At 59.9% G+C, this 57,671-nt stretch carries 49 protein-coding genes (1 of these 49 running past the window's edge); 23 read left to right on the top strand and 26 right to left on the bottom strand.

Annotation, left to right across the window (positions count from 1 at the left end):
* Positions 1 to 72: 72 nt before the first annotated feature.
* Positions 73 to 726, bottom strand: coding sequence for a hydrolase (locus AC3IR3_RS10245; protein ID WP_489196776.1), 654 nt, complete (start codon positions 724 to 726; stop codon positions 73 to 75).
* Between the two features lie 190 nt (positions 727 to 916).
* Between AC3IR3_RS10245 and AC3IR3_RS10240 the strand changes: the two genes are divergently transcribed.
* Entirely contained in the window at positions 917 to 1,801 is an 885-nt protein-coding gene (locus AC3IR3_RS10240) for a LysR family transcriptional regulator (protein ID WP_489196775.1), read from the top strand.
* A 141-nt stretch (positions 1,802 to 1,942) separates the two neighbouring features.
* Here AC3IR3_RS10240 and AC3IR3_RS10235 read toward each other — a convergent pair whose 3' ends face one another.
* The gene (locus AC3IR3_RS10235; protein ID WP_489196774.1) at positions 1,943 to 4,729 is read right to left on the bottom strand and encodes a serine/threonine-protein kinase; all 2,787 of its coding nucleotides are present in this window, start codon (positions 4,727 to 4,729) and stop codon (positions 1,943 to 1,945) included.
* 238 nt (positions 4,730 to 4,967) lie between these two features.
* On the opposite strand from AC3IR3_RS10235, the gene AC3IR3_RS10230 reads away from it, so the two are divergent.
* From AC3IR3_RS10230 to AC3IR3_RS10210, 5 genes are all read left to right on the top strand, one after another.
* Positions 4,968 to 5,099: a YetF domain-containing protein gene (locus AC3IR3_RS10230; protein WP_489196773.1), complete on the top strand. Its 132-nt coding sequence runs from the start codon at positions 4,968 to 4,970 to the stop codon at positions 5,097 to 5,099.
* A gap of 83 nt (positions 5,100 to 5,182) precedes the next feature.
* The gene (locus AC3IR3_RS10225) at positions 5,183 to 5,641 is read left to right on the top strand and encodes an SRPBCC family protein (RefSeq protein WP_489196772.1); all 459 of its coding nucleotides are present in this window, start codon (positions 5,183 to 5,185) and stop codon (positions 5,639 to 5,641) included.
* Positions 5,631 to 5,978, top strand: coding sequence for an ArsR/SmtB family transcription factor (locus AC3IR3_RS10220; protein WP_489196771.1), 348 nt, complete (start codon positions 5,631 to 5,633; stop codon positions 5,976 to 5,978). The genes AC3IR3_RS10225 and AC3IR3_RS10220 overlap by 11 nt, the downstream gene beginning before the upstream one ends.
* 148 nt (positions 5,979 to 6,126) lie before the next feature.
* Positions 6,127 to 7,587: a DHA2 family efflux MFS transporter permease subunit gene (locus AC3IR3_RS10215; RefSeq protein WP_489196770.1), complete on the top strand. Its 1,461-nt coding sequence runs from the start codon at positions 6,127 to 6,129 to the stop codon at positions 7,585 to 7,587.
* Between the two features lie 160 nt (positions 7,588 to 7,747).
* Positions 7,748 to 8,980, top strand: coding sequence for a glycoside hydrolase family 2 (locus AC3IR3_RS10210; protein ID WP_489196769.1), 1,233 nt, complete (start codon positions 7,748 to 7,750; stop codon positions 8,978 to 8,980).
* A 12-nt stretch (positions 8,981 to 8,992) separates the two neighbouring features.
* Here the strand turns inward: AC3IR3_RS10210 and AC3IR3_RS10205 are convergent, their stop codons facing one another.
* Complete coding sequence (locus AC3IR3_RS10205) at positions 8,993 to 10,162, bottom strand: glycoside hydrolase family 27 protein (RefSeq protein ID WP_489196768.1); 1,170 nt, start codon at positions 10,160 to 10,162, stop codon at positions 8,993 to 8,995.
* A gap of 423 nt (positions 10,163 to 10,585) precedes the next feature.
* Between AC3IR3_RS10205 and AC3IR3_RS10200 the strand changes: the two genes are divergently transcribed.
* Positions 10,586 to 10,858: a hypothetical protein gene (locus AC3IR3_RS10200; protein ID WP_489196767.1), complete on the top strand. Its 273-nt coding sequence runs from the start codon at positions 10,586 to 10,588 to the stop codon at positions 10,856 to 10,858.
* Entirely contained in the window at positions 10,855 to 12,204 is a 1,350-nt protein-coding gene (locus AC3IR3_RS10195) for a glycoside hydrolase family 27 protein (protein WP_489196766.1), read from the top strand. Before AC3IR3_RS10200 ends, AC3IR3_RS10195 begins: the two co-directional genes overlap by 4 nt.
* 510 nt (positions 12,205 to 12,714) lie before the next feature.
* On the opposite strand, the gene AC3IR3_RS10190 is transcribed toward AC3IR3_RS10195, so the two are convergent.
* The 5 genes from AC3IR3_RS10190 to AC3IR3_RS10170 form a co-directional block, all read right to left on the bottom strand.
* Entirely contained in the window at positions 12,715 to 14,280 is a 1,566-nt protein-coding gene (locus tag AC3IR3_RS10190) for an asparagine synthase-related protein (RefSeq protein WP_489196765.1), read from the bottom strand.
* 93 nt (positions 14,281 to 14,373) lie between these two features.
* Entirely contained in the window at positions 14,374 to 14,547 is a 174-nt protein-coding gene (locus AC3IR3_RS10185; protein ID WP_489196764.1) for a hypothetical protein, read from the bottom strand.
* Positions 14,548 to 14,834: 287 nt separating this feature from the next.
* The gene (locus tag AC3IR3_RS10180; RefSeq protein ID WP_489196763.1) at positions 14,835 to 15,335 is read right to left on the bottom strand and encodes a hypothetical protein; all 501 of its coding nucleotides are present in this window, start codon (positions 15,333 to 15,335) and stop codon (positions 14,835 to 14,837) included.
* Positions 15,336 to 16,277: an RHS repeat-associated core domain-containing protein gene (locus tag AC3IR3_RS10175; RefSeq protein WP_489196762.1), complete on the bottom strand. Its 942-nt coding sequence runs from the start codon at positions 16,275 to 16,277 to the stop codon at positions 15,336 to 15,338. It lies immediately after the preceding gene.
* A gap of 358 nt (positions 16,278 to 16,635) precedes the next feature.
* A complete protein-coding gene (locus tag AC3IR3_RS10170) occupies positions 16,636 to 17,493 on the bottom strand; it encodes a helix-turn-helix transcriptional regulator (RefSeq protein ID WP_489196761.1) in 858 nt (285 codons plus the stop codon).
* Positions 17,494 to 17,589: 96 nt separating this feature from the next.
* Here AC3IR3_RS10170 and AC3IR3_RS10165 point away from each other — a divergent pair, with 96 nt between their 5' ends.
* Positions 17,590 to 18,519 (top strand): SDR family oxidoreductase, encoded by a 930-nt coding sequence (locus AC3IR3_RS10165; RefSeq protein ID WP_489196760.1) that lies wholly within the window; start codon positions 17,590 to 17,592, stop codon positions 18,517 to 18,519.
* Between the two features lie 29 nt (positions 18,520 to 18,548).
* Here AC3IR3_RS10165 and AC3IR3_RS10160 read toward each other — a convergent pair whose 3' ends face one another.
* Together AC3IR3_RS10160 and AC3IR3_RS10155 are read right to left on the bottom strand one after the other, a co-directional pair.
* Complete coding sequence (locus AC3IR3_RS10160; RefSeq protein ID WP_489196759.1) at positions 18,549 to 21,581, bottom strand: Tn3 family transposase; 3,033 nt, start codon at positions 21,579 to 21,581, stop codon at positions 18,549 to 18,551.
* 38 nt (positions 21,582 to 21,619) lie between these two features.
* A complete protein-coding gene (locus AC3IR3_RS10155) occupies positions 21,620 to 22,987 on the bottom strand; it encodes a site-specific integrase (protein ID WP_489196758.1) in 1,368 nt (455 codons plus the stop codon).
* Between the two features lie 234 nt (positions 22,988 to 23,221).
* Between AC3IR3_RS10155 and AC3IR3_RS10150 the strand changes: the two genes are divergently transcribed.
* Positions 23,222 to 23,836, top strand: a complete 615-nt coding sequence (locus AC3IR3_RS10150) for a cation efflux transmembrane domain-containing protein (protein WP_489196757.1) — start codon at positions 23,222 to 23,224, stop codon at positions 23,834 to 23,836.
* The gene (locus AC3IR3_RS10145; protein WP_489196756.1) at positions 23,763 to 24,053 is read left to right on the top strand and encodes a GDCCVxC domain-containing (seleno)protein; all 291 of its coding nucleotides are present in this window, start codon (positions 23,763 to 23,765) and stop codon (positions 24,051 to 24,053) included. The genes AC3IR3_RS10150 and AC3IR3_RS10145 overlap by 74 nt, the downstream gene beginning before the upstream one ends.
* Positions 24,054 to 24,083: 30 nt before the next feature.
* On the opposite strand, the gene AC3IR3_RS10140 is transcribed toward AC3IR3_RS10145, so the two are convergent.
* Complete coding sequence (locus tag AC3IR3_RS10140; protein ID WP_489196755.1) at positions 24,084 to 25,100, bottom strand: hypothetical protein; 1,017 nt, start codon at positions 25,098 to 25,100, stop codon at positions 24,084 to 24,086.
* A gap of 259 nt (positions 25,101 to 25,359) precedes the next feature.
* On the opposite strand from AC3IR3_RS10140, the gene AC3IR3_RS10135 reads away from it, so the two are divergent.
* Together AC3IR3_RS10135 and AC3IR3_RS10130 are read left to right on the top strand one after the other, a co-directional pair.
* Positions 25,360 to 25,707, top strand: a complete 348-nt coding sequence (locus tag AC3IR3_RS10135; RefSeq protein ID WP_489196754.1) for a hypothetical protein — start codon at positions 25,360 to 25,362, stop codon at positions 25,705 to 25,707.
* Positions 25,708 to 26,038: 331 nt separating this feature from the next.
* Positions 26,039 to 26,965: an MASE1 domain-containing protein gene (locus AC3IR3_RS10130; protein WP_489196753.1), complete on the top strand. Its 927-nt coding sequence runs from the start codon at positions 26,039 to 26,041 to the stop codon at positions 26,963 to 26,965.
* Positions 26,966 to 27,869: 904 nt separating this feature from the next.
* Here AC3IR3_RS10130 and AC3IR3_RS10125 read toward each other — a convergent pair.
* The 6 genes from AC3IR3_RS10125 to AC3IR3_RS10100 all read right to left on the bottom strand — a co-directional run bounded on the left by AC3IR3_RS10125 (position 27,870) and on the right by AC3IR3_RS10100 (position 36,922).
* Positions 27,870 to 28,469, bottom strand: coding sequence for a hypothetical protein (locus tag AC3IR3_RS10125; RefSeq protein ID WP_489196752.1), 600 nt, complete (start codon positions 28,467 to 28,469; stop codon positions 27,870 to 27,872).
* 75 nt (positions 28,470 to 28,544) lie between these two features.
* Complete coding sequence (locus AC3IR3_RS10120; protein WP_489196751.1) at positions 28,545 to 29,144, bottom strand: hypothetical protein; 600 nt, start codon at positions 29,142 to 29,144, stop codon at positions 28,545 to 28,547.
* Between the two features lie 75 nt (positions 29,145 to 29,219).
* The gene (locus tag AC3IR3_RS10115; protein WP_489196750.1) at positions 29,220 to 29,819 is read right to left on the bottom strand and encodes a hypothetical protein; all 600 of its coding nucleotides are present in this window, start codon (positions 29,817 to 29,819) and stop codon (positions 29,220 to 29,222) included.
* A gap of 75 nt (positions 29,820 to 29,894) precedes the next feature.
* Entirely contained in the window at positions 29,895 to 30,494 is a 600-nt protein-coding gene (locus tag AC3IR3_RS10110) for a hypothetical protein (protein ID WP_489196749.1), read from the bottom strand.
* Between the two features lie 2 nt (positions 30,495 to 30,496).
* Entirely contained in the window at positions 30,497 to 31,492 is a 996-nt protein-coding gene (locus tag AC3IR3_RS10105) for an RHS repeat-associated core domain-containing protein (protein ID WP_489196748.1), read from the bottom strand.
* A gap of 27 nt (positions 31,493 to 31,519) precedes the next feature.
* Positions 31,520 to 36,922 (bottom strand): hypothetical protein, encoded by a 5,403-nt coding sequence (locus AC3IR3_RS10100; RefSeq protein WP_489196747.1) that lies wholly within the window; start codon positions 36,920 to 36,922, stop codon positions 31,520 to 31,522.
* Between the two features lie 623 nt (positions 36,923 to 37,545).
* Between AC3IR3_RS10100 and AC3IR3_RS10095 the strand changes: the two genes are divergently transcribed.
* From AC3IR3_RS10095 to AC3IR3_RS10080, 4 genes are read left to right on the top strand one after another with little or no spacing between them, the layout of a single operon-like run.
* A complete protein-coding gene (locus tag AC3IR3_RS10095) occupies positions 37,546 to 38,544 on the top strand; it encodes a DNA-binding protein (RefSeq protein ID WP_489196746.1) in 999 nt (332 codons plus the stop codon).
* Between the two features lie 2 nt (positions 38,545 to 38,546).
* Complete coding sequence (locus tag AC3IR3_RS10090; protein ID WP_489196745.1) at positions 38,547 to 39,071, top strand: hypothetical protein; 525 nt, start codon at positions 38,547 to 38,549, stop codon at positions 39,069 to 39,071.
* A gap of 35 nt (positions 39,072 to 39,106) precedes the next feature.
* On the top strand, positions 39,107 to 39,310 hold the full coding sequence (locus AC3IR3_RS10085; protein ID WP_489196744.1) for a hypothetical protein: 204 nt from the start codon (positions 39,107 to 39,109) through the stop codon (positions 39,308 to 39,310).
* A gap of 52 nt (positions 39,311 to 39,362) precedes the next feature.
* Complete coding sequence (locus AC3IR3_RS10080; protein ID WP_489196743.1) at positions 39,363 to 39,722, top strand: BRCT domain-containing protein; 360 nt, start codon at positions 39,363 to 39,365, stop codon at positions 39,720 to 39,722.
* 226 nt (positions 39,723 to 39,948) lie between these two features.
* On the opposite strand, the gene AC3IR3_RS10075 is transcribed toward AC3IR3_RS10080, so the two are convergent.
* Positions 39,949 to 40,218, bottom strand: a complete 270-nt coding sequence (locus AC3IR3_RS10075; RefSeq protein ID WP_489196742.1) for a hypothetical protein — start codon at positions 40,216 to 40,218, stop codon at positions 39,949 to 39,951.
* A gap of 14 nt (positions 40,219 to 40,232) precedes the next feature.
* Entirely contained in the window at positions 40,233 to 41,120 is an 888-nt protein-coding gene (locus tag AC3IR3_RS10070; RefSeq protein WP_489225042.1) for a Dyp-type peroxidase, read from the bottom strand.
* Positions 41,121 to 41,443: 323 nt separating this feature from the next.
* On the opposite strand from AC3IR3_RS10070, the gene AC3IR3_RS10065 reads away from it, so the two are divergent.
* The 4 genes from AC3IR3_RS10065 (at position 41,444) to AC3IR3_RS10050 (ending at position 44,096) form a co-directional block, all read left to right on the top strand.
* The gene (locus AC3IR3_RS10065; RefSeq protein WP_489196740.1) at positions 41,444 to 42,145 is read left to right on the top strand and encodes an alpha/beta hydrolase; all 702 of its coding nucleotides are present in this window, start codon (positions 41,444 to 41,446) and stop codon (positions 42,143 to 42,145) included.
* 35 nt (positions 42,146 to 42,180) lie between these two features.
* Positions 42,181 to 42,534, top strand: coding sequence for a UBP-type zinc finger domain-containing protein (locus AC3IR3_RS10060; RefSeq protein WP_489196739.1), 354 nt, complete (start codon positions 42,181 to 42,183; stop codon positions 42,532 to 42,534).
* An 83-nt stretch (positions 42,535 to 42,617) separates the two neighbouring features.
* A complete protein-coding gene (locus AC3IR3_RS10055; RefSeq protein WP_489196738.1) occupies positions 42,618 to 43,322 on the top strand; it encodes a helix-turn-helix domain-containing protein in 705 nt (234 codons plus the stop codon).
* Positions 43,323 to 43,337: 15 nt separating this feature from the next.
* Positions 43,338 to 44,096 carry a CPBP family intramembrane glutamic endopeptidase gene (locus AC3IR3_RS10050; protein ID WP_489196737.1) on the top strand — a complete coding sequence of 253 codons (759 nt, stop codon included), beginning with the start codon at positions 43,338 to 43,340 and terminating at the stop codon, positions 44,094 to 44,096.
* A gap of 23 nt (positions 44,097 to 44,119) precedes the next feature.
* Here the strand turns inward: AC3IR3_RS10050 and AC3IR3_RS10045 are convergent, their stop codons facing one another.
* Positions 44,120 to 44,890 carry a LytR/AlgR family response regulator transcription factor gene (locus AC3IR3_RS10045; RefSeq protein WP_489196736.1) on the bottom strand — a complete coding sequence of 257 codons (771 nt, stop codon included), beginning with the start codon at positions 44,888 to 44,890 and terminating at the stop codon, positions 44,120 to 44,122.
* Positions 44,887 to 46,008, bottom strand: a complete 1,122-nt coding sequence (locus tag AC3IR3_RS10040) for a sensor histidine kinase (RefSeq protein WP_489196735.1) — start codon at positions 46,006 to 46,008, stop codon at positions 44,887 to 44,889. Before AC3IR3_RS10040 ends, AC3IR3_RS10045 begins: the two co-directional genes overlap by 4 nt.
* 183 nt (positions 46,009 to 46,191) lie before the next feature.
* Between AC3IR3_RS10040 and AC3IR3_RS10035 the strand changes: the two genes are divergently transcribed.
* Positions 46,192 to 46,560, top strand: a complete 369-nt coding sequence (locus AC3IR3_RS10035; RefSeq protein WP_489196734.1) for a hypothetical protein — start codon at positions 46,192 to 46,194, stop codon at positions 46,558 to 46,560.
* A gap of 406 nt (positions 46,561 to 46,966) precedes the next feature.
* On the opposite strand, the gene AC3IR3_RS10030 is transcribed toward AC3IR3_RS10035, so the two are convergent.
* The 4 genes from AC3IR3_RS10030 to cysG all read right to left on the bottom strand — a co-directional run bounded on the left by AC3IR3_RS10030 (position 46,967) and on the right by cysG (position 56,297).
* Positions 46,967 to 47,410: an Imm21 family immunity protein gene (locus tag AC3IR3_RS10030; protein WP_489196906.1), complete on the bottom strand. Its 444-nt coding sequence runs from the start codon at positions 47,408 to 47,410 to the stop codon at positions 46,967 to 46,969.
* Positions 47,411 to 47,835: 425 nt separating this feature from the next.
* Entirely contained in the window at positions 47,836 to 48,771 is a 936-nt protein-coding gene (locus AC3IR3_RS10025; RefSeq protein ID WP_489196733.1) for an RHS repeat domain-containing protein, read from the bottom strand.
* 4 nt (positions 48,772 to 48,775) lie between these two features.
* A complete protein-coding gene (locus AC3IR3_RS10020; protein ID WP_489196732.1) occupies positions 48,776 to 54,445 on the bottom strand; it encodes a hypothetical protein in 5,670 nt (1,889 codons plus the stop codon).
* 397 nt (positions 54,446 to 54,842) lie between these two features.
* Positions 54,843 to 56,297, bottom strand: coding sequence for a siroheme synthase CysG (cysG, locus tag AC3IR3_RS10015; RefSeq protein ID WP_489196731.1), 1,455 nt, complete (start codon positions 56,295 to 56,297; stop codon positions 54,843 to 54,845).
* 259 nt (positions 56,298 to 56,556) lie between these two features.
* Here cysG and AC3IR3_RS10010 point away from each other — a divergent pair, with 259 nt between their 5' ends.
* A complete protein-coding gene (locus AC3IR3_RS10010) occupies positions 56,557 to 57,537 on the top strand; it encodes a LysR substrate-binding domain-containing protein (RefSeq protein ID WP_132141728.1) in 981 nt (326 codons plus the stop codon).
* On the opposite strand, the gene AC3IR3_RS10005 is transcribed toward AC3IR3_RS10010, so the two are convergent.
* On the bottom strand, positions 57,534 to 57,671 hold the final stretch of the coding sequence (locus tag AC3IR3_RS10005; protein ID WP_489196730.1) for a bifunctional sulfate adenylyltransferase/adenylylsulfate kinase. 1,620 nt of this gene lie beyond the right edge of the window; only the last 138 of its 1,758 coding nucleotides appear in the window; the start codon falls outside the window, past its right edge; its stop codon occupies positions 57,534 to 57,536. The genes AC3IR3_RS10010 and AC3IR3_RS10005 overlap by 4 nt on opposite strands.

The following is a 57,671-nucleotide window of genomic DNA, read 5'->3' as shown; positions in this document are numbered from 1 at the left end:
ATCTCAATGCGTGATGAAAATATGCAGCTGCTTGACCGCGGCGCATCCTGAATCACGCCATCCCCGCCCGGCTCAGCCAACGTTGCGTGGTACCGGCGTGTTGAGCAACTGCTGTTCCCACAGGTACGCGATACCGCTACCCGCAGCATGTTGCTTGAACACTTCGGTCAGCTCGACAGCGTGCTCGGTGCGGGCCCAGTCGCGCTGCCACTCGGCGGCCAGCGCCACCCAGGTCATCATGTTCGCGCCGGCAGCGATCATGCGCTGGATGGCAACCTGGTGTGCCTCGACCGACACGGCACCGCAGGCATCGGTGATGACCGTGACGTCCCAGCCCTCGCCGAGCGCCTCGATCACCGGCATGGCCACGCAGATTTCGGTCCAGAGACCGGCGATGATCAGCTGCTGCCGACCCGTTGCCTTGACCGCGTCCACCACCTTTCGGTCTTCCCAGGTATTGATGAAGGTCCGGTCGATCACCTCCTGACCGGGAAACACATCGGTGATCTGGGGAAAGATGAGGCCGCCGCGGTCGGCGACGACGCTGGTCAGAATGGTGGGTACGCCGAAGGCCCTGGCAGCCTTCGCCAGTGCGGTCGAGTTGTTCACCACCATCTGTGGATCGTGGCTGTTGAGGTTGGCGAGCTGATACGGCTGGTGGTCGATCAGGACGAGGACGGAGTCTTCGGGTCGGAGGAGCGACGCAAGGCCGTTACGGAAAGTCATGATTGCATCCTGTAGTGAAAGGGGTGTGCGGGGAGACACGACCCAACGGGCACGGTGTCTCCGCGACAAACCTTGTCACTCCTCCACACGATGCGGTAGCGGTGTTTCCTGCTCAACTGTGTCGCGCGAACTGGAACGCCGTAGTGCACGACTTTGTGTCAGGCTGAAGCGAAAAACCGGGAACGCAACGTTGGATATCGAAGAACTGCGGACGTTCGTTGAGGTCGCCGATGCCGGCGGGGTGTCGCTCGCCGCGCGCCGACTCGGCGTCTCCAAGTCGATCGTCAGCCGACGGCTTGGCCGGCTCGAGGAAGAGTTGGGTATCCAGTTGCTTGCACGCACCACGCGCGGCGCGGCGCTCACGGAAGCCGGCGGCACGTTCCGGGATCACGCCGCCAGGGCCTGCGCGGAAATCGACATAGCCCGCGAGACGATCCTGCCCGAGGGTGATCTACGCGGTCGTCTACGCGTTGCCGTGCCGCTTTCGTTTGGCCCGACCCACTTCGCGCCCGTGTTTGCGGAAATGGCGCGGCGCCACCCGCAGCTGCACATCCATACTGCCTACAGTGATCGCTTCGTCGATCTCATCGGCGAGGGATTCGATTGCGCGATCCGCGTGGGTTACCTGCCGGATTCCAATCTGGTCGCCCGCTGCGTCGGACCGATCTACGGAAAGCTGGTCGCCAGTCCGGATTACATCAATGCGCACGGCTCACCTGAAACGCCGGACGACCTGCTTGCCCACGCGGCCCTCATGCAGGGCACCGAGGCTTGGCAGTTCCTGGATGGCGGCGAAATCGTCACGGTGCGCCCGCAGGGACGCTTCAAGGCAGACAACGGCAGCGCGCTCGTCGCCGCGGCCGTCGCTGGGCTCGGTATCGCCTGGCTGCCGGATGGTCTCACGCAAGAGCACCTCGCATCCGGAGCGCTGGTCCCGGTGATGACGCGCTACCCGCCGCCTTCGGCGGGCATCTATGTCGTCCGTCCACCCGGCCAGCACCCCGCACGCAAGGTCCGCGTACTCACAGAGCTGCTAATCGAGTGTTTCGAACAGGGGCCAACACCTGGCGAATGACCGTCTCCGAACAAGCGCGCACGTGGCTGCCGATGGCTATTGCCAGGCGCGGTCGCCTGATCCACCAGCGCGTGCAGCGCCCCGTAGAGTTCACGGAAGGCGTAGTCGAGCGACTTCGTAACGCCGCCTGCGGCGGATCGCTCATTCTCGCGCCTTGCGGGGACGGTCGGTCGCCACGCGCGACGGCGATCCGACCGCCACGCCACAATCCATCGAGGGAACGGTATGACCGCTTGTCGCCGCCGCGCGCTCCCAGGCGTCGTGCAAGTCGCGCAGGAGAAGCGCGCATCCATCGCGGCGTTTTCCGGCATCGGCCATCGCTTTCGCTGCTATCCCTTCCGCCTTTGCGCCATGACCTTCCGCGGTCAGCAGGCGAACCTCGAGCAGACGTGCGTTCAAGGCAGCGTCGGCATCGGTCTTTATCGCATTTTTCCGGTTGGACGCATCCAGCCTGTCCAGCGTTCGCCGGGCGTCGGCATAGCGATGCTGAAGTACCTGCAACACACCTTCGTTGTCGCGGCTCAGCACCCAACCCTCCGGCAATCCACCCTGCTGATCCGCCTCGGCGGATCGAATCCGCGCGTAATCGTGCTGCGCCAGACTGAGGTCGCCGGCATGCATGGCGGTGACCGCAAGAATGCCAAGCGCTTCGGCCTGATTGCTGACAGCCCACGGCGAATGGGACGCTGCCCGTTCGGCAAACCCGGGCATGTGCGGCTGCAAGGTGGCGACAGCGTCGGCATCACGCCCCAGTTCCAGATACTCGTTGGCCAGTGCGACCAGAATCGCGTTCTGAAAGTCCGGACGCTGCTCGGATTCGGCCAACGAAAGCGAGTAGGCCTTCGTCAGGGTGGCCATTGCATCGCCATGTCGCCCAAGCGACGACTGCGCATTGCCCATGTAGCCGTGAAGGGTCGACATGCCGGCGCCCGTCGCACCCAGCATCCGCTCCCGGTCGGCGATCATGCCGGCATAAAGCCGCACCGCGGATTCCGGGTCGGTAGTCGCCGTGACCAGCGCCTGGTTGAAACGGGCGGAAAGCAAGGCAGGGTCATCGCTCACGTACAGACGCTGCGCCAGCGCCAACGCCTTACCCGCGGCAGCCATCGCATCCGTGTCCTGCCCCGCCTGGCTGAGCGACAGCGCGAGCGTCGTCAGGACCTGCACCTGAATCGCGGGCAGTGCCGGCCGGCGAGCGTCCAATTCGGCGGCCAGCTTGCGCAGTTCCGCCGTGATCTCGGCGGACGGAAGATCGTTGGCGCTCGCATGCTGACGCAGGACATGGATCCTGAGCGTCAGCCATTCCCCGGAGTTCCGCGCCTCGGTGGAGGAAAGCAGCGCCATGGCACGTGTATCGGCATCGATCGCCGCACGCTGGTCGGTCTGCAAACCGTAAGCGATACCGAGTGCGGCCAGTACACGTCCGCGATCGAGCGCATCGCCGTGCGCCGCCGCGAACAGCTCATCGGCGCGTCGCAGGATGGGGATCGCCTTTCCGCCCTGATCCAGCGCGTTATAGCTCCGCCCGATCGACAGCAGCAGTGCCGCCTTGATATCGGCTGGCATGTCGGCTTGTGCGGCGACCCGGGCCGCACTGCGATCGAGCACCTCACGCACGGTGATCTGCTCGCCACGCGTATGCGTGGGATCGGCGTTCTCGAAAAGCTCGCCCATGAAGCTGGCGATGGCCCGCGTCTTGTCTCGCTCGGCCTGCACGCGCTGCAACTGCGCCCACAGACCGACGACGAAGGCCGCGATCATGCCGCCGACAAGCATCGCTGCGGCCAGCGCCATACGGTGCCTGCGCACGAACAGACGAAAGCGATACCAGCGACGCCCCTGTCTGGCCGCCACGGGAAGCTTGTCGCGGAATCGACGCAGGTCCCGGGCCAGCTCCGCGACGTTCGCGTAGCGCTCGCCTGGCTCGCCGCGCAGCGCTTTCATCACGATGGCATCGACATCCTCGGGCAACGTCGACCCACGCCGCGAGGGGGGAACAATACGTGCCGCGACGATGGCGTTCGACAGGTCAAGCAACGACATGGCGTCGTCGACCGCGAACGGCCGCTTTCCACACACCAGTTGATACAGGACGACACCGAGGGACCAGACATCCGCCGCGACACTCAACGGCTGGCCGCGAACCTGCTCCGGACTTGCGTACGCCATCGTCAGCGCTCGCTGCGCCGGCAGGGTGAGTGCAACCGTCTCGCTGCCAGCCTGAGCGACGAGACGGGCAATGCCAAAATCCAGGAGCTTGGGCTCGCCATCGGCCGCGATCAGGATGTTCGCGGGCTTGATGTCCCGATGGATCACCAGGCGGTCATGAGCGTACTGGACGGCATCGCAAACCTTGAGGAAAACATCGATGCGCTGATCCAGCGATCGGCCAGAACGATCGCACCAGGTATCGATGCGCTCCCCATCGACGAATTCCATGGCAAGGAAGGGCGAGCCATCAGCCATTCGTCCACCGTCGATCAGATGGGCGATGTTCGGATGATTGAGGGTAGCGAGAATCCGCCGCTCCTCGAAGAATCGCCCACGCGCATCCTCGCCAAAGCTCTGGGTGAAATGCAGGAGCTTGAGAGCCACCATCTGACGAACTTCGCCTGGCGTTCCTGCATCGAGCGTGCGTTCGGCCAGATAGACCACGCCCATGCCGCCCTCGCCCAGCGGACGCACGAGCCGGTAGCCCGCCGGCATGATGGCGTCCGCGTCGCCGCGCAAGCTGTCCGGAAGCGCCCCGGACCGGGTCGGCTCCGCGGATTCCGCTGCATCGATGATCCAGTTCGCCTCGGCACGGAGGGCAACATCGTCGCCACAATGCACCGCCAGGTAAGTATCGCGATGCGCGGGGGCGACATCGAGAGCCGCCAGCGCAATCGGCTTGGCGCGCACGTAGAGTCGTCGACGGTCCTCGTTCATCCCCCTCCCCCAGCGACGGGACTCACCGCCGCGCAGGGAGAGTATAAAGCCTAATCGTCGTTGCCCCAGCGACCCACCAGATCACTCAACCCGGTAGCCGAAAACGACCAACAGCACCTCCTCCGCGACCACGAAATCCACAACGATGAGCCGTCGCGAAATTTGCAGCAAGCCGCCGCTTCTTTACGCGCAATGAGCGCGACTGGATCCTCCTGGTTCTCGTCGGTGGCGTATCAAGTTGCTGTCGCAGAACATCCCCGATGCGGCGCTGGATCGTGCCCTCCATGCGGCCGGTGTCGAGTCGGACGAACGCGTCGCCGCCGCGCGGCTCGAGCCGAATGGAAAAATTACCGTGGTAAAGCAGAGCTAAGGCAATGCCGGTCAAATACGCAACAAAAAAGTTGCGCTTCAGGCAGAGCCGTAGCACACTCATACGAAACCAGGAGGTTGCATATGAACGACCGTATCGAGAAGCGCATCGAACTGAATGCCCCGGCTTCAAGGGTGTGGCGTGCCCTGACCGACCACCGTGAATTCGGTAAGTGGTTTTGCGTGAAGATCCAGCAGCCGTTCGAGCTGGGCAAAGAAGCCATCGGCCAAATCACTTACCCGGGCTACGAGCATTTAACCTGGCGGGCAGTCGTACAGAGGATGGAGCCGGAACGCCTGTTCTCGTTCACCTGGCATCCCTACGCTGTCGACCCCGACGTGGACTTCTCGGACGAGACGCCAACACTGGTCGAATTTCGGCTGGAGCCTGTGGGTGACCGGACGGTGCTCACTCTCACCGAGTCCGGCTTCGATAAGATACCCGCCTCACGTCGTGCGGAAGCGTTCCGCATGAATGACGGAGGCTGGACCCAGCAGATGCAGAACATCCAGCGCCATATCGAAACCACTCATGCCGGTTAGCGTACAAGCCCGACTGGCCAGGCGGTTGCCAGCAGCCGCCACCGTGTTTGCCGCACTGGGCGACCCCACCCGGCTCGCCCTGGTCATCCGTTTGTGCGATGGATCGCGACTATCCATCACGCAACTGACCGACGGCGTTCCGCTGACCCGTCAGGCCATCAGCAAACATCTGCGCGTGCTGGAAGACGCGAACGTCGTGAGCAGCCAACGATCGGGGCGCGAAAGTCTGTATGTGCTCAATCCTGGGCCCGTCAACGATATCCGCAACTACATCGAACTCGTTTCCGACCAGTGGGACCAGGCGCTCTCACGCCTTAAGTCATTCGTGGAAAAATAGACAGGGGTCAGCAGCCGACGATGCGATCGTTGCGTACGGTGAGCGCACCCTGCTCTACCCCTCGGGCCGCAAGGTCCGCCGGGACGGCATGTCGATTCAGGGTGAGCCAGTTCGTCGCACTCATGAATCCCCACCTGCGAGAGGAACCATGAACTCACCCGTACCCCTTACCGACGCCGCACCGAACGCCCCCGACCGACGCTGGCTAGCCCTGGTCGTGCTGTGTCTGGGCGTGCTGATGATCGTGCTGGACACGACTATCGTAAACGTCGCGCTGCCCTCGATCAAAACCGACCTGGCCTTTGCCGACTCCAGCCTGGCCTGGGTGGTTAATGCCTACATGCTGACCTTCGGCGGCTTCCTGCTGCTGGGCGGCCGCCTCGGCGACCTGTATGGCCATCGGCGCCTGTTCCTGCTGGGCATCGCGCTGTTCACCCTAGCCTCGCTGGCCTGCGGCCTGGCCAATGGCCAGATGGCGCTGGTGGTGGCGCGCGCGGTGCAGGGTCTGGGCGGGGCGGTGGTTACTTCGGTGGCGCTGTCACTGATCATGGATTTGTTTACCGAGGCCGGCGAACGGGCCAAGGCCATGGGCGTCTACGGTTTCGTTTGTGCCGGCGGCGGCAGCGTGGGCGCGATGCTCGGCGGCGTGCTGACCAGCACGTTGAGCTGGCACTGGATCTTCCTGGTCAACCTGCCTATCGGCATCGCGGTGATGGTGCTGTCGCTGCGCGTGCTGCCGGCCGCGCTCAACCGGCATGTGTCGCGCCACCTGGACGTGCTGGGCGCGGTCAGCGTGACCTGCGCACTGATGCTGGCGGTGTACGCCATCGTCAACGGTAACGAGCGCGGCTGGACGTCCGCTCGCACGCTGGGCGAGCTGGCGGTGGCGCTGATCCTGTTCGCGGTGTTCCTGGCGATCGAGCTGCGGGTCAGGGTGCCGCTGGTGCCGCTGCGGCTGTTTCGCCTGCGCAACCTGTCCGTGTCTAACGCAATCGCCGTGCTGTGGGCGGCGTCGATGTTCGCCTGGTTCTTCCTGTCGGCGCTGTATATGCAACTGGTGCTCGGCTACAAGCCGATGCAGGTGGGCCTGGCCTTCTTGCCGGCCAACCTGATCATGGCAGTGTTCTCGCTGGGCATCTCGGCGCGCATGGTGATGCGCTTCGGCATCCGCGGCCCGCTGATGGCCGGGCTGGCGCTGGCGGTGGCGGGTCTGTTGCTGTTTGCGCGTGCGCCGGTGGACGGGCACTTCGCGATAGACATCCTGCCCGGCATGCTGCTGCTCGGTCTGGGTGCCGGCACCGCTTTCAACCCGATGCTGCTGGCCGCGATGAACGACGTCGCGCCCAGCGAGTCGGGCCTGGCCTCGGGCGTGGTCAACACTTCGTTCATGATGGGCGGCGCGCTGGGCCTGGCCATCCTCGCCAGCGTGGCGGTGTCGCAGACCCATGCGATGCAGCTGGCCGGCGGCGATACATTGGCGGCGCTCAACGCGGGCTACCAGATGGCGTTCCTGTTCGGTGCCTGCTTTTCGCTGGCGGGCATCGGCCTTGCGCTATTGCTGCGCACCAGCATGCCGCAGACCGAAAGAGCGGCGCCGCCCGTACATTGAGCGCCGACTAAGCCATCCAACTTAATTTAGATAGTAATTTGTGTCGAGCTCAATCCGGAGAGTGCAGATGGCAAGCGCAACAAGATCCACCGAGCCTGCGACCTCTACTGGAAAGGCGCTCGGTTCGCCACCCCGCCTTTTCGTGATCTGGATCGTCCTTGTGACCTTGGTTGCGCTAGGCGGCGTGATCGCTGTCCTTGCGATCGGCGGTCGCCCCGACCCATCCGCATTGCGAGCCGCCGCCCCATTGCTGGATGGCGCATGGCGATTCCACATCGGCGACGATCCGCACTGGGCCGATGCCGACGTTGACGACAGCGACTGGGAAACGATGGACCTGACCGCACCGGCAAGCAGCCATGATGGCGACGTCGGTCTGCCGAACTATATCGGGGGATGGATGGCGCACGGCCACCCCGGTTATCAGGGATATGCCTGGTATCGACGCACGGTGACGGTACCGGCGGGAAACCATGCGTGGGATGTCCTGGGTCCTACCGCCGTCGACGACGGTTACGAGTTGTACTGGAACGGCGTACGGCTGGGCGGATCGGGGCGGCTTGGCGCATCCCCCAGAGTCGTCGGCACGCGGCCGATGATTTTCGCGCTTCCCGCCGATGCGGCCGGTACCCGGGGGATACTGGCCATCCGCGCGTTCATGCAACCGGGCAACGACGCCAACGCCGATGGCGGTGGCATACACGTCGCGCCGACGCTGGCACCGCGTCCAGAGAGCCATGCGCTATACCACGTGCAATGGTGGCGCACGATCGCCGGCTACATCGTCGAAGTGATCGAGCCCCTTGCCATGTTTGCGCTCATCGGTTTGGCGCTTGCGGTTCGACCGCGCAGCAGCCACCCGAGCTTCATCGCGTTTGCCTGCATCGCGCTCGCGCTTTCGGCAGTGAAGCGCCTCGACAACGCGATTGTCTCGTGGACCGATCTGATGAGTCTGCCCACCTACGCCTGGTTATCGAAAGTACTCTGGATGCCCCTTAGCGTTGCCGCTTGGACGTATACCTGGAACCGTTGGAACACACGCTCCTCGCGAGCAATCGATGGAGCCACCCTGCTGCTTACCGTGGTAGGCATCGTAGGTGGTGCGATGCAGGTCATGGCGATGACTCATGTCTTTCGGCTCGGATTACTCGTGTTGCTTGCGCTGATTGCCGTGCGGATGGTTCGCGGTGGCCCGATGCGTATCATGGCGCTTGCCACGATGGCATTTATCCTGGTGGCGCAATTTGCAGGCGAGCTAGGCTCGATCGGCGTCCCGACCATCTGGTTTCCGTTTGGCATCGGCGTAACGCTTACGCAATACGCTTATGCGATTGCGATACCGCTTCTGGCTTTGTTGATCGTGCGAACCTTGCATTCGAAGAGCACACGATGATCGTCGCTGGGATTACAGAGCGCTAATGCGATACATCGCCGTCGCATGCGCAGGCAGGCGAACCTTGATTGATCCGTCGCCTTGTACCTGACGGTGTTGCCAGAGGTCGCGTACCAGATACCTGGACGATGTCTTCAGCCCTATTTCTTCAGCACCAACCGCCACGTCGTGTTCGACATCGGTTTCGTTGAATAATGCGATAGCGCGACTGCCGTCCTTGAGCAGCTTGACGATCACATGGATACCGCCCTCCTCGCGTATGCGTTTGCCTTGCACACCGAGCGGGTCCTGGTCCACGGCAATCACTTCCTTGTTCAGGAGAATTTCAAGAGCATCGGGCTTGATCTTGCGCAGATCCGTGCCGATCAGAAGCGGTGCTGCCATGATTGCCCACAGGCTGAAGTGGCTGCGGTATTCCACGTCGGTCATGCCGCCGTTGCCTACTTCGAGCATGTCCGGATCGTTCCAGTGTCCGGGACTGGCATAACCATCGAGCACGACGTTCTTCTTGAAGATATCCACCATCGACGAGTACTTGTCGGTGATGTCCCCTGTCGTGCGCCATGAGCTCGCTCCGACCTTTCGATCGCCTGCCCAGAGCCAGGGCTTGTTTTCGCCCCACTCGCAAACACTGTAGAAGATAGGTCGTCCGGTCGACCGCAGTGCATCGCCCATCGCCTGGTAACGTTGCTTCGCATCTACATTTTCGTTGTGGCAGTTATCGTATTTCAGATAATCCACACCGAAAGAAGCAAACAACGCAGCGTCCTGCTTCTCGTGACCCAGCCCGCCCGGGAAACCACGATTTTTCTCGTTGGGCTCGCATGTCGACAAGCCGGCACTCGAGTAAAGACCGAATTTGAGGCCGCGCGCATGGATATAGTCGGCCAGCGCCTTGATGCCGCCCGGAAAGCGCTCGGGATTCGCCTGCAAATTGCCGTCCTTGTCGCGCTGCCAGTTCGCCCAGCAATCGTCGATGTTGACGTAACGGTAGCCAGCGTCACGCAAGCCGAGGTCGACGAACTTGTCGGCAATTCCGCGAATCATGGCTTCGTTGAACTCGTCGCGGCAGTGTGTGGAATTCCAGTTATTGAATCCCATCTGCGGCGGAACCGCAGCGGGCTCCGCGGCATTCGCCGCTACCGAGAAGACAAGAACAGAAAGCAGCACTGTCCGGAACATTGCGAGCACTAAACCATTCACAGGTATGGATCCCCAAGATGATTCGAATACGTAGTCACTTCCATGGTTGGCCAGAACTAAGGAAAAAAATCTTGCGGGCTCCAGAGAAATTCAATTGTCGTACAAATATATCCCCGCCCGATACTTAGGTAATTTCGAATACGATTCAAGCTGCATAGCAACAATTGCACAAGGAAGATGCGTGGTGCCGATGGCACCGGCAGCGCACAAAGTGCGGACGCCTTTTTGCCGGACGTCGTCAACGTCATGGGCGTACAGATCGACGAGCGGCCGTAGTGGGAATGAGGCCTACGAGGCATTCGACTGAATTCCGCATCCATTCCGCACAATATCATCAAGCCCGCGGCACACCGGCTCACTACCGTGATGGGCTTTCACGGCGTCAAGCCACCAGGGAAGCTCATGAAGCCATCACTTGTCTTTGTCACGCTCCTGACTCTCGCCGGTGTCGTTACACCACCCGGCATCGAAGCATCGGAGAACGTACTGGTCGTCGTGGTCGCCTCCAGCGGCTCGATGAAGCAGACCCCCACGATTCAGGCTGTTCAGATGGCGTCGACCGTTGCCGCACTTCTCGGGCACGATTTCCATGAAGCCGTGCCCGAAGCGGCGCCGGCGGCCAACGCACTTCTTCCCACTCGTGGCGGATCGCCCACGAAAGACGCGGCTCCGTGAACGCCGTACCGTTCACTCGCCCATGGAGATCGACACCGGCTAAGTCGCGTCGCCGATTGCAGCGCGTCATCACCGTTATCCTCATCGGTCTGTACGTTTTCTGCGGTGCACTCGAAGCGCAAACACCGCCAGGTAACGAACCGGGAACACAGAAAGTTTTCCGCCAGGAATTCGGCCCGAACGCTTCGCTGTTCCGGCCTTCGCGCGACCCGGCCCGGGTCGCGAATGGACTCGCGCTGACGCCGCCCATGGGGTGGAACAGCTGGAACAAGTTTGCCTGCAAGATCGACGAGAGGTCCGTCCGCGCGGTGGCCGATGCCATGGCCACAAACGGCATGCGCGATGCAGGCTACCAGTATGTGGTAATCGACGATTGCTGGCAGGCCGACCGGGACAGCCATGGCGACATCACCGCGGACCCGGTGAAGTTTCCATCGGGGATCAAGGCGCTGGCCGAGTATGTCCATGCCAAAGGTCTGAAGTTTGGCATCTACTCGGATGCGGGAAGCAAGACCTGTGGAAGGCGGCTGGGTAGCCAGGGCCATGAGTACCAGGACGCAGCCACCTATGCCGCATGGGGTGTGGACTATCTCAAGTACGACTGGTGCTTTACCGGAACGCGGGACAGCGAAGAAGCGTACGCACTGATGGCCGACGCACTTCGCGCGACGGGCCGCGACATCGTCTTCTCGATCTGTAACTGGGGGATCAACCGGCCCACCTTCAACGACAAGTCGATGCCCTGGGAATGGGGCCAGGCCATCGGCAATCTGTGGCGCACGACCGAAGACATCTACGACACGTGGGCAGGTCGACGGGGTACCAGCCTGGGAATGGTCAACATTCTGGACCTGACCGAACCGCTACATGCCTATGCGGGTCCGGGGCACTGGAACGATCCGGATATGCTGGAGATCGGCAATGGCGGAATGAACGACGACGAGTACCGGTCGCAGTTCAGTCTCTGGGCCTTGATCGCCGCACCGCTCCTCGCGGGAAACGACATCGCCCATATGGACGAAGCCACCCGGACGATCCTGTTGAACCACGAGGTCATCGCGGTCGATCAGGATCGCCTGGGCATCGCGGGGCAGCGCGTGCGCGACGACGGCGACCTCGAAGTGTGGGCACGTCAACTCGATAAGGGCGAACGCGCCGTAGTGCTGTTCAATCGGAGCGAGGCACCCGCCGAAATCACGGCACATTGGAGCGACCTCGGCTATCCGGATGCGCTGAAACTCCAGGTTCGCGATCTTTGGGCGCATCGCACCCTCGGTACCGCCAAAGGCAGCTTCTCGGCAAAAGTACCTCCCCACGGCGTGGTGATGGTGCGGCTGACACTCTGAGGCCGTCAGAACGGCAATCGCAGTCCCATTCGGACACGTATCAAATTAGGTTCTTCACGCATTAGCGGGGACGGCTTGAGGTGTCTCGTCGAGCTTCGGTCGAGGACAGCCGCCTCACGGTCGTGGCTTGAGGAAGCCGCGACCGCAACCTCCGGAAGAGCCGTCGGCCACCGCCCTCGACGCGACTTGCGGAACCGAGCGCGGCGGGCGGAAAAGGCCCGAAGGGGGCGGACCAGGACGGTCCGCCGTTTTCGCTGAGGCAGGAGCCGAATCGAAAACCCCCGCCCGCCGCGCGGGCGCGACGGGGCGCAGCCATTAAGACACTAGCCGCGCAGCGGCTATCCCTTCCCGAGCGACGGTGGAGACGGAGCGTCGAGGGCGGTGGCCGACGGCTCGTCGCGAAGCGTCCCAGCGCGAACGCGAACGCGATGGCGAAGCCGAGCCCTCCCCGACCATGCGTGAAGAACCAATAATAATCCAGCGTCGATGCACTACCGAACGGCGGACAAATCAGCGTATCTGCCGAACGCATCGCTCCATCCAGAGAAACGAAGCCAACGCCGCGGTGGGTGCCTGCGCCCGTGTAGCGGCCACGGTATCCAGCAGTGCGAGCGCGGCTCTCTGATCGACCAGACCAAGATCGGCCAGAGCACAATCGCGCAACTGCGAGGCAATCGTTGCAGCCTGCCGGGAAATCAGATCGGGCAGTACCCGCGCAAAGGTTTCTTTGACGTAGCTACGAGGGAACACCTCGCTGCCCAGGCGCGCATGCAGGTACTGCCGCATGACCTCCCGGCCCTGCCGACTCTCTCGGGGAAGCCGGTGGCAAAAGGCTACGAGACCGGGATCGCTCAGTGGATTGACTGGCCACAAACCATGTCGCAGCAGATCGGGCGCCCGGCACGCATGAGCCAATAACGCAGTCGCCGGTACCGGACTGGCCGGCGCATCGAAACACCGCATGCTGCGGGCTGCGCTTAATGCCCGGGGCGTCAGAAGCCGCTCCGCGTAGTGCGTGGCTCCATTTTCCTTCCCCGGTTTCCCGCCGCCCTCTTCCTGCTTTTCATTGGCATAGCCTGGAAATAACTCATCTCCGCCAATGCCCGTGAAAAGCATATCGTGTCCCTGGACTCGCGCCGATTCCCATAAGGCTGTGCACGCTTCCAGGTAGTACTCCCAGTACAGTCCTCTTGTTTGATTCTTTTGCAGATCGAGATTTGGCGGAAACGCCGCGATTTCCACGGTCTCATCGGACAGGTCGAGCCGGCTGACTATCCATTGACGTCGTTGAATCTGAGATTGGCGAACGTCGCCATCCAATAAAATTCCCTTGCTCGCCATTTGTCCATGAAGTGCCGCTACAGCGCAGGCCACGGTGGCCGAGTCCATGCCACCGCTCAGTTCGATCGACACCCGATCCATCGCTATCGGCCGAACCGATACGACACGCTGCAAAAGTTCGCTGAATGCCTTCAACGCATCCTGACCTTCCGGCAAGGGTGACGGAGAGGTTTCTTCCATCGGCGCGGGATATCGATAACTCGCCTTGCCCGGCTCCACATAGAATGAGGCACGCTCCGTAAGCAGCGTGACGCCAACACATAGCTGCCGCGCCGAATAGACCGTATTCAGCGCAAGCCGATGACTTGCGATCTCCGCATCGATCGCCAGCGGCTCATTGACGAAATCCGCGAAATCCCAGGAAATGGTTACCTTGTCGTTGGCGGCCCGGCAATAAACCGGTACGGAACCGAGCACGCCGGTTCGCACTCTCATACGGCATCCCGCCTGCGCAACTTCGATCAATACATAATCGAGCGGCCACAGAAGGCACTCCTGGTAAAACCTGTGAAATTCCTCGGCATCCACATCTCTGCATGCAGGGACGTTGTCGGGTGGCACCGGGGCAAGGCGCTCCCTCACTGTTACGAACCACTGCCCTTCCGTCCGTACCAGCGCCGTTTCGAGCATAGGGTGCGCATAGGGAATGATCCGGCTCATTCCTAATGCGATGGAGCCATCTCTCCACTCCGCATCGAGCGAAAGATCGGACAAAGCAATATCGGCCTTGAGCATGATGATTTCTATCCATAAAAAAAACCGCCTCCCGGTAAGGAGGCGGTTTTACATCATTAATGAGCGACCTCAAGATGTGGCATTCAAATCCGGTTAGCCATCACCGCCGCCACGGCCACCGAAACCGCTGACATCCGTTGAGTCTATCGTTTTGGGAGCACGTTTTCCTGCCGTCATCTGAATCTGCAACGGCCCTTCCATGAGGATGCCGAAAGGATTAATCGTATTCTCTGTCTTTTCGTGCATCACAACATTTAGCTGATCCATGAACGCACTCCCTTAAGGTAGACATACCGCGACATAGCGGCGGGTTTACCGTATCACGGTTTTGAACCACGATACATACCCATTTAATGCCCCGCTCGCGATAGCCAATAATAGAAATTATTGGCAGTAGTACTGCGACAGCGTCATCGCGGAAGGCAGTGTGCCTGCTCAGCGAGCCATCGACACATCCTACCCAAACACGATACACCGCCAGCAAAGCTTGACGCCCTCATCGAGGGCTTTAGCTTCACGGGTGAGGGTTAGTTGTTCTTGGGTCCTGCCGTAGCTTATTTGCTGCCGCTATATTCATATTTCTTAAGGATCACCGAGGCTGCTACGCGCTCGGAAAAACAGCCATTATTCGGTTTCACGGTAACTTCCCAAGAAACTTCCACGTCAGTTTTCATCAACGCTGCCTGAAGGTCAGGAAAACTCACATCAAGCAAAATTTCCCTCACAATCTTCTCACCGGGATTAATTTTAACAGTCTCAATACCGGGCGAAATCAAGGGAATAATTTGCCTGAGACTTTCCTCGCCCGGTTTTGTGGCAGCGCGCATATGCAGCATGCCCGCGTCAAAATAGTACGGCTCCAGCACCATAAGGGTCGACGTGACGTTGACAATAGTAATCAACAACTTATGTTCTGAACCATTTTTCGCAACCGACGTTTGAACAGGCAAAACAGTACAAATTTCGCCAGTTTCCGCGCGTGCGGCACCAGCAGCTATCGTCGTACAGAGAAAAGCAACAATCAGTCGACAAACGCAATTCATCATAGCACCCATCTAGAGGACTCCTTGCTGCTGTCGTTGTTGCTCTTGTTGTCGTTGTTGCTCTTGTTGTTGCTGTTGTTGCTGTTGTTGCTGCTGAGTCGCAGCCTGATCAACAACTCCTTGGTTCGCGTCGCGGTATACGGTCATTTGCTGGACTCGGCGCTCAATAGCCGGCTTTTCATCCCGATTTCTGGTCTTACCCTTCTCGCTGTTCAAATAATCAACTTCCGTATTGGAAGCTCGCACTTCTGAAGCCGCCGCCTCGACTGGCTCAATAATGCCGATGCCCATCCCTGCCGGTGCATTACTGATTATTCCGCAAGTGTTATCGCAATTACCGTGAAAATCCGTTCGATGGGTGTCTTCATGGCGAGTTACGCCCTCAAGAACAACATGCCCCATGCCAGCCGTATTGCCTAGGTGCAATTGAATTCCGCCCTTTCCATCCGTGACGATTGTGTTGACGTTTTGACTTTGCAGCCGATACAAAGCATAGGTCGCTCGCCCGTCTGGATCGGTGAACTTGTACGGGTTATCGTTGGCGTACCAGTATCGATTGAAGTGTTCGCCTGGGCTTGTGTAAACCGTTACCTGATCAACCGACAGGAACCTCCCGGTCTCGGGGGCGAAATAACGCTGCTGCATGTAGATCAGACCCGAGTCCGGATCATCCACATGGCCCGTATACCCCGGCCCGGATTGCGGAGTACCCATCACCTGCTCGCCGTAAGGCCGGCGATCCGAGCCAGTCAGAATGTTGCCCGCCTCATCAGCGGTGGCTAGCACGGTACCCTGCGGATCGGTGTAATAGTAGGTGACTTTCTCTTCAGTCGCCTGCACTGCTGGCACGGCTATCGAGACCAAGAGCACAGCCAAGAACATCAGTGGGGCGCACCGCCACCGGACCCTCCAGACCGAACGTACATCAAAGACGACCGCATCACACATCTTCATGAATTGCTCCGTCAACCTTAAGCTACTCAGCTGTGACTTGTCGGCGCTAGATGTACTAACCGTATCCGCTTGCCTGGAAGCGAAAGTCGATCATTTCCCACTCGGCGTAGACGCGGTCAGAAAGAAAGGCATTGCCTAGGCAACGACAACGCTTCAGCCCCCTTAAACGCGTCGCATGTTGTCATTTGCAGATGGATTGTGCCGTGAAGAGACGACAGCGTCTGTAGGTGAACACCTACATGATCGATGCCCTGGATGCCCCCATCACTCCTCTGCAACCAAGCCCTTAGTCGCGGTTTGGCGAAGCAATAAAGAGTCGGCGTGACGGCTTGAACCCCGGTTACTTGTGATCGAACGGTTAACGATGACCGAACTCACCCACCCCGATTGCCGACATATCTACGATCAAAGACCTGATCCGCTCCCGATCGACCGGTGTCGCCGGGTTGTACACGATCATCTGAAGATCCGGCCTTCCGTCGACCGCGAATGCGGAATATTCGAGTGCAATTTGTCCGAGCACGGGATGGCGCAGGTGCTTCACCCCTTCGCCGTAGGTTCGCACGTCACTGTCTCGCCACATGGCGGCGAACTCGGGACTCGAACGACACAATTCGTCGACGAGCGGTTGCACCTCGGCCGCCGCGCCGGCGCGCGCGGCATCGATCCGGAAGGCACCCACCACGAAGCGGGCCACGCTTTCCCAATCGAATTGCGCGGCGCGAACGCGGGGATCGCAGAAGATCATGCGCAGGACGTTGCGCTGCTCCGGTGGCAGGGAGCCGTAGTCGGTGAGCACGGCCGCGGCCGCGTCGTTCCAGGCAACTACGTTCCAAGTCGCCGTCCTGACAATCGCCGGGCTGTAGGCAAGTGCGTCGAGCAGGCGCTGCAGGCGCGGCGTAATCGTGTCGCCACCGCGATATCGGACTTCGGGCGAACGGCCGAGGCCGAGCAGAAACAGATGTTCGCGCTCCACCTCGGTCAGCGTCAGCGCTTTCGCGATGCGGTCCAGCACGTCCGCTGACGGGTTGCCGCCGCGACCCTGCTCCAGCCACGTGTACCAGGTCGTGCTGATGTTGGCGAGCTGCGCTACTTCTTCCCGGCGAAGCCCGGCTGTCCGCCGCCGGCTACCGGAGAAACCGAAAGACGCGGGATCCAGCTTCGTGCGCCTGTTCTTCAGATAGTCGCCGAGCCGACTGTCGTTCGCGTGAGTCATGCGCAACCTATTAGAAGATATACCGGGATAATGTCACCTCTTTAACAGGATGATCCTAAACGATACGTTGCTCTCCATCCATTGGGAGAACATCGCATGCGCGTCTTCGTCACGGGAGCCACCGGCTTCGTTGGTTCCGCTGTTGTCCGCGAACTGCTCGCGAACGGTCATCAGGTGCTGGGCCTCGCCCGCTCGAACGAAGGAGCGGCCGCACTCGCCGCAGCCGGCGCCGAGGCGATCCATGGGTCGCTCGGCGACCTCGACAGTCTGCGCCGGGGCGCGGCAGCGGCCGATGGGGTAATTCACACTGCCTTCAATCACGATTTCTCCCGGTTTGCGCAGAATGCGCAGGACGACAGGCAGGCCATCGAGGTGCTCGGCAGCGTACTCGAAGGCAGCGAGCGCCCGTTGCTCGTCACGTCCGGCACGGCATTCCTGGCCAACGGTCGCACCGCCACGGAAGCGGACCGTCCTCCTCCTCCGGGCGGCGACTATCCTCGCGCGTCGGAGGCAGCTGCCGAGGCCGTTGCCGCACGCGGTGTGCTGGCGACCTCCGTTCGCTTGCCGCCTTCGGTCCATGGTCAGGGCGATCACGGATTTGTCCCCATCCTCATCCGCCTTGCGCGTGAAAAAGGTGTATCGGCCTATGTGGGCGACGGTCTGAACCGGTGGCCCGCCGTGCATCGCCTCGATGCTGCACGCGTCTTCCGGCTCGCGTTGGAGCGCGGCGCCGTCGATGGCCCGTATCACGCTATCGCCGAGGAAGGCGTGCCGTTCAAGGCCATCGCCGAGGTGATTGGCCGCCGGCTCGGCATCCCCGTCATCGCTAAATCCGGCGACGAGGCGGCAGAACACTTCGGCTGGTTCACCCTGTTCGCCAGCGCGAACCTGCCGACCTCAAGCGTACAGACCCGCGCCACGCTGGACTGGACGCCGACCGGCCCCGACCTTCTCATCGATATCGAGGGTCGGCAGGGATTCGCCCAAAAACCGGCAATTCACCTCCTAAGCCATAGATCAATATAGATTTTCTGACTCGCTCCGAAGCTCTTTTCCTACGCTCTGGCATCTTCTGTCCGTGCGGCGGCTGCCGCGTCCTCGGCTTCTCTGAGAATCCGCCGCGCAAAGTCGATGGGTGTCACTTCTCTAGTGGTGTCGACGGTGTAGTCGCCGAAACGGTTGATATGTGCCGTTCGATACGGCGATAGCCCGGCAAGCACCTCGGGACTGATGTCGATCCCCTCATCCCGCAGTTCGGCCAGTACGCGAGACATCTGCTCGACGTTGTGGAGGATCACGAGATTAGCGACCAGATGGTTGTAGCCCACGATCTTTTGCTGCTCGTGTAGGATGTTCTCGGCGATGATCCCCTGCCCGCCGAAGAAGACCCACTTGGTGAAATTATTGAATTCTTCGCTTTTATTGGTTGCCGCGTGGATGGTCTTGCGCACGTCCACATCATCGATATAGCGCAGAAGAAACAGAGTTCGGATAACCCGGCCGAGTTCCTTGAAAGCGAAGTACAGTTTGTTCTTGCGGCTGTAGTTGCCCAGGCGCCGTAGGATGGTCGAGGCGGAAATCCTGCCGGTCTTGATCGATACTGCGACACGCAGCATGTCGTGCAGATGAGTCTCGATCAAATTCCAGTCGATGCTTCCCTCGCCAAAAAGAGACTGGATGTGTGGATACGACGCTTGGACGTCGGGCTTGGAAAGGGACAGGTCCTTGATATTGCGGATGCGAGGCATGAGATCGATGCCGAGCAAATGAGCGAGCCCAAAGACAGGGAAATTTTGTGCTTGCGTGTCGCCGTGGACGGTATCCGGGCGGATATCGGAACGGTTTTCGATCAGGCCGTCGAGAATGTAGATCGCCTCGTAGGCGCCGCATGGAATGAAGCGGCTGAACAGTGCAATGTATTTGTCGGACACGTGGTAGTAACCGATGCCGCCGTAGCCACCGTAGCGGATGTGGTATTCGGATAGCAGGTTTTGCTCATAGACGCTCCACTTGGTGCCGTCGGCCGACGCCGATTTACCGCTCCCCCAGTAACCGGGCAGCTCGAACCTATTGTAGAGATTGACCGTGTCGACGGTGGCGCGTTCGAGCGTGTCATCCGTGACGTACTTGAGATTCAGCCATGCCATCTGGCGGCGACTGAAGCCGCGGACCGATCGCACGGTTTGCGTGGGCCCCAGGTTGCAGCCGTAGCAAAATAGTGTAGTCACCACGCGATGATGCAGATCGCGAACGCGCGGACTGGTTCCAGCAAGGGGTTTAAAATGCTTGGACAGATCGACCCAGCTGGTCGCATCGACCAGCACATCGACAATGCTTGTCTCGGGGAGTCGTTCGGTGATGAGGTGATCCACCAGGGCGATCGCCCTGGACAACTCGGTGCGTTGCAGTTTCTTGAGGATCAGTCGCCCATCGACGATATCGGCGTCGACGTTTTTTGGAAAACGCGCGTTGACCTCCTGGCACTTCGTTCGCAATTGATCACGCAGCCCGCTAACAAATGCGTGGGGATCCGTTGCGATGCCGGAGACTTCACCATAGCTAGCCAGTTCGTCCTGAAACGTCGCCTCGTCGACGAGTTCCTCGCGATAGTCGTCATACCGCTCGCCGCCGGGAACGAAGAGATCGCCCGATTTCAGCTCGTCCTTGATCTGGAACAGCACAGCCAGCTCGAAGTAGCGGCGCTGCATCCAGCCGGCCTTGTCAGCGCCCCACGCCTTGGGAAACACGTGTCGGCGCCAGTTGGCGGACAACCAGCCAAAATCGCTGCCCGCGTGCAGTCCCAGCGACGCCACGTCCACTACGTCCCGGCGCTGGTTACGCAACCGATCCAGCGCCTTGATCAAGCGGTCCATGGTCGGATCCTGCGATGACGTGTGCAGATCCATGACCTCGATGCAATTGAGCAGCAGTGCGCGTTGACCGGCGTAAGGCTTGGTAAGGAACGGCAGGAAATTCTTGCCGGCATAGGCCATGTGTTCTTCGCATTCGGCAAGCGTCTGCGCGAGATCCGGGATCACGTCGCCAATGGCATAAAGACGCTGGCTGTCCGTACCATCGACCTGGTAGGCCTGTAAAATGTCTTTCAACTGCGCGACCAGACTGTCGGTTCGCTTGATGTGTTCGACCTGATAGGTCATCAAGTTTTTTTGGGCCGTATTCTCTAGATTCTGCATCAGTCGAATAAACAGGTCTGCCGCGTCGTCCAGCGTCTTGCCGTGTTGCGAACGAATAAAGATGGCGGCCAAGGCATAGCGTTTCATCGGCTTCAGTTCGGCTAGGTCCCCCGCGTCCAGCGCCCGCGCCATGGCGCGGAAATACTTGAGCTTGGGCACCGGAACATCGATTGCCGGAATCATCTCCCCCAGCTTTTGCAAACGATCGATGTGCTGCAGGTAGAAGCGAACCTCCTTGTTCCCCGGGCGCTTGGGCTCGCGCTTCAATGCCTGCCAGCCACTATGCGTCTGTCCAGGTGCGACGGTCAGGAGCTCGTCAATCTTCTTGCGCGCCGACGGCGGCAGCGATCCGCTGATGCGCTCGAAATGGGCTTCGTGCACGACCTCGCGCGCGCCGGCAGCCATCTCGTCGAGCGTGCGAAAAGCCGGTAGCTCATAACGATGATGATAAAGCTCTTCCACCATCACGTTAATGATGTCGGGCAACAGGTGTTTGGTTTGCGCCGCATTCTCTGCGATCGCGCGCAGCCAGAGCCGCCCTGGCTCGCCGAGCGGCCGCACATTCACATAGCTTCGTACTTGTGCGATGTGCTCGCGCTTCATGCGTGACGCATCGTAATCGTCGAGGTCCTTGGACGTGAAGGTACGCCGATAGCCCATGGCATCGGCCACATGCCGCACGATCCGTTCCGGGATCTCGCTCAGTGCCCCAAACTGGCCTCGGCGCGGAAGGGCCTTCAAGTGCAACATCACGGCTAGGCGGATGGTGGGCTGTTTGCTCAATCCGTGGATAAAGGCTATGTCGTCCGCCGAGGGCGTGTAGTGCAGTTCCAGCTCGCGGGCATTGGGGTCGGAAGGGAGTCGGGGGTACGCGGTTTCATGGGGCGCTGTCATGCGTCTTCAGTCTCCGGTTTCGTGGGTCAGGCGCCGTGCTAATTCCAGTGACGTTCGCCGCCTTCATCGTGAAGCGATGCGTCAAGCTGGTGATCGTGGTTCTCCGCTATGCGATAGAGATCATTGATCAATGACGAAGCGATTTCGTCCAAAATGATGTCGTCGATGGCTTCCATAGTTAGCCGGTAGCGCGTGCGCTCTTCGTTGAGCGCGATGGCCTGATGAGCCGATAGGCAGATTGTTTCGATCGTCTGTCTAGCTTTCGCCACGCTCCGACCTTTGCGTCGTGGCGTCAGACGCAGCACGAGGATCAAAACGACGGTGGGAGAAGCCATCGGTGGCGGTAGCGCAATCTGCAGGGGTGGCACCGTAGTTATCGGCGGTAGCGTCGCCAGTGCGGCTTCAATGCGTTGCTGGCCAAATGCATCTGGAGCGTCGATGTAACGCATCGCCGATTGCGCGTCTTTCCAGCCGACGTACTCCATGAGCGATTTAACGTCCCAGCCATTGCCGCTGGCCCAACCGGCGAAGCCACGGCGCAGCGAATGGCTGCTATAACTATTCGCCGAGGCCATACCCGACTTCGTAAAGACACGGCGAAGCACGCCGATCAGGCTATTGGCGTGAAGCGCCCGCGGCCGAACGACACCCCATCGGTCGATCGCACGAAAGAGCGATCCCTCGGTGAGCGCGGCCGCGTCGATCCACGCCTGCACCGCGGCCACCGGACACAGTCGACTGAGCGCCGGTACGCGGTACGTGGTGCCGGCGGCCTGGCGGTCGCCCTTGCTGCGCGGGAGGTAGAGCGTGAATCCCTCCCCAGGAACCAGACAGATATCGACGATCCGGATCCGTAGCAACTCATCACCGCGGAAGCCCCGCCAAAAGCCCAGGAAAATGAGCGCGCGATCACGGTGCAGGCGCAGCGCGGCCGCCTTGTCGCCGCGTTGGTCCGCGGCTTCGATGGCGGCGGAAAACCAGTGATCGAGATGCGTTAGATCGTGCAACTGAAGGGGTTCGGCCTGCTTCTCCCGCACCGCATGCACGGTCCGGATGCCCTTGAGGGTCTGGCGCACGATCGGGGCGCGGGTCGGGTCGGCGAAACCGTGGTCGGCATGCCAGTGTGCCAGGGCGGCCAAACGGCTCTTCAGCGTATTGATCGACTGCGTTGCCCCGTACGTCGCCAGATACTCCGCCACGCGTTGCGGCGTCGCGGGAAGCAGGCCACCCCATGTGACCTCGTAGTGACGGATGCCGGCAGCATAGCTGCGCTGGGTATTCACGCGCTGACCCGCCTCCACATAGTCGCCAACCGACCGCGACGCGGCCTGAAGAGGCGACGTCAGAGGGGTGGGTGCACCGGGGGGATGGGAAGAATCGTCGGCCATGCCGTGAACGAACGCCATATATTCTCTTGGGATCGACCATAGCCGATGGCGCCGTGCACCGAAACCTTCGAATTCCGGGAGCAGGTCCTGACTTCACCGGATTTTAAGAATTGCTTAAGCCGGAACGGCAAGACTGCACGGCATCACCCATGCCATTTTTTTTCGAGCGCCTTGGCCGGCCCTGCCGTCGGGCGCTCGCACATCAGGAGCGATGACCGCGCATCTTCGACCGCTCACCTTGAGTACGTACGAATGAGTCAGTCACCCGATACCCGAGACCACGCTTCACTGCGACGCACGGTATTTACCGTGGCGCTACTTAACCTTACCTATTTCGGGATCGAATTTGCCGTGGCCCTTGGCATCGGTTCCGTATCGTTGTTCGCCGACAGCGTAGATTTTCTGGAAGACGCCTCGGTCAACCTGTTGATATGGGTGGCCTTCGCTTGGTCTGTCAAAGCGCGGGCTCGGGTCGGCATGGGATTGGCCGGCATCTTGCTCATACCAGCCTTGGCCACACTGGGGGCGGCCTGGAGCAAATTCCAAGCTCCGGTTCCTCCTTCGGCGATTCCGCTGTCGATCACCGCGTTGGGTGCGCTCATCGTCAACCTCTCATGCGCCTTGATGCTGACGCGCTATCGATCGCATCGAGGCAGCCTGACGCGCGCCGCTTTTCTCTCCGCCCGTAACGACGCGTTCGCCAACATGGCGATCATCCTTGCCGCTGTGATGACGAGCCTCAGCCATTCGATATGGCCCGACCTCGTCGTGGGTCTTGGCATCATGGTGCTGAATGCCGATGCCGCACGCGAGGTATGGGAGGCAGCGCGGGACGAACACCGCACGGCCGTGGTGGCGGAGTCCTGACACCATGCACGAGCCGATCTTGCAAAGTACCGTGACCGGTCCAGCCTGTGGCCACTATTCAACCGAAACAATGCCCACCAACGCCTGCTGGTTTTTCTATGGCTGCCCGGACTGTGGCGAACTGCTGCGTCCCCATCCTGGCGACTGTTGCCTGTTCTGTTCGTATGGAACCGTGCCGTGTCCGCCAAAGCAGCAGGAACGATCCTGCTGCGGTTAATTTCTCATTGCACGCGTGCTAACAGCAGCTCTAATTACAAACAAGAACGCCGCCGCCTTTTTCGACGCATGTCGCCTCCCTTCCTACCGTCACGGTCGGATGGGCAATCCCGTAGAGGTCAAGATTGCGAACGAAATTGTAGAAGTCGATCGATGGCGTGGGAAAATAGTACGACGCGCGTGTCGCCGGGGGGATCCCAGCAATCGCCCGTCGATTTTCGGGAATCACATTTCCGCTGCAGTCGTACGCCGTGCCTGCTGCGGGTAGGTAGCTATCCTGGCTACCGTCATACGCATATCCCCGCTTACTACCGTCATGAAATGTCACGGTTATGCGTAACGACCAGTTGGGCATCTTTATCGATGAGTTGGTGAGTCCTGCCATAACCCAGCCCATCGTGTTGTAGAGCTGGTTGACATAGACAGCGGGGCTTGCCCGCCAACTGTTCACGGCGGAGTTCAAATTGGCGATAGCGGCCGCAGCGTACGATGCATTGGTAACGGTGTCGTAGGCATTGAGGAAACCGTCGTCGGTAGGGCCATTCGGACTACCTGCCGGACACGAGCCTGAACTCTGTAGGGCGACACCCGGAACGGCTTGAGGCCATATGCCGTTAGGTGGTCCCATCACCCACCCGGAAGGGCTTTGATAGCTCTCCAGATACACCGCATAGGTACCATGGTTTGCGGCATACATATTTTTGACCGCCGTCACATAGGTCTGCGTTCCCGCGTCTACCCCGAGGTCCGTGAGTGAGGCGCCTCCAGTCACACGCTCCACGCCGTAGTGCCACACGAGACCGTTGACATAGTCGACGACCCACCACTCTCCTGAATAGTTGCTCGTATTCATGGCATTTTGAAAACGCGAAGGGCAGGCAGCGCCATAAGTGTCGCAATTATAAATCTGCTGTGCGATCGCGGCCGGCCGAATTTGTATATCGGAGTCGCTCGAAATCTCCGCGTTCTGAGCAAGAGCCGCCCCTGCAAAAACGATCAACGATGCGGCGCAAAGAAATTTGGCAGTACCTTTTTTCCGGTTGAGCATGACCCACTCCTATGGCGTAGCTGTCGATCTTGAGGTATAGCGTCGAAGGACCATAGATCGAGCTTTCCAAATGTCATGCACTTAAACGGCAAATGAGAGGGAGTCATGGCCCAATTTGATACATGGACGTTATCGTCCTCGCTCGCCATGCGACGACCTTGGTGACATAACGCCCATGGCGTGCGTCAGGCAATCACGTAGCACTGGTAACAACGGAGATTGTCGATTAGCGTGGTGAAAACTCGTCGAGGAGCAGGCCATGGGCCGTCAAAATGAGGTTCTCGAAGCATCGATGCGTCTGATCGTTGTGACCTTCGCTACTGTCTTGCTGTTTGGGTGTGCCGAACAGCCGCCGCCCGTGGAGAATGCGCCGGGCTTTCTTGCCGGACTTGTGCACGGTTACCTGGCACTCCTCGGATTGATCGCGAGCGTCGTCATGGACGTGCGCATGTATGCATACCCCAATTCCGGGGTTGGGTATGATCTCGGTTTCTTTCTTGGGATCGCATCCTTCTTGGGCGGTGGCGGCTTGCTCTTGCGGAGCGACGGGACCTATTCATGGAGGCGTGCGCGTTCTTGGTGGAGCGGACGCTTTTTCAACAGATAGCGCGTGCTGTCTTTTTTACGCATCCATCGCGATGGTGGCCTTCAGATAAGAAGACTGCTCGGCGGTCGCCATGTCCAGCTTGAACGGTAGACGAGGTCTAACCGCTAGGACAAGGGAGAGCTTTCGTCTCCATCCGGCCAAAGAAGCACCAACGCGTCCTTGGCGGCCCTCCGTCGCGCCGGGCCTTCTATTAGCGCCGTCATAGCGACCCTTAACTTCGACTTTTCCGATATGCATATTCGGCAGAATTGCTCCACGAGTGCCTTGCGCATGCGATGGTGGGGCTTCACAGAATGTCGTTAGACGCACGGCAAATGATTTAGGGGAAGGCGTGAACGGAAGCACGACGCACTGGATGGCTTGGGGGCAACACGTCGCCATCGCAGCCGCCTATGCTGCCTGTTACGAAGTCACCCGCCACGTTACCTTTTCCCATTGGGTGCTTACCGCAGGTCTGCGTCTGAGTTGCCTTCTTCTCATGCCCGTCCGCTACTGGCCCGCCCTGGCCCTCGGCGAAGTGCTTCCAATGGCCGAGAACGCCATTCTTTGCATCCCGCAGTTTGGTGCCGCTTGGGCCGTATCCGCCTCTGTGCCGATGATCGTTCTGTGCATGGGTTGCGTGAAGCCTATCCGTCAGCGGTGGGCGCTGCATGCGCCGGATGGACGTCTTCGCATGGGTATGGTCTTGAGCGCCACCCTGGTCTGTGCCGTGCTGACCGCGATCAAAGCCTCGGTCACCCTAATGACGGCTCTGCTGAATTCGCCGGGCGCTTGGCCAGAGATCTCCGTATACGTCTATTTTTGGGCGTGGCTGCTAGGCGCTTACCTCGGCGCTCTGACGCTGACACCCACGATATTGGCCCTGCACGAACGCGTCTTGGCACATGGTCGCCCGACAATCGCCGCCACGTGGCGGAGTCCGCTACTCCGCGACACGCTTACGTGGGCACTTCCGGTACTGACGGGGCTGGCATGGTGCGCGCTCACGACTGACGATGATGTAGCGCGTCACGCAGCGCGGATCGCGATGCTGCTGCCCGTCCTCGCGATGGCTTGGCGGCACGGTTGGCACGGCAGTGCGATCGGCGGCATGGTCGCTAGTGTTGCTCTGGCGGCCACGGGCAAGGTTTTGCTCGATCCTGCGATGGTTCAGTGCCAGGTTGTCCTGGCCCTCGTTATTTCCGGCACCCTGTTATTCGGGGCGCGGGCCCCTCGTTTTGCTGCCCAATCTCCCGCCTCGGCGCCGCGAGACCGGTGACGAGCCATATAGGCGCATCACCGGTCCTTTGCGAGTTACGGTCCCGGCGTGCTGCATTCCGCGGGGTTTTTACAGTCTCCCGGAACCGCCATAAGACGGACGGCACCGCCGGGCTGCGGAGCGGCGAATACCTGGATGCCATGTCCCCTGTAGACCGTCTCCCCGGTTCCGCTAGCAGGTGGCGGCAACGGTTCGTCCGGCGTCGCCAGGTTCGCCGCGTCGGTGCCGATCGGCAGACCCACGAGACTATAAGGAGTGCGAGCGAACGCACCGCGCACAACGCCGTTCGCATCATTGATCTGGATGTAACGCGTAGCTCCACGCTCGAAAACATACACATGCCAGTTCGGACTTGAGCTTACGTCGGAAGCGTTCGGCCAAGACGCACCGAGGCCGGTGGTCGGCGGGGGAGCGGCCAAGGCCGAGCCGCCGCCAAGCAATGAGGCGAAGACAAGGGAGGTGAGGGCACGACGGGCGGGCGATCGCATGGTAGCTCCGAGCTTAGGATGGGAGCGGCTAGCGTAGCGAGAGTTCTGCCGGTATATACAGAGACATCGCGACCACGTTCGTCGGCGTCGGTCGACAGGCCGGTCAGCTTGCCAGAGTGCGGGCCAGGATAATCATGCTCGGCGGATCAGTAATGAGCATAAATGACGAATAAATAAGCTGTTTCGTTGCTTATTTTATACCGTCGGGGGATGGGCGTGCGCTGGGAGAAGCCGTATTTAACTTGCGGTTGAAAGTCACGTTATTGCAAGGAGGGCCAGCTCGAGAATGTAGCGAGTCTTGCACTGCCAGAGGTGAAACGCATCTTCGTCGCTTTAGCCATGGTCATCCGAATCGAATTGACATCGTTCCCGACGACCAGACAAACCGTATTGCCCATTGAACGGAGATATGCACTTCAAGGTTTCTTCCGACGCCGCCAAGAATGAATTTCCCTGGTCAAGGCGGGATCATCCTTCAAACGATCGATTGCCTCTTTGGCAAGTGGGTCTCGACTACGTCTCAACGCGCGCAGCAGCAAGACCCGCGAATCGCCGAGACTCTGATCCGACAAGAGATTGATCATCTCCGGCAACTTCGTTTTGGGCATGCTAGATGACAAAGCGACGGCAAGGCCGTCCTCTGGTTGGCCCTGCTCGGCGGGATTTGTGGGAGGAAGCGCCCTGTACAGGCGAGCAAACAAGTCCCAATACGGATGGGCTTCCCGCATCGCCATGCTTCGGCTGATCGCTTCCTGTGTGAGCTGCGAATACGGCCGCTGTAGATGCATGGCGAGAATCGGGAGAACATGGACATAGTTGTTGGGTCGGTTCATCAAGTCCTGAACCAACTCCACGTCGACCCCTTCCTGGGCGAGTTCGCGAATCAGGCCCGCTTGCTCCACTTTCCACTTCGCAATCCGCTCCCGGACGACGTCTTCGTACGCGCGTAACCTCGCCGCACGTTCTTCCGGCGTCATTTCGTGGCTTTCCGGGGGATTCTTGGTCGTCTTAGGCATGATCATCCGAATCGAGCTGGCATCGTTCCCGACGGCCAGACAAACCGTATTGTCCATTGAACGGAGATATGCACCTCAACGTTTCTTCCGGCGTCGCCAGGTTGCAATTTCCTTGCTTAAGCCCGGATCATCCCTCAAGCGTTCGATCGCTTCGGCAACACGGGGATCGCGACTCCGTCGCAACGCCTGGATCAGCAAAATCCGCGACGGCCCGAAGCGCGGATCGGATACGAGCTCGATCATTTCTTGCAGCTTGGCTTTGGGCATGCTGGCCGATAGCGCGACGGCGAGACCGTCGGCCGGACGCCCCTGCTCCGCCGGATTTGTGGGAGGAAGCGCCCTATACAGGCGAGCAAACAAGTCCCAATACGGATGGGCTTCCCGCATCGCCATGCTTCGACTGATCGCTTCCTGTGTGAGCTGCGAATACGGCCGCTGCAGATGCATGGCGAGAATCGGGAGAACATGGACATAGTTGTTGGGCCGGTTCATCAAGTCCTGAACCAACTCCACGTCGACCCCTTCCTGGGCGAGTTCGTGAATCAGATCCGCTTGTTCCACTTTCCACTTTGCGATCCGCTCCCGGACGACGTCTTCGTACGCACGCATCCGAGCCGCACGTTCTTCCGGCGTCAATTCACGGCTTTCAGGGGGTTGCTTGGTCGTCTTAGGCATGATCATCCGAATCGAGCTGGCATCGTTCCCGACGTCCAGACAAACCGTATTGCCCATTGAAAGGAGATATGCACTTCAAGGTTTCTTCCGGCGCCGCCAGGTTGCAATTTCCTTGCTTAAACCCGGATCATTCCTCAAGCGTTCGATCGCTTCGGCAGCACGGGGATCTCGACTCCGTCGCAACGCCTGGATCAGCAAAATCCGCGACGGCCCGAAGCGCGGATCGGATACGAGCTCGATCATTTCTTGCAGCTTGGCTTTGGGCATGCTGGCCGATAGCGCGACGGCGAGACCGTCGGCCGGCCGGCCTCGCTCAGCCGGGTTGGTCGGTGGAAGTTCTCGGTACAAGCGCGCAAACAGGTCCCAGTAAGCATGAGCTTCACGCATGGCCATAGTTCGGCTGATTGCTTCACGTGTTAGCTGCGAGTGCGGCAGTTGCAGATGCTTGGCGAGGATCGGCAGAACGTGGACATAGTTATTCGGTCGGTTCATCAAGTCCTGAACCAACTCCACGTCGACCCCTTCCTGGGCGAGTTCGCGAATCAGATCCGCTTGTTCCACTTTGGCCTTGGCGATCCGCTCCCGAACGACATCTTCGTAAGCGCGTAACCTCGCCGCACGTTCTTCCGGCGTCAATTCACGGCTTTCCGGGGGCATCTTGGTCGTCTTAGCCATGGTCATCCAAATCGAGCTGGCATCGTTCCCGACGACCAGACAAACCGTATTGCCCATTGAACGGAGATATGCACCTCAACGTTTCTTCCGGCGTCGCCAGGTTGCAATTTCCTTGCTTAAGCCCGGATCATCCCTCAAGCGTTCGATCGCTTCAGCGGCACGGGGATCTCGACTCCGTCGCAACGCCTGGATCAATAGCACACGCGACATCCCGAAACGCGGATCCGATACAAGCTCAATCATTTCCGGGAGCTTCTCTTTGGGCATGCTAGACGAAAGCGCCGCAGCGAGACCATATTCTGGCTGGCCTTGTTCAGCCGGGTTCGTGGGAGGAAGATTTCTGAACAGGCGAGCAAACAAGTCCCAATACGGATGGGCTTCACGCATCGCCATGCTTCGGCTGATGACCTCCTGAGTGATCTGCGAATAGGGCCGTTGCAGATGCTTGGCGAGGATCGGCAGAACATGACTGTAGCTATTCGGTCGATTCACGAGGTCATGGACAAGATCGACGACGACTCCCTCCTGAGCAAGCTCTCTAATCAGATCGGCTTGTTCCACCTTCCATCTCGCGATCCGCTCCCGAACGACATCCTCATACGCGCGTAACCTCGCCGCACGTTCTTCCGGCGTCATTTCGCGGCCTTCAGGGGATTGCTTGGTCGTTTTGGGCATGATCATCCAAACGGTATGACAATGTGGTTGATGTCACCACTTTTGATTGCCTCTAGTAACGGCTTCGTCATGGTGGTTCCAGGCGGCGTATAGAGGTTGAATTGAATGCCACGATCTTTTGCAAATTGCGCATAGTCGCGCAGTTGACTTGTGTAGCTCAACTTCGCACCGGCTTTCACTTCGGCGAGGGACACACCTGCTATAAACCCGTCCGGGACGCGATTTACTCCATTCATAGGTATGGATCGTTTTTCGCCGATAGCAATTGTATCTCTGACGAGATTTTCGAACTTCTTGCCTCGTGAAGCATTTTCGAATAGCTGAGAAAACGCTCGCTTCCCAAGCGTAAGGCCCTTGGCGGCTGTCCCTTCCCCCGGCATGACCGTGGTGATGGCCGCCGACGCCCACCCACCGCCACTGCACCCGTTCGCCACGCAGATCCCGACGCTGACCACGGGAATCATCGAGCCCAGCTCCGGCATGACGACCGCAGCGCCCCGTTGCATCTGCGGGTCGTCCCAGTCTATGTGCTGAGGCTGGCCGAACATTTGTCGACCATCGGGGTCGATGTTCACCACCGGGTTGTTGCCAGCATACGTATAGCGGGCTAGGGCGAACAGATCGCCGGCCTGGCCGCTGACCGGATCCACGCTCAGGAATCGGCCGATCGCCGGATCGTAGTAGCGCGCCTGCATGTAAACGAGCCCGGAATCGGGGTCGTTGACGTGGCCTGTGTACCCGGGCCCCGCCGCTGCCACACCGGATACCTGGGACCCGTAAGGTCGGTATTCGGATGCGGACGTGATATTCCCCGCGCTATCGGTGGTCGCGAGCGGCGTCCCTTGCGGATTGGTGTAGTAGTACGTCACCGTTTCGACCGCCGCCGCAGCCTGTACGGTAGCGAATGCCACCAGCGCGGCGAACCAGACCAGCAACCGTCGATGGAACAGGGTCGCGCCGATAGTCGATGCACGCCGTAACAAACTCGAGTAATCCATAGGATGTATCCCCAGCCGATAGCGTTGTTAGAAACCAGAGCCCGCAACGGCCCAAGCCGAACATCCCACCGCATTGCAAGCGCGGACCTCGTAACCCATGAGAGGAATTTCGCCCGTGGGACCCCTTTCGACCAGTTGCGAGGTGGTGGTCGTATTCCACAGCTGTCCATTGGTGTAGCAGTGAACCTCGTACCGCGAGGCACCCGGCGAAGCAGTCCATGTCACGGTAAGGGTCTCGGTCTTCGAGTTTGGGAATGCGTCTTCCCCAACGACGTTCGTCGGCGGAGGCGGTATCAGCGACACCGTGACGGTGGCCGAAGTGCTGCCAGGACCGCAGCCACCCGCATTACAAGCCCGGGCGTAGTACGAATACGTGCCGTTCCCTTTGCCGCCGGTAGACCAGGAGGTTGCGCCATTTTGCTGCACGAGGGTCCAGCCACCACCGTTGATACTTTCGTAAAGGGGATAGTTCGTCGCACCTGACACACCCGTCCAGGAAACCGTGTAGCTTCCGCTGGTGTTGGTGGACGGTGCGCTCACTACCGGCGCACCGCTGGGGGCCAGCGTGACGACCGCGGCCGTACTGGTAACGTAAGCACCACAGCCATTCGAGTTACAGCCGTGGGCGCGGAACACATAGTTACCGGAGTTCGTCGCAGTCCATGCTGCCGACGTCCCGCCGCCCGTATAGACCGTGGTCCAGGCGCCCCCATCGATGCTCTGCTCCAGACCATAGCTGGAGGCATAGGCCGTGGCGCTCCATGAAACGGCGATGGGACCGTTACTGGTGGCCGGCACGGATATCGATGTCGGCGCGGGTGGCAGATGAGAGACGACGACAGCGTTGGATAGTGTCCACGTGCTGCAGAAAGCGCTGTTGCACGCACGCGAATGGTATACGTAGCCCCCATCAGCGGGGTTAGCGATCGTTGTCGTCAGCGCGGTACCGCTATAGACGCCGCTCCATGCGCCGCCATTAAACTGCTGCTCGACTTCGTACCGCGTCGTGTTCGCTGATGCCGTCCACGACACACTAATGGACCCAAGGTCCGGCGAGACAGTGGCCGTGACACTCGCCGGTGCGGCAGGTGCGGCCGCCGGCGGAGGGACGACATAGACCCCCGAGTCCTGAAGCACAACGCTGTCACCACCGAGAGACGACAAGCCCTCCACGTAAATGGTCTTGCCCACATGCGTGGTTCGTACCGCGTCGGTGAGGTTGATGGCATAGCGGTATGCGGTCCCCGCCGCGTGGCATTCCAGCCCGATGGACGCTTCACTTGCCGTGTTAGCCAGGTAGGTACCGAGTGCCGTTCCTACGCCAGGACCGCCACCCACGTAGACGCGCACCGAAATCGAGGCGGTACTCCCGTCGGAACATGCCCAGCCATTGAGCGTCGCGTTGGCGCCCGCCATCGCAACGCCGTCGACGCGACCGCGTATCGTATCGATGACATTCTGCGTTGAGGCGACCAATTGTTTGCCGAGATAGATGTAGTCGGTACCCTTTTTCGTCGTCGGGTCGAATTCCCACATCAACTGACCCGCGCCGTTGTACGCGGAATAAGTCGACGCGGACGCGCCCGTGCGAGTTTGTCGCACGCGCCTGCCGGCGGTGTCGTAGAGGTAGGTAGCTATCCCATCGACGGAGGTAAGGCGCTCGCCAAGGTCATACTGCAGCGTCGATGCGCCGCGCCCGGTCGTGTTGCCGCGGTCGTCGTAGGTAAAAGGTGTGCTCACCCGGTCACGTAAGACCGACGAGAGGCGGTGCGTAACGGTGTCGTAGTAGTAGATTACCTTCGAGACATCCGCTCCGGGCTTCGTCGTCAGGATCAAGGCAATATTGTTGATCGAGTCGTAGCCATACGTGTCGGTTCCCCAGAGATTCGGCGACGTTGACCCGGCAAGTCGGTTCGCATCGTCGTAGGTCATCGTGCGGCTGCGTTGGCCTCCGACGGTGAGATCGGCGATGGCAGTAATGTTTGCGACCGGATCGTAGGTTAGGTCCTCGCTGATGGCCAGCGTGGCTCCTTTGCCGTAGGTGAAATTCGAAAGTGAGGTTCGTAGATTTTGCTGCGCGACATAGGTCGCCCCGCTACCCAATGTGAATGACTGCACCGCGCCGTTGGGGAAATACGTCACGCCGCCAGCGTAGGGACCGACTTGACCTGGCCGCCCCAGCGCGTCCGGCGCGTACGCGACAACTTTCCCGTCGGGATAGGTAACGCTGCTCATCGACGCTGCTGCGTCGTAACCATAGGTAAGAGGCCAGTTGTAGCCGTCGATGGAGAGGTTCTCCGTCGTAAGCAGACCGAGTTTGTTTCGACCAAATGTCCACGAGACCAGGCCAGACGTAGCGGTCGCCGGATTGCCTGCGGCATCGTAGGTAAACGACCGCGCCGGCGAGCCATCCGGGTACGCTACCGACGTGAGCCGGTTCATGGCATCGAAGCCTCGCGTTACTTTTACTCCTGGCGTTGCGACCTGATCCTGGCCGCATCCTGTGTCAGAAATCGTTACGCCCTTGGCCGTCCATGTCACGTTGTCGGCCAAATCGTAATTGAGAACCGTGCTCGCTGTTTCCGGCTCTACCATGCGGCACAGCCGGTGTGCGCTGTCATAGATGAAGGATTTCGTGGCGCTTTGGCCACCGCCGAGCTGGGTCACGCTGGTGGGATCGCCGTAGATATTACGAACGATTCGTTGCTCGATGCTTTCAGGCGCCAACACATTCGTGGGCGTCTCATAGGACGGTTGATCGAACACCTGGAAGGTCGACACGGTGACCTTGCCGCGGGGGTCGGTTACCTGTTTGCGCGCGCCGGAAAGATAAGCGAACGCCGTCGTCAAATCACCAAGCTCGGATGATTGCCGGGTTTGCGTTTCACGACCAATGACGTCGAACGCATGCGCAACGCCCATGCCGATCGCTGCGAGGTCCACGGCCCCGTTGACCGGGTAGGATTCGAACGTCGTGTTGCCGCGCCAGTCATAGGCCGTCCGCGTGGCGATATGAAGCGCCCCATCGCTCGCGCGATAGCGCCCGGAAAGCACGGGCCGCAGCATGGCATCCATGATGGATACCTCGGCGCGTTCGCCTTGTGTGCTCGTCCGGCGCCAATGCCCCCCTGCAACGCCACGCTCGTTACCGACAAACTCGTAGGTAATGACCTTCGGCGCCCAGGCAACCGTGTCACCGGCCGGATAGGTAATTTGCGTCAGTCGGCCAATACCGTCGTAGGCATAGCTGACCGTATTGCCCAGCTGGTCGGTCAACGAGGTGACTTGTCCCAGGTCGTCGACGATCGCGCTTTGCGTGGTGCTGTCTGGATGCGTGACGCTCTGCGGGATGCCGCGCTTGTAGTTATCGAGGTGGGTTGACCGGTTATTGGCATCCGTAAAGGCGGCAAGGTTACCCTGTGCATCGAAGGCATAGGTCATCACCTTTCGGCCGAACGTATAGCGCTCCAAAGGTGTCACTCGTGCCAGGTCGTAAACGGTTCTGGAAATCGTCTCGCTTTCGGTCAGGTTGTCCTTCTGCGCCTCCAGCCCCAGCACCCAGTGCGGGGCGTCGTCCAGATACGTGGTCTGCTCAGTCACCGCGGTCTGTCCCGCAATGCCTCCTCCGCGAATGACCCGGACAGGCCGCGCAAACACATCGAACATCCCTGGAGTAACCTCCCAAATGTAGCTATCGCCATCCTGCTGGATCGTGCGCTTTTTGACGGGTGAGATGGTTTCCGCCTGATCCTTGTTCGCGCCGGCCTGAAGGTTATCGCCGAGCCGTGTCGGCCATGGACCGGCGGCGGGACTTTCGTATTCTGTGATTTCTGAACGAACCAGTGTCGAACCTACGGCTTGGACATAGGTGTCCTCTTGCTTCAATTGCGTTTCAGTCGCGCCAAACTGGTTGCTGAAGGTATGGCGGATGGCGCTGCCATCCGGATCGGTCTCGTCGGTCCATACCGTGGTTGCGCAGCCGCTAGCGACGCAGTCGTCGTGCCAGCTTTGATTTGGCGGCGAATAGGCGAACGACCAGCTCTGCGTTCCCATGCCCGCACCGGTGTATTGCTTCTGGATGAGCGCTTGTGACGAGTAAGCGTGTGGCGTACGAATGAACTGTGCGCCGCGTTCGAATATGCATATCTTCGGCACGTCCGAACGACCGCGAAGCGTGGCGCCAAGCGTGAATGTTCCGGAAAGCCCGGAAGGATGGGTCAGCGTCGCCGTGCTCTGCGGCGAGGCGCCCTGGACGGAATACAGGCATCCGTCGTAGTTGGGCCGAAGATCGCCTGACGATAGCGACAGGGCGATCATGTTGGCGAACGTCCACCTGGACCCATTCGGGAGGGTCACATCCGATAGGACCGGCTCATCGGCTGTGCCACCGTAGGTGTAGTGCCAAGTGCGCGAGCCGGTCGCACCGTTCTGGGTAATGTCCGTGATGCGCTCACCGAGCGGATAAATACCGGCCGAATGCTGCCACTGCGCATACGTGAACGTCACGCTCCGTCCATCGCTGGCTGTAACGGACGTCAGGCGATTGTTTGCATCGTAGCTATAGATCAGTGCGTTCCCGAAGCGGTCTTCCGCGCGGGTGGCTAGCAGGGACACCATGCGACGCTTGAGTGCGCCGCCACCCGGATGAGCAATGCCCGCCGCGTTGCGGTACACGAGGCGATCGAGCCAATACTTCGTGCCGTCGGGTGCGACCGCAAGAAATCCTTCGCCCGGCTGTCCATTCGACGTGGCTGGCAGGCATCCCAGCACCCAATTCTGTTTCGTCACACCCGAAAACGTCATGGCACTGCCATTCGACAGTGTCATCTGAGGGATTCTGTTGTTGCCTGCATCACGCTTGAGAACGTCTTGCGTCCCCGCACCGGGAATCTTGAGCTGGATGCCGTGCCACCAGACATCCGCCTCCCAGGTCACCCCTTCTTCGCCCGGTTTCGTCGCCACATCGATCGGCCCGGCCGCATCCAGAGCGCTGCACCGATTCGGCTCGTCCAGGAAGTACCACACATCGAAGTTATGCCCTGGGCCGAAACTGCCCTTGGCTTCCGCCGACAGCGTCTCGATCTGCGGCACGGACATGTCCCAGTCGCTGAAAGCGTTGTGGGCTAGCTCGAATACATAGGCATTGGGACCACCTTCTGGCCGGCCACGTATCGTGCGCTCGACGATGATGGGCAGCCCCGTACCCTTCGCCTCCACGTCGATCTGCGTGAAGGACACCGTCCCGTCATAGGTGCTGATGGACTCGCCGAAGGCGTTCGGCCCCAGGGGCTGGATGTCTTCGTTTACCCGGAGGAGCTTCTTGTATTCCGACTCGATTGAGACGGTTTGCCCGAGGGCAACTGAGGCGCCAAGTACAAACACGACCATCAGCACGCTACGGGCAAGCCGCAGCACATCACATCGGATCATCGACATTCCCCTGTTGCCTGCCGGCCAGCGAATCACGAAGCGCACGAATGACGGGTGGCAGGCCGCGGAGGAGTTGGCTTGGACGCCCGGATCGCAGCTTTATACGAATGCGACGCGCGTCACAATCACAAGCTACCCGCCAAATGGCGACCTCAGTCGGAACGATGCGTAATATATCGCTACATATCGCAACATATTGCGACACGTTCGAGGCATGACATGCTGGTCGTGTAGGTGTACGCCTACACGTAGAGAGGGGATTCGCTGTCAAGAGACGCGCCCTGGGTCGAAAGCGGACGCTTAACCAGACGATCGATCAAACCCATTCGAAAATGGCCGCTCGACGGTCAGCAAGAGCACACATCACAACATGTCATGTCCCCAGCACACTCGACTCAACTTGCGACAGTTGTCAGCGACACCGGAGTAACCAAGAATTGTCATTTCGTACCAACCGTGGCCCCTAATTCCGTCTTTAATCCTTCTAACGCGGGATAATGCGACATTATCCCATGTCACTTTTGATCATGTACTTGCTGAACACATGCTATTGAGTATTACGTAATTACATGGTATGTAATACATTACGTTATTCATCGGAGAGGGCTATGGCGCGCGCTGGCTTGTACAAATCCGAAGTTGAGAATGCCCGCGATAGTCTTATCGCGCAGGGCAAGCACCCCTCGGTGGACGCGGTTCGCGTCGCCCTTGGCAATACCGGCTCCAAAAGCACCATCCACCGTTATCTCAAGGAGTTGGAGGCGGAGGGCACGACGACGCCACCCGCCGGCGTTGTGATCAGCGACGCGTTGCGACACCTTGTCGCCCAGCTCAGCGCTCGGTTGGCTGAGGAGGCCGACACGCGAATCGCCGAGATCCAAGCCCGTTGCGACGCCTCCGTGCAAAAAGCCGCCGAGGCGCTGGCTGCCCAGGAGCGCGAAGGCCGCGCCCTGAGCGATCGCCTCCAGCGGATGGAAACCGCCTTGCAGCAGGCGACTCAGGCACACCAAGTCACGACCGATGCGCTGCAGGAGCGGCACACCCAGGTGAAAGCGCTCGAAGAACGGGCCGCCGGCCTGCAAGCGCGGTTGGCGGAGCAGACGAGCCATATCCAATCGCTCGAGCAAAAGCACAGCCAAGCGCGCGAGGCGCTGGAGCATTTTCGGCAGTCCACGAAGGAGCAGCGGGATACGGAAGCTCGTCGTCACGAACACCAAGTGCAGCAGTCGCAGGTCGAACTGCGTCAGGCCAACGAGTTGATCACCACGAAGAATCACGAGGTGATGCAACTCAATCGCGACAACGCACGACTCACCGAACTCCATGGCCAAAGCGATCACGCCCTGCGCACGTTGCGGCGGGACCATGAGCAATTGGCCAAGGTGGCCGACGAGGTGCCTGACTTGAAGCGGCAGGTGGACGCGCTGGGCAAGCAGATTGTCCAGGTGACCGTGGAACGAGATCATCTCCGCCAGGAAGGGGAGCGTCACCTTGTGGACTTGGCGACGGAACGGGACGCTCGTCTTGCCGAGCGCGAGGAGCGTCGGCAAGGTGAAGACCGCCTGCAAGCCATCGAAACCCTGCTGACCCAACTCACACCCAACGCACCCGCGGCGGAGTAGCCATGAAGCATGCAGATTTTCATATCGGTTTAGAGTTCGTCGCGAGCGCCGGCTTTCGGTGGCGCTGTACAGATGTAGGCACCCGGACCGTCCTGGCCATCCATTTGGATCGCGACATCCCGGACTGGTACCAGGGGCCGCCGTATATCGCGAAAGAGGTGGTATTCGACGAACAAGATATCGAGCGCTGCCATCTCACGCATGAAGAGGCACTCGTCACCACCGTACGAGTACATAGAACGGACGCCCACCCAGGCTATCCGGGAGACGCGGTCAAGCGGATGATGGAAGCTCGGCATGCGCACCACTATCCGCATGAAGGCGTGCTGCGTTTCGACCGGCGCCGATCGGACGGGGAGATCCTCCATCCTTATGCCGGTCGGAAAGAAGGGGATGCCTGGATGGTCGACATCTATCTCCCGTTCCAAAACACCTACGACGTTATGGGCGAGCGCGATTTCATCGCGTTGCCACGGGCATCGGCCCAAGATGTTCGGTTGCGGGCGGGCAAGCCCCGCAGCGCATAATCGCCGATCACAAATGATGCGAAGGAAAGCAACGAGTGAACCATGAAGAGGTCAAGCCCGGCTTGCGCGTGCAGATCATGAACAAGACAAAATATGGCGAGTACCGCTGGCTGGCACCAGCCGAGGTGCTTAGCGTTGTGCATCCTGATTCAGGCCGTCCCAACATACGGATCATGGTTCTCGACGGAGCAGCTGACGTCTATCACAGTGTCGACCCGGCCGACCTGGATTACGAATAGAGAAACCGAGCAATTGTTGAGTGCGCACCGGCAAAGTTGACAGGGGAATTTTATGCCATCCGAAAAGGTCACCAAGATACTGATGAAGCGCGGGTTATTGGAAACGGAGATCGCTGCGATGTCCGAAACCGCTGCCTGGGATCATGTCTATGCGACGGCTCCGCCGAAGCGCGAGAAGGGACTGGAGGTGTGTTTCACGGGCTTTATAGACTCGGAGAAAGCCGAGCTTGTAGCCCTCGCCAAAAGGGCCGACATGTCGGTGGTAACCAAGGTGACGATGGGCCTCTTTATGCTGTGCGCAGGCGCCACCCCGGGTGCTGCCAAGATGAAGCAGGCAACCGCTCAGCGCGCGCGTATTGTCAGCCGAGAGCAGTTGCAGGACTTCATCCACACTGGCGAGCTGCCAACTTAACGACAATGCAGAGCATCAGAACCAACAGATGTTTGGCCAAAGCCCTTGTAACGATATCCTTTAAGAACTAATAACTTAAAGGCGGTATTGCCGGTTTTTGTACGAATCCCTGCCAACCCTCATATCGACCAGCCGGGCTACTACGCGCATCCCTGATGTTCGACGAAAGGGCGCTCTGTATTCGAGCGCCCTTCCCTGTCTTCGGTCTGCAAACCACCATGACTCGTCATGCGGAAATCAATTGGTTTTCGGACTCGTCGACGTAACGCGAATAGGTGAGTTCGACAGCACCGCCGGGAAGCAACGTAGCGGTAACCGTCAGCTTGAATTGCTCCGGCGCGGAGGCGACGAAAACATCAGGACTACCCGGCACTGGCTTGAATTCGGAACCCTGGATTTCAACGCCACATGGCAGATCGGGAAGACCTGCGCCCTTTCGCACGTACAGGCCAAGTGTCGGTTTCTTCGGGTTGATGTAGAGATCGAATTCCTGCATGAGCGGCTCCTCTCTCACTTATCGCCAGGTGCAAGAGGTGACGGATCGGCATTTTCCACCGGCACATTGGCGAGGAACGTCGCGGACGGCACAAAGAACAACGTGCCCGTTACCGCCCTGCTGAAGTCGAGCAGGCGGTCGTAGTTGCCTGGCGGTCGTCCGACGAACATGTTGACGAGCATCTGTTCGATCCGGGCCGGGGATCGCGCGTAGCCGATGAAGAAGGTTCCGAACTCGCCCTTGCCCACATCGCCGAATGGCATGTTGTCGCGCACGATTTCCAGCTGCTCGCCGCTCTCTTCAATAGTGGTGAGGACGTTGTGTGCGTAAGCGGGTTTGGCGGCATCGTCCAGTTCGATATCCGAGAGCTTCTTCCGCCCGATGATCCCTTCCTGTTGCTCGACGGGCACGGCGTTCCAGGCCTTCAGGTCGTGGAGATACTTCTGCACGATGACGTAACTCCCGCCTGCGAAGGCAGGATCCTCGTCGCCAATGATCGTGGCATCGAGGGCATCCTGATCCACCGGATTCTCGGTGCCGTCGACAAAACCAAGCAGGTCGCGCTCGTCGAAGTACTTGAAGCCATGCACTTCATCCACCGTGGTAACGGCATCGCCTATGCGGCACATGATCTGGGTCGCCAGTTCAAAGCACAGGTCCATATGCGTGGCACGGATGTGGAAGAGTATGTCTCCCGGTGTGGAGACAGCGTGGTGTTCGCCTTTGATTTCCCGAAACGGATGCAGATCGGCTGGCCTTGGCCTTCCGAAAAGGCGGTCCCAGGCATCCGACCCGAAGCCCATGACGCACGACAGGCGCCTGTCCGGGTTACGAAACCCGATGGCACGCAAGAGAGATGCCAGATCGCCGCAAAGCGCTCGCACGGGTTCGTTACATTGCATATCCGGCTTTAAGGTCACCACCAGAAAAATGGCGGCGTGCGTAAGTCTGGCGGCAACCGGCTGCGTAATAACGGAAGGCACTATCCACTCCTTTGATTGGGGTTTCGACACATGTTATAGCGCCATAAGGCGCCCGCGCGGGTCAACAATCAATCCACCTCGATAATGATTTCGTTCACCCCGAAGCCCTCCCATGCCCGATGCCCCGGCCACGGTTTCCAGAAAAGAATCCAGCATGACCGTTCGACTCAATTTCTCGCCCCCTTGATTTCATAAGGTGCATCATCCAAGCCCTTTAGCCCGCGCCAGATAAGGAAAATGCCATGAACGACAAGCCCACTATTGTTCTGGTCCACGGTTTCTGGGGAGGCGCGGCTCACTGGAACAAGGTCATCCTCGAACTGTCGCGCAAGGGGTACGACTCTCTTCGGGCTGTCGAACTTCCGCTAACCTCGTTGGCGCTGGATGCGGAGCGCGCACGGAAGATGGTGGCGCAACAAGCCGGTCCGGTGATTCTCGTCGGACACTCGTATGGAGGCGCCGTCATTACGGAAATGGGAGATATGCCGAATGTGATTGGCCTTGTCTACATTGCCGCGTTCGCGCCCGATGCGGGCGAAAGCCCAGGGGGCATCAGTCAGGCTCACGCACCGGCAGCCTTCGCGAATCTGGCTCCCGACAGCGATGGATATCTCTGGATCAAGTATGAGAAATTCCGCGAAAGCTTTGCGCAGGACCTCTCCGAGGATGAAGGTTTAGTGATGGCGGTTGCTCAGAAAGCCCCGCTCGCCTCCACGTTTGGTGACGCGATCACCACGCCTGCATGGAAGAAGAAGCCTGTCTGGTATCAGATATCCAGCGACGATCGCATGATCAATCCCGAGAATCAGAAGACCATGTCCGCGCGCATGAATCCGAAGAAGGTCATTACATTGAAGGCGAGTCATGCCTCGCTAGCGTCGAAACCCGTGGAAGTCGCGGCGCTCATTGACGAGGCAGCCATCGAAGCCGTGAAAATCAAGTAGCGATCGGCAGCGTCGATAACTAAAGGGAAGCAATCATGACGAACGACTACGACGGGATCGTCCGGGACTCCAGCCCCAGCGGCACGGGCTGCGTCGAGTGCCTGAATACGGGCGCATGGTGGCTGCACCTGCGCCGTTGTGCCGAGTGCGGCCACATCGGTTGTTGCGATGCATCGCCGAACCAGCATGCCACGAAGCATTTCGAAGCAACGGGCCATCCGGTGCTGACCAGCTTCGAACCGGGTGAAGACTGGTTTTACGATTATCGAACCAAAGAATTTTTCGACGGTCCCCCGCTTCCTCCTCCACATGCCCGCCCTCAAGGTCAACCGGTGCCCGGCCCCAACGGGAAGGTGCCGGCCAACTGGGAGAATTTCCTTCGCGGCTGAGCCGGATCGGGGGCGATGTTGTCGAACTCGCTGTGCTACCGCAGACTGTCTCGACACTGGCATTTCAGGTAGCCCGAGCAGCCATGCCCCGTATTTCCCACACACCCCACTCCGTGCTCAATCCGGGCACCAACCTGCCCTGGCATGCCCACGCACATGCCTATGCCACCCTGGTTCTGGAGGGCGGTTACGAGGAAGCGGGCGAATGCGGACGCTGGCGCGTACAGGCCGGGGACGTTCTGTTCCATGCCCCCTTTTCCACGCACGCGAACCAGGCCGCAGCGCGCGGCGCCAGGTTGCTCAATCTGTCGATGCCCGATTCGGTGCGTCAATCGACATGCGGTACGGTCGACGACATGGACCTGCTCGTTCGTCTGGCCGAGCGCGATCCGCTGGAAGCTACGGCGGCGTTAATGCTGAACTGGCAACCGGCCAGGTCGAAACTGCTCGATGCACCGGACCTTCTGGCCCAGGCGCTGTCGGACCCGGACGCCATGGGTGTGCAGGCCTGGTCGCGGCAACAGGGTGTTTCGCGGGAAACGGCATTCCGTTGGTTTCAATCCGCCTATGGCGTTGCACCGACTCGCTACCGCATCGAGGCCCGGGCACGACGGACATGGAGGATGATCGTCGAGGGCACCGACGAACTCGCCGACATCGCGGCATGGGCAGGCTATGCCGATCAGGCCCACATGACCCGCGACATCAAAGCGTTTACCGGACGAGCACCCGGCGCCTGGCGTAAAAACCGGTCTGCAACCTTCGTTCAAGACCCGGGCCGTGAATGACGCCATCGTCGGCCCATGACCGACTCGACATTGCAGCGCCCGTTCTTCGCAGTCACCGGACTCAGGTTCCGCCTCTGGCCGATCATTCTGGCCGCCGTGCTGATGCAGGCCATGTTATGGCCAGCACGCGAAGCGGCGCGCTGGCTGTTCAGGCACTACGGAGACTGGTTTCACCATCAGGTATGGGCCTTCGTCGGCCTTGCAGAGGTGTTCCAGATCGTCGCAGGACTCCTGGCCGTCCTGATTATGCGGTCGCTGCTACCGCAAGCCGACCCGCATCTTCGCTGGGGAGCCAGCCGACGCTATCTGGGCCTGTCTCTGGCCATCGGCGTGTTCATGGCCGCGGTCATGCTGGTCGCCGATTACTGGCCACAGTTGCTCAACCATACGGCATTGCCGAATACCTATGAAATGACGCCAGTCGGCATGCCGGGCTGGCTTGCCGTGATGCTTCTTGCAGGCCCGAACGAAGAGATAATTTTTCGCGGTGTCCTGGTCGGCATGTTGACCGTGCTCGTACCCGGCAGGGTACGTGCCGGGCGGTTCGACATACCGGTTTCGGGCGTCATCGTCGGACTGCTGTTCGGCGCGGCCCACTACAACAGCTTCTTCTCCGATCCGCTGTACCAGGCCATCGCGCAGCAGATCTATGCCTTTGTCTGGGGATTGATCTATGTGTGGCTAATGGAACGTTCGCGCAGTCTGGTGGGGCCGATGATCGCTCACGGCGTCAGCGATTTTGTGGAGGTAGGCGCGGTGATGCTGTTGAGCTAGTGCGGATCGGCACGCCGGTTCACTTACTCCTTCATCGAAACCAGTCGTAAGAACGTCTCGTGCTGGTAACGGCTCATACGCAATTTCTGGCCGGTATCCATGGTGACGACGTGATAGCCGTTGAACCATGGCTGGATGGCCTGCACCCGGCGAACGTTGATGATTACGGAGCGATGGACACGTGCGAAACGCCTCGGATCCAGGCGTTCGCCCAGCGCGGTCATGGTTTCCCGCAACTCGTGTACGCGATCTGCCAGATGGATTTCGACGGTATTGCGGCTGGCCCTGATCCAAACGATTTCGTCGACGTCGATGAAAGTGATTTTCTCATCCACGCGTACGGGAACGCGTTCGAGGTAACCCTCGCGACGACGCAGAGCGTCGAGCACCTGCTGGATCGACTCGGTACCCCGTGTGCTGGTATCCGTCGCGGACAGCCTCGTCTTCGCGCGCTGCAGCGTCTGGGCGAAGCGATCGCGACTGAACGGTTTCACCAGGTAGTCGACGGCATTCGCCTCGAATGCGCGCACGGCATATTGTTCGAAGGCGGTGACGAATACCGTTGCCGGCATGCGTGCGGCGCCAATGGTTGCCACGACATCCATGCCGTTGATCGCGGGCATCTGGATGTCGAGGAACACCAGGTCGGGCGATTGGTTGCGTATCGCCTGTACCGCCGACACGCCATCGCCGCACTCGCCCACCAGTTCGATGTCGGGATCGTCGCGCAGCAGGCGTACGATCGCGTGGCGTGCGATCGGCTCGTCGTCCACGACAATAACGGCGATGCTCATAAGGTCACTAGCTCGGGAGCGTCATCGATATCCTCGATCTCACGGAAGGGCAAGCGAATACGGCATACCACCCCTTCTGGCCAGATCATGTCCAACTTCACCTGCCCTGCATCTCCGTAGAGCTCACGCAGGCGAAGCGCCGTATTCGACAGGCCGACGCCATGCCCTGCCCTCCGATGCACGGCCGTGGGTCCTGCCTTCAGCGTACTGTTGCGGTTTCGGACTTCGATGCACAAGCTGTCGCCCTCGCGACGACTCTCAATTTCAACGCAATCCGCACCCACGCGCTCGCCGATGCCGTGAGTGATAGCGTTTTCTACAATCGGTTGAAGGATCAGGCTCGGTACCGCGCAGTCCAATGTGCCCGGGGCAATATAGATTCGCGTCGACAGACGGTCCTTGAAACGCATTTGCTGAATACCGAGATAAAGATCCAGCAGCTCCAGCTCGCGTCGCAGGCTGATCTCCTGACCGTCGTAGTCCTCGAGAAACGCGCGCAACAGATCGCTCAGGCGAAGCAACATGTCCTCGGCGGACATCGCATCCTCCTTCAGCAGAGTAGCGATGGCGTGCAAGGTATTGAACAGGAAATGGGGCTGAAGCTGCGACTTCAGCGCCTGCAGACGCGATTGCGCAAGCTCCGACGCCATCCGGCTCGCCTCCACCTCCCGGTGGATTTTTTCGGCGTGGAACTGTTGGGCTTGCTGGATGGCGAACAGGGACCAGTAAGTGAGCAGGCCCGTTGCGAAATGCTGGCCCAGGAACTGTTTGACCTGCTCCTCGAACGAGCTGGGCTCGAAGAATGTGGAGATCAATGCTCCGATCAGCAGCGACAGCAGTGTCACACCCACGCTCACAGCCAACGGCTTGACCAGACTACGCAGGCGCACCGCACCCCGGATCGGATACCTCGAGGCCAGCCGGAATACCGTCGGTGCCAACGCGGCCCACGTGTACCACTGAATCATTGACCAGCGCAGGTAGTCGAGCAACGACCATGTCGGCCCACCAAGCAGGTCGCGTTGATAACGCTGAATCGCAAACACCACGACCACCAGCGTCCACAGGCCAATGTAGCGGGACAGACCGATTTCCGTCGTGCCGAGACGAACCTTCATTGCAGAGTGCCTAAATGGATAGTCGGCCCATCTTAGGCGGAGCGTTCGGCGCAGAGAAGCGATTCCCTTCCGGCACTACGATTCGCCCCCGCACCGATACGATTCGTCCCGAACGCGTTGCGTGGAGCACCTTCAATCCGGCCCGATAGGCACGTCACCCACCCGCCTACCCGGAGAAACCCTATGTACTCGCCCCGTGCCGTTATCGTCGCCATGCTCGTCGCCGCAGCCATGCTCCCGGTGACCGCCCTCTCCGCGGATGTCACGCAACCTGCTGTCTACAGCAAGCCGGCGCAGCTCTTTACCCTGGTGAATGTCACCTTCGACAGCGTGACCGCGCTCGCCATCGCGCCCGCCAAAAGCAACGCCTTCGAAAACATCGTTCTTGGCGAACCACTGCAAGGCGGCCTGACCTCGACCACGGTCCACGTGCCTGCGGGTGGTTGTCTGCGAGATGTCCGGGCAACGTTCCGGGACGGACATAGCCAGGTATTCCCTGCTATCGATGTGTGCCGGTATCACAGCATGCGCCTGACGGCGCGCGGCGCCTGACAGGATCGTGCAACCCAGCCGCGTTGACTTCCAAGGCGTCAAGTGCCAGCGACACGTCCGACCCATTCTCCTTCGATCGTGGCCCGCCCTTCAAGCTCGAGGCCTACCTCGCGAAAGAAATCAATCGTCGTTGCGAGGTCATCGACGACAGTTCCTAGGTTGTCCATTCGTTTAAGCCCCATGTTTCGAATCTACAACCGGCATCAGTCGATATTCCAAAAGGTCCTCATCGCAGCGCAAACCCACGGACTCGAGTGGCCGATTCCACTCTGCCATCGATAGGAAAGCATCTCTGGCATGAACACAGGGAACTGTCGCGAACAGGAGCCCGGCCACAAAAGTGATCCTGGGCCGACAGACATAACGCCATACGCTTTCGACTGTTATGGGGACGACTGCTCGAGATTCATTCGATCGCCACTAAGCGGTGCAAGAGTGCACCAACCCGATTACTAGTCTCCATGCTTGCGGTCTGAATTTTGTAGCGCGCAGAGGCCAATTGAAACCTCAGGCAACTTGTTACTTCAATACCCGAGTCAGCGGAATCAAAGAGAACATGACCCCCAGGCAGCGTCGAGAAAGTTCCTGAATCGGCAAAATGCAGTTGCTCTCGAAGCATTTCCAACGCCGACAAAAGATCCGATTCCGACGGTGACATTCGCCAGCGAACAATTAGCAGATCTGTCCCCATGCCGATCAAACAAGTGCGATCAGGCTCATCGCCAAGCACGAGTGCCTGCGAAAGCGACAGTGGCACGGCGGCAATTTCGTCCATAACCGCACACGCTCGCGCATAGTCTCCGCTGGATTCTTCGTCCCCGTGCCAATATGGCCGCAAAACATCAGCCATCAATATTAAGGGACCACCGCCAGGTTCGATCCAGGCTGGGCTATCCATTTGGCGTCGACTCCGTGATGGTTGCAGCGCGGGATAGGCTTGCGTCGACGCTTCATGCTCACTGCGTTCGGAAAGATCGCGTTATTTGTTGAGTCGCCTTATCCACGACAACCACAGGTGCACCACCAAGCATGCCGCGAGGGAGTTGGTACGTCACCTCCCATTCGCTTCCCGCATCACTAACAATCAGGCATAGATCACCTACCTTGAAGTCTGGATATCGCTGAGCAATAAAAGTCTTTGCCTCCTCAGCGGCGAGATGCTGCTCATTCGTCGGCTTCGTACACCGCGACGTAGCGCTACATGAAGAAATGGCAAGCGACGCAGTAACGAAAAGAAAAACCGTGAGTCTGGTCTGTACAAATATCATTCGATGTTCACCTTATAGGGATGGGAGGACCGAAATAGTACATACCACTGTGTGATTCAATAATGCCGGGAAGATGCTCACTATCAGCGAAAGCGCGATCTGGTGGCGATGGTCCTTGTATCCAGCCCTGAGCGGAATCGTTAGGGTGAGTGTGGAAGAAGACAATCGCGTTCAGGGGTTTGGGGCCCGGAATGATCGAAGATCCAGACGCTCGATTCGACGAAAAAGATCGCATCGACAGCATATGTGTTGCCGGATTCAGGGAGATGTACATGCCATGCTCTTTTTTACCGGTCGCATCATAAGGTCGGGATGCTAGCCATTCGCGCTCAATTTCCTTACTGACTGCAGGAACCTTGGCAATCGCTTCCAGGATAGGACGATATTCGCTGTCCGTTGCAGTCGGCGGCAAACTCACTCGACCAACTGACTGACTCAGCTGGTAACTGGCGATATCGGCCTGGACACCAGTACCACCGCATCTATCGGAAGTGTCGCGCATACGCTGAACTTCTGGCGAAACGTCACCACTACCTCCGCAGACCATGCCAGACGGATCCGAATTGAGAATTGGGTTGTCGTTGCCGTAAACATAAACGCTTGGTGTGAATAAATTTCCAAGCTCGCCAAACACAGGGTCTACCGATAGAAAACGCCCGATACCTGGGTCATAGTACCTGGCCTGCATATAGACAAGGCCCACATCCGCATCGGTCGAATGGCCGGTATACCCCGGGGCATCTTGCGGTACGCCCACGGTCTGAGCTCCGTATGGGCGATAGTCAGTGGCTACGGCAACACCCGATGCACTATCGACTGTGACGAGCGGCGACCCTTGTTCGTCAGTATAGTAGTACGTCACCTTCTCGGCAGATTTCGCAGGTGCCGAAAGTACTAACACCAGAACAATTGTCGCGATGAAACGGTTAGTTGATATTGTCATGTCATCAATTGCCGTTCACGATCTGCGTAACCACATACCCGCTAAACGCCGAACACCCACTCGCATTGCAAGCCTGGACCCTGTATTTCACGGTCGCGCTGATAAGAAGCAGCGTCTGGTATGTCAACGCCGTACCGCTGTAAACGATCGTCGGTGTACCCGGGCTTTGCGTTTCCTCGATCTGATAGCTCGTCGCCAGCGATGCGGCGTTCCAGGCCAGATGAATCGTTTTCTTGGTGGCCGGCCCGGTCTGCGAGACAGCCAAGCCGGTGGGAACCGCGGGAATCAGGGCAACCGTGACTGAAGCCGTGCCACTAAACGGTCCGCAACCACTAGCGTTGCAACCCTGCACACGGTAACCGTAGGTCGCATTGGTCTTGCCACAGATACTGAGCGTGCCCGACCCGTCGTTACCGATAGTCGAAAAGCTGCCGCCGTTGACCTGCTCTTGCATGGTGTAGCTTGTCGCGCCCGCCACGCCGCCCCAGTTCACTGTATAGCAACCGTTGTTGCTACTTCCCGGCACGGAGATAGAGGGTGCGGCGGAAGGTGGCAGAGTGATCGTCGAACTACCGCTCGGACCGTAGCCACTACAGCCCACCGCGTCACACGCCTTGACGCGGTATGTGTACGTTCCGGTGGCGCCGACCGCGTACGCGTACGAATTGTTTGCTCCGCTATATATCTGTGCAAAACCACCACCGTTGAAGCTCTGCTCGAGTATGTAGCTGGTGGCGTAGCTTGCCGTCGACCAGCCAATTGCAATAGTGCCTGTGCTTGTTGCCGGTACACTGATCGCTGCCGGCGCAGGCGGTATAAGCGAAACACCGATGGCATGTGTCGCACCGGGGGCACCGCATCCAGACGATCCGCAAGGTGCCATGCGATAGCCGTAGCTGGCCGGGGTTCGCCCGGATGTCGACCAGCTCAAGCTATTCGCCGTTTGCACGGTCGTCCACGCACCGCCATTGATTTGTTCGTCGAGTCGATAGCTGGTCGCACCGGGCACCGCAGTCCACTGCACCGTGTAAGCGCCAGATGTGGACGAACCAGGCACGGTCAGATCGCCATACGTCGATGTCGCGATCGGACCGAATCCATAGTCGCGGAACCAGTGAGTCCCTTCTTGAACAAGCTCGAACTGGATACGGTTGCCACTGCCCACGCCCCCGCTGACCGGCGTTGCAATCGACACCTGTGCGTGGCTTGCCGGCGCGATCACCGGCAATCCCGACCGGACGATGTCCCACGTAATTGTGTTGCCCGCGGCATCGGCAAAGTGATTGCCAAGGTTAACCGGGTGCGTACCCTGACTACTGATGTTGATGATGCCGTTGTTCTGTACATCCACGGTGGTAAGCAAGTTCTGGCCGTCCGCCGAGAGTGTTGGACCGGCAACCATGGTCAACGCCACACCGACTTCAGAACCCCGTAGCGCGTACTCGGTGTTGCACAGATAAACGGATGTCTGCGCGCATGCGGAGAACGGTCCCACCTCGATCGGCACCGTCCCCCAGGTGTCGAACCAGGCAATGCCTTCCTGCACCAGCACCAGGCGAATGACGTTACCAGTGCCGATCACCGTGCTCGCGGGAATGGTCGAGGTTACCGAGGCGTGGCCACCCGGAAGAATGTCGGGAATATTCGTGCGCGGGATCGAAGCCGCGGTGTCCTGTCCACCCGTTGTGAAGATTCGCGCGCCCATATGGACGGGATCCCTTCCAGCGGAAGTCAGTTTTGCCGTGCCGTGGTTCGCGATGTCCACCGTGACACTGATAGTCGTGCCATCGGTCGATAGCGTGGGTGGCCCGAGAAGGGTCAACGTGACGTTAACCTGGGACGGTGTCAGTGCGGAAGTATCGACGAGCGCCGACGCGACCATTTTTTTGCCAAGGTAAATATAGTCGGTGGCATTGGTCGTCGAGGGGTCGTACTGCCACAGCAACTGCCCGGCCTGGCTATAGGCGTAATACGTTGGTGTACCGGACACTGGCGTCTTCTTCACCCGACGCCCTTCGGCGTCGTAAAGGTAGCTGTCGTAGCCGGTTATCTGCGTGAGGCGATTGGCCTCGTCGAAGACCAGCGGCATGCTGTTCTTACTGGTGACGTTGCCTCGGCTGTCATAGCCAAAACTGTTGACCGTAGTGGCACCGCTGGTTATCGATGCCAACCGGTTGGTGGTGTCGTAGTTATAAGTATTTGTGGTGCCGCCGGTAGTCAGCGAGCGGATATTGTTGAGGGTATCGTAGGTGTAACTTTCCGTGCCCCACAGATTGCTCGCTGTCGCCGAGGTCAACCGGTTGAGCGTGTCGTAGCCAAGCACCTTGGTACGCTGCCCGCTGTTTGTCAGGTCGGTGATCTGGGCGATGTTCGCGTTGGCGTCATAGGTCATATCCTCGCTGACCGCCACGGTCGATCCGGAGCCATAAGAGAAGTTCGAAAGCAGATTGCGACTGTTCTTGCTGGCGCTATAGGCCGCGCCGCTACCGAAGGTAAATGAAGCCAGGTCGCCATCGGGATAATAGGTAGCGTTGGCGGCGTAACTACTGGCCGACGTGGGTCGGCCATGTGCGTCGGGCTGATAAGTCACAGCCTTGCCATCCGGATAGACCGTGCTCGCCAGCACGCCATTGCCGTCGTACCCGAAGCCGAACGCCCAGTTATAGCCATCGACAGAGAGCGTCTGCCCGTTGATCAGATCGAGGTTGTTGTAGCCATAGGTCCACATGACCGAGCCGGACGTCGCCGTTAACGGCTTGCCAGTGGCGGTATAGGTCATCGCCGAGGCCGCGGTGCCAGCCGGATAGACGATGCCAGTCACGCGATTCATCGCATCGTATGCGCGAGTCGTCTGTGCCGCGGTAGCGACCTGCTCCTGGCCGCAACCGGTTCCCGTGATGGCCAGACCCGAAGCACTCCAGGCCAGATTGTTGGCGGCATCGTAAGACATGACCTCACTGCCCGATTCTGGCTCCGTGGTCCGGCACAGACGGTAATAACTGTCGTAAGTCATCGTCTTGGTGACCGAGGAGCCCGCCCCGCCCTGGGCGATCGACAGCGGATTGCCGTAAATATCGCGCGTGATGGTCTGTACTACGCTTTCCGGCGCCTGCACCTGGATGACGTTGTTGTAGGAAGGCTCGTCGAACACCTGATAGCTGGTGGTGGTCGCGTAGCCCTTCGGATCCGTAACTTGCTTACGCGCGCCGGACAGATAGGCCATCGAAGTGGTCAGCGCGCCCAGCTCCGAGGGCTGAATGGTCTGAACCACACGTCCGAGGCCATCGTAGTACGTGCTTATCCCCGAGGTAATCGCCGAGATGTCCGGGCCACCATTGACTGGGTAGGACTGGAACGTCTTATTGCCGCGCCAGTCGTAATCGGTGCGCGTACTGATCTGCAATGCGCCGTCGCCTGCACGGTAATCGAATTCGAGGATTGGCCGCATCATCGCGTCGAAGTAAGTCGTCCAGACCGAACTGCCTTGACTCGATGTGCGCAGCCAGTGACCCGCGGCAATGCCTCGTGACGCACCTTCGGTGTTATAGGCAAAGTGCTTCGGCGACCAGCCGGACGGGTAAGTAATGTCCTGGACGCGACCAACCGTGTCATAGCCATAGCTCGTGGCATTGCCGGCCTGGTTGGTGATCGAGCCGATTTGTCCGAGATCGTCGACGGCCAGCGTTTCCGCCGTACTATCCGGGAAAGCGATCGTCTGCGGAATGCCGCGCTTGTAGTTGCTCAGATGGGTCGTGTGATTGTTCGGATCGGTGAAACTCGATAGTTGACCCGAGGCGTCGAAGACATAACTCATCAAGGTCTGACCGAATCGCGCACGCGACTGCAAGGTGACGTTGCCCAGATTGTAGGTATTGAGACTCTCCGTCTCGCCGGTGTTGTTGTTTACCACCTGCTGCGGCAAACCAAGCACCCAATGCGGAAGGTCATTGAGATAGGTCGTTGTTTCCGTGATCGACACCTGGCCTGCGACGTCGCTTCCGCGTGTCACCGATGCGGGGTTTGCAAACGCATCGAAAGAGTTCACCTGACGCGTGAAATTATTCCCGCTGTCTGTTGTTACCGACTGGCTCACCGGAGTCAGGCTACCCATCTGAATCGAATTCACCGCAAGTACGGGAGAACGTCCCAACGTCTGCGGCCATGGCCATGGCCACGCACCACTTGTCGGCGGCAATGCATAGGTTGTGGTATGCGAACGAAGCACTGCCGTGGTGCTGTCGCCGTTGTATTGATCCGTGCGTAACAGCATGCTTTCGGATGCATCGAATTTATTGCTGAACGTATAGCGCGTCGTGCGCAGATCGGGATCGACCATATCGGTCGTCACCGTCGTAGCGCAGGTCGTACAGGTGGACCAGCTATCGTTCGGCGACGAGAAGCTATAGGTCCATGTCTGGGTCGCCAGACCCGGACCCGACAGCACGCGCTTCACCAGCGATGTTTGCTTGTACACCGCAGGGAAACGCGGAGAATAGCTGCCGCCATTGTTCAGGCAGACATAAGGGACCGCCGACCGACCGCGGATCGTGCTCTGCAAATAGAAGGTACCCGTCAACCCGGACGGATGCGTGATCGACGCCGTGGAGCTGACCGCATCCTGCGGTCGCAGGGTGTAATCGCAGCCCGAGTTGCTGATCAGGTAGCCATCGCCCGGTATCGGAGCAATGCCGCCAAGATTGAACGACCAGGCAGAAGCATCGGGCAAGGTCACGCCAGTCAGGCGAGGTACGGTCGGGTCGGAACTGTAGGTATACGTCCAGGTCCGCGGGTGGGCCGCGGCAGGTTGCAAGACCACCGAATGCACACGGTAGCCCGGCGGATCGTAATAGTTGCCGGAACCATCCTTGGCGGGATTCTGCCAGGTCTCGTAATTGATCTGGACCTGGCGGCCATCGCTGGCACTGACGTTGGTCAGGTTGCCATTGGCATCGTAGGTATAGTTGACGGTATTGCCGAAGCGGTCCACCGCCGAAGACACCGCCATGCTGGCGATACGACGGTGAAGCGCGCCGCCTCCGCCAAAGATCATCGAATCGGTCGTCTTGTACAGCAAGACGTCCAGGTAATAGCGCGTGCCATCGGGCGATACCGCGAGGAAACCTTCGCCAGGCTTTCCATTGGACGTCTGCGCGAGACAACCGATTGCCCAGCGATCCTTGGTTACGAGCGGGAAATTGATCGCTGCGCCGCCGCTATTGGTCATGCTGGGCACTTGCGCGTTGTTGACGTCGCGCTTCAGCAGTTCCTGACCACCACTGCCCGGCATGATCAACTGATAACCGTGCCACCACTGGTCGGTCGAATACGTGATGACCGTGCCTTTGAACGTTACGTACTCATCGGGAGCAGTATCGGCATTGGTGCAACGCTGCGTGTCGCTGATGAAAAACCATGATGCCGTGTCGGGCGGAGTGAGGTTGCCCGTGCCGCTGGCTGCGGAAAGCGTTTCGATACGCGGCGTTTCCAACGCCCAGTCGACGAATGCGTTATCGATGAAGTCGTAGTACACACCGGCGGGTGGCTGGTCGGGTGTGCGGAAACTACGCGCTATCTGGATCAGCGGTCCTGTGCCGGCTGCCGTGACATCCACCTGATCGAAGGAAAGCGCGCCGTTGTAAAGACTGATGTTCTCGCCGAACGGATGTTCGCCCAACGGCTCAATATCCTGGGATATCTTGATCTTCTTCTGAAACTCACTCTCGGGAGTGACGGGGGATGACTGGGCGAAACACAACCCGGTCAACAAGATGCCAAGGATTCCAGCCGTCGCGCGAACGCACCTGCCCCTACCCCGCAAACTCATATTGTCCCCTGAGCGCGACCGTGTCGCGCGAGCCTTCCCATACATCCATCTGGAAGGAATCACGCACACAACTACACGCCATCCAAGAATGGCGGCAACCAGCGCTCGTGAATTCCCCGTGGCTGACCGCGATGTGAGATCGGCGGTCGACGGATCATTTACTGCGCGAATACATACCGTCAATAAGTAAGTTCTTGCGAATCAACACAGAGGCTGCCAGGGGAAAAGTGGGCGTCACACCTTATGGTCAGACCAGTGCGCCATCCCTCATCCCGGCTTCTACACGGGGCCCTTCCCCATCGCGACGAAATCCATCGAGAACCGGTTCGCCGAACCACGCAAGCTTCGTAGCCAGCGAAGCGACCTCACCGACGATAAGCAGTGCCGGCGAGCGCACGCCATGCTGTTGCGCTGCCTCCGGAAGATCGGCAAGGCGACTCACGACGACGCGCTGCTCCATGCGCGATCCGCTCTCGATCAAAGCGACCGGCGTCGACGGCGCGCGACCGTGGGCTATCAGGTTGGCGCGGATCGTCTCCAACTCCCCTACGCCCATGTACAGCACGAGGGTCTGCCCTTTCCCGGCCCATCGGCGCCAGTCCAGACCCTCGTTCGTGCCACGGCAATGGGCGGTGCCCAGGACCAACGACTGCGCATGGTCGCGATGCGTCAGTGGAATGCCTGCGTATGCCGCGCACGCCAGTGCCGCGGTGATGCCGGGTACCACCTCGAACGGCACACCGGCCGCATGCAAGGCTTCAAGCTCCTCGCCGCCGCGACCGAAAACGAACGGGTCGCCTCCTTTCATGCGCACTACCCGTCTCCCGGCTTTCGCGTGCGCGATCATCAGCTGATGGATACGCTCCTGACTAACGTGATGGTTGCCCGCCTCCTTGCCGACGTCGACGAGTTCGGCATCCCGCCGTGCCAGTGACAGCACCTCCGCGCTGACCAGCCGGTCGTGCAGGATCACGTCCGCCTCGTTCAGTGCGCGCAAGCCACGCAAGGTAAGCAATCCCGGATCGCCGGGACCGGCACCCACCAGCACGACCGATCCCAGCCGTGCCTCACTGGCGTTTTCGAGCGCCTCGTCGGCGGCAACGGCCGCCTGACCGGGTTGGCCGGCGCGAAGCAGCGCGGCCACCCGGCCGTGGAAAAGCGATTCATAGAAAGCACGGCGCGAAGCCTGCGCAGGGAAGCGTTCCCGTATCTTTGCGCGCAGGTGTCCCGCCAGCGTCGCCAACGGCCCGACCGAATCGTCGATCAGCGCCTCCAGCCGCTCCCGCAGGAGCCGGGCGAACATCGGCGCTTCTCCACTGGTGGAAATCGCGATGCTGACCGGCGACCTGTCGATCACCGCCGGCACATGGAACGTCGACAACGCCGCGTCGTCGACAACGTTCACCCAGAGCCGTCGCGCACGCGCCGCCGCGGCAACCCGTGCGTTAACCGCGCGGTCGGAAGTCGCGGCGATCACCAGCCACACATCGTCCAGCAGACGATCCTCGAACCCGGCGCCACGGAGCACGATCCGGCCTTCGTCGCTCAACGCGCGCAAGGAAGACGTCAACACCGGCGCGACCACGCTTACCGACGCGCCCGCCTCGACCAGCCGGGATACTTTGCGTTCGGCGACGGCGCCGCCGCCGACGACAAGTACAGAAAGACCGGAAATCTCCGCGAAAAGGGGGTACAGCGACATGGCAGACGGACCGCGACGATGGGGCCTGGACGATAGGAGCACCCCGGCCCCTGCCCAAATGATTTGTCGGCACGAGCATATGCCGCAGCGTTATACGTAACGAAAACTTGACATATTCAATAAATGGACGTATAGACGTCTGATATGTCAAACGCCATCGCCGCTTCGAAGCCCACCCTGCTCCGACATCCCACGCGATGTATCCATGCCCTGTGCGCGATTCTCATCATCGACCCAGGCCTTCCGTGGATTCCAAGCCATGACGCTCGTTCAGCTCCGCTACCTCGTCGCCATCGCCGACGCGGGTCTTAACATCACGCTTGCCGCCGAGCGCGTGCACGCCACACAACCCGGTCTCTCCAAGCAGTTGCGCCAGCTTGAGGACGAGCTGGGCTTCAAGCTCTTCCATCGTCGCGGCAAAAGCCTGCACGGCGTTACCGCTGCCGGTGAAAGCGTGCTCGAACGCGCACGCACGATCCTTGCGGAAGCCGGCAACGTCCTCGCCCTCGCCGCCAACCTGCGTAACGAGGCACATGGCAGCTTGCGCATCGCCACCACGCATACGCAGGCTCGCTTCGCCCTCCCCGATATCGTCGGCGCGTTTACCCGTCGCCACCCTGAAGTGAGCGTGCACCTGAATCCCGGTCGCGAGGCCGGCGTGCTGCCGCAACTAAGCGCGGGCCATGTCGACATCGCTGTGGTCAGTGGTAGCGGCGGGCCGCCGCCCGCAGGTATTGCGCTGCCCGCATATCGCTGGAATCGCATGCTCGTGGTGCCGAAGGACCATCCCTTCGCGCGTTACACACGGCCGCCCTCGTTGCAGGAACTCGCCGCGCAGCCTCTGGTCGGTTACGAGTCGTCGATGCAGTCCGATTCGTCGCTGCAGCGAACCTTCGTCGCGGCGGGTCTGCATCCGCGTATCGCCATGACGGCAGGCGACGGCGATCTGATCCGCACCTATGTGCGCGAAGGTCTCGGCGTAGGCATTCTGGCGGAAATGGCCGTGACACCGGGCGACCGCGACCTGGTTACCCTGCCTGCCGACCACCTGTTCGACCAGTGCACAACGTGGATCGTGCTGCGCGATGGACTGGTTCCGCGGGATTTCCTGCTCGATTTCATCCGCGGATTCGCGCCGCACCTCGATCCTCGCGACATACGTCGCGCCGTCGCGGGCGATTCGACCAGTGCGTGGCCCGCCGCGCCGCACTGGCGGCAGCGCGGCGAGCACGCCGCTTAATCGATAAGCTCGCGTTTGCGTAGCAACTCGAGTACCCGCGCCGCCAGAACTTCGGGACTGGCGGCGTCGCCGTCCAGCCTGAGTTCCGGCTGCTCGGGCACTTCGTATGGATCGTTCACGCCGGTGAAGTTGGC

This window comes from Luteibacter sp. GL_149, assembly GCF_057834065.1.
Note: the sequence above shows the minus strand (reverse complement) of the source record. Positions and strands in the feature narration are given on the sequence as shown.

Bases quoted from the DNA above. Each gene is read 5' to 3' on its own strand.
- AC3IR3_RS10170 (WP_489196761.1), bottom strand. From the start codon at position 17,493: ATGACTCACGCGAACGACAGTCGGCTCGGCGACTATCTGAAGAACAGG.
- AC3IR3_RS10105 (WP_489196748.1), bottom strand. From the start codon at position 31,492: ATGGATTACTCGAGTTTGTTACGGCGTGCATCGACTATCGGCGCGACC.
- AC3IR3_RS10125 (WP_489196752.1), bottom strand. From the start codon at position 28,469: ATGCCTAAGACGACCAAGAATCCCCCGGAAAGCCACGAAATGACGCCG.
- AC3IR3_RS10075 (WP_489196742.1), bottom strand. From the start codon at position 40,218: ATGCAGGAATTCGATCTCTACATCAACCCGAAGAAACCGACACTTGGC.
- AC3IR3_RS10035 (WP_489196734.1), top strand. From the start codon at position 46,192: ATGTACTCGCCCCGTGCCGTTATCGTCGCCATGCTCGTCGCCGCAGCC.
- AC3IR3_RS10235 (WP_489196774.1), bottom strand. From the start codon at position 4,729: ATGAACGAGGACCGTCGACGACTCTACGTGCGCGCCAAGCCGATTGCG.
- AC3IR3_RS10155 (WP_489196758.1), bottom strand. From the start codon at position 22,987: ATGGCGTTCGTTCACGGCATGGCCGACGATTCTTCCCATCCCCCCGGT.
- AC3IR3_RS10225 (WP_489196772.1), top strand. From the start codon at position 5,183: ATGAACGACCGTATCGAGAAGCGCATCGAACTGAATGCCCCGGCTTCA.
- AC3IR3_RS10220 (WP_489196771.1), top strand. From the start codon at position 5,631: ATGCCGGTTAGCGTACAAGCCCGACTGGCCAGGCGGTTGCCAGCAGCC.
- AC3IR3_RS10065 (WP_489196740.1), top strand. From the start codon at position 41,444: ATGAACGACAAGCCCACTATTGTTCTGGTCCACGGTTTCTGGGGAGGC.
- AC3IR3_RS10120 (WP_489196751.1), bottom strand. From the start codon at position 29,144: ATGCCTAAGACGACCAAGCAACCCCCTGAAAGCCGTGAATTGACGCCG.
- AC3IR3_RS10245 (WP_489196776.1), bottom strand. From the start codon at position 726: ATGACTTTCCGTAACGGCCTTGCGTCGCTCCTCCGACCCGAAGACTCC.
- AC3IR3_RS10030 (WP_489196906.1), bottom strand. From the start codon at position 47,410: ATGGCTGATGTTTTGCGGCCATATTGGCACGGGGACGAAGAATCCAGC.
- AC3IR3_RS10110 (WP_489196749.1), bottom strand. From the start codon at position 30,494: ATGCCCAAAACGACCAAGCAATCCCCTGAAGGCCGCGAAATGACGCCG.
- AC3IR3_RS10115 (WP_489196750.1), bottom strand. From the start codon at position 29,819: ATGGCTAAGACGACCAAGATGCCCCCGGAAAGCCGTGAATTGACGCCG.
- AC3IR3_RS10010 (WP_132141728.1), top strand. From the start codon at position 56,557: ATGACGCTCGTTCAGCTCCGCTACCTCGTCGCCATCGCCGACGCGGGT.
- AC3IR3_RS10025 (WP_489196733.1), bottom strand. From the start codon at position 48,771: ATGACAATATCAACTAACCGTTTCATCGCGACAATTGTTCTGGTGTTA.
- AC3IR3_RS10135 (WP_489196754.1), top strand. From the start codon at position 25,360: ATGGGCCGTCAAAATGAGGTTCTCGAAGCATCGATGCGTCTGATCGTT.
- AC3IR3_RS10090 (WP_489196745.1), top strand. From the start codon at position 38,547: ATGAAGCATGCAGATTTTCATATCGGTTTAGAGTTCGTCGCGAGCGCC.
- AC3IR3_RS10055 (WP_489196738.1), top strand. From the start codon at position 42,618: ATGCCCCGTATTTCCCACACACCCCACTCCGTGCTCAATCCGGGCACC.
- cysG (WP_489196731.1), bottom strand. From the start codon at position 56,297: ATGTCGCTGTACCCCCTTTTCGCGGAGATTTCCGGTCTTTCTGTACTT.
- AC3IR3_RS10145 (WP_489196756.1), top strand. From the start codon at position 23,763: ATGCCGATGCCGCACGCGAGGTATGGGAGGCAGCGCGGGACGAACACC.
- AC3IR3_RS10205 (WP_489196768.1), bottom strand. From the start codon at position 10,162: ATGTTCCGGACAGTGCTGCTTTCTGTTCTTGTCTTCTCGGTAGCGGCG.
- AC3IR3_RS10140 (WP_489196755.1), bottom strand. From the start codon at position 25,100: ATGCTCAACCGGAAAAAAGGTACTGCCAAATTTCTTTGCGCCGCATCG.
- AC3IR3_RS10150 (WP_489196757.1), top strand. From the start codon at position 23,222: ATGAGTCAGTCACCCGATACCCGAGACCACGCTTCACTGCGACGCACG.
- AC3IR3_RS10080 (WP_489196743.1), top strand. From the start codon at position 39,363: ATGCCATCCGAAAAGGTCACCAAGATACTGATGAAGCGCGGGTTATTG.
- AC3IR3_RS10200 (WP_489196767.1), top strand. From the start codon at position 10,586: ATGAAGCCATCACTTGTCTTTGTCACGCTCCTGACTCTCGCCGGTGTC.
- AC3IR3_RS10185 (WP_489196764.1), bottom strand. From the start codon at position 14,547: ATGGATCAGCTAAATGTTGTGATGCACGAAAAGACAGAGAATACGATT.
- AC3IR3_RS10215 (WP_489196770.1), top strand. From the start codon at position 6,127: ATGAACTCACCCGTACCCCTTACCGACGCCGCACCGAACGCCCCCGAC.
- AC3IR3_RS10190 (WP_489196765.1), bottom strand. From the start codon at position 14,280: ATGCTCAAGGCCGATATTGCTTTGTCCGATCTTTCGCTCGATGCGGAG.
- AC3IR3_RS10050 (WP_489196737.1), top strand. From the start codon at position 43,338: ATGACCGACTCGACATTGCAGCGCCCGTTCTTCGCAGTCACCGGACTC.
- AC3IR3_RS10100 (WP_489196747.1), bottom strand. From the start codon at position 36,922: ATGATCCGATGTGATGTGCTGCGGCTTGCCCGTAGCGTGCTGATGGTC.
- AC3IR3_RS10070 (WP_489225042.1), bottom strand. From the start codon at position 41,120: ATGCAATGTAACGAACCCGTGCGAGCGCTTTGCGGCGATCTGGCATCT.
- AC3IR3_RS10045 (WP_489196736.1), bottom strand. From the start codon at position 44,890: ATGAGCATCGCCGTTATTGTCGTGGACGACGAGCCGATCGCACGCCAC.
- AC3IR3_RS10060 (WP_489196739.1), top strand. From the start codon at position 42,181: ATGACGAACGACTACGACGGGATCGTCCGGGACTCCAGCCCCAGCGGC.
- AC3IR3_RS10180 (WP_489196763.1), bottom strand. From the start codon at position 15,335: ATGGGTGCTATGATGAATTGCGTTTGTCGACTGATTGTTGCTTTTCTC.
- AC3IR3_RS10160 (WP_489196759.1), bottom strand. From the start codon at position 21,581: ATGACAGCGCCCCATGAAACCGCGTACCCCCGACTCCCTTCCGACCCC.
- AC3IR3_RS10165 (WP_489196760.1), top strand. From the start codon at position 17,590: ATGCGCGTCTTCGTCACGGGAGCCACCGGCTTCGTTGGTTCCGCTGTT.
- AC3IR3_RS10175 (WP_489196762.1), bottom strand. From the start codon at position 16,277: ATGAAGATGTGTGATGCGGTCGTCTTTGATGTACGTTCGGTCTGGAGG.
- AC3IR3_RS10040 (WP_489196735.1), bottom strand. From the start codon at position 46,008: ATGAAGGTTCGTCTCGGCACGACGGAAATCGGTCTGTCCCGCTACATT.